Raw genomic sequence first — 56,043 nt, 5'->3', positions numbered from 1 at the left:
CCTTCAACAGTCCTGAATACCGACTTGCGATGATTTGTAATCATCAGGTGGCCAGTTCGAAACCGGCAGTCGGCACCAAGAATTAAGCAATAAAATAAACGGGTTATGGTGAATTCACCATAACCCGTTTTTCTTTTTGCCACTTCCCTGGCACACTCGTGGCACAGTGAGCACAATCACCCACAACAATTGACATCGATGCGGCCCACCAGAGGGTCGCTAAAAGGCTGCAATCGCGTCCTTTAGGCGTCATGTGTGTGGTCTGCGCCGTCGTGCTCATCAGCACCAGTAGCCAACCGAATCGACAGACACTGAATCCCCAAGCACCAAGGGGAATCAGTTAAGCGCCGTGAAGTTACATAATCAAAACTTCCTCAGCTTTACAACCGTCCCGGTAACGTGGTTTCCTTGGTCAACTTAGGTTCGTCCAACAGCTTGGCTTTGAAACGGAGTAGTTCCTCTGGCGGCACATCGAAACGCTCAAACCACTTGTCGGCAGCAGCGCCACGGATACGCGGTTCACCAAACGCTGATGCTCCGTGTAGGTCATACAATTCCTTGCACCGCACGTCCTTCAACAGCATGTTCGGCAGCACGTAGCATGCTGGCTGTGGATCATCATCTACTGACGCAGGTGCCGCGTATGGCCCAGCCTGAATGACTATGCCATCGCTATACGGATATAGGGCAAACCAGTCCATCGGAAGCTCCGACCGCACCGCCGACATACCGCCGACCTTCTCCAATAATTCGCTGTTGATCGCGGTCAGCCATGACACTGTTTTGATTCCAGTCCCGGCACCCTTCATTGCCTTGATAGGACTGCCAATGTCGTAGTCATAGTATTCTTCTGAGGTGATCGCTTCAGTAGGTTCGTTGTCGTAGGCACGCACCAGCGACAGTACCAGCCTATTACCACCATACCCATGCACGGCTTTCAAAAGGTCGGCAAACTTAACGAACATCGCCTGAAACGCCAGTGGGTGTTCTTCCGCGAACAAATGGGGCATGGAAAAGCGTACTACCGATAAGCCCCACGTCCCCATCTTTGACTTCCAACCACGAATACCAGCGGCTTGGAACTCCCATTCTCCTGCGTCTACTTTCTGTTTTCCACTTGTGTACCCGAAGGATACGAGGCTGTCTTCTCCTAGCTGTTTCATTAATTCAGGCATTGGCTTGGCGTCACGGTATGGCAGGCAATCCTTGCCATCTTTGGGTTCTTCTCGCCACAGCCATGTCAGGTGTTCTTTTGCTATAGCTTCGTACTCCTTGAAGCATGCACAAATTGCATCCCGCACAGCAGGCGTATGGGCATCCTTAAAAAACAGCGTACCTGCCAGCGCAGGAATCGCCCCCACGTAGCCTTTCTCCGCACGCTCCATGAATTGACCACCGTGTAGTGGTTTAATGTACCCGGACACCAATTTAGGCGAGAATGCTCGCCATGGAGAGGTGTTTGATGAGCAAGCAAAGACGTACATTTTCCCCTGAGTTCAAGCAGCAGGCAGCATGCTTGGTATTGGATCAGGGATACAGCCACGTGGAGGCCAGCCGGTCGATTGGCGTCGGAGAATCGCTAATGCGCCGCTGGGTTCAGCAGCTTCAATTGGAGCGACAAGGCGTCACGCCACAGGGCAAGGCGATCACGCCGGATCAGCAGCGAATACAGGAACTAGAGGCGCGCATTGAACGTCTTGAGCGGGAGAAATCCATTTTAAAAAAGGCTACCGCGCTCTTGATGTCGGAAGGGATAGAACGTACCAGGTAATCGATCAGATTTGTGGTGACGAATCAATCGAGTTGATTTGCGCGGTGTTCGATGTTGCGCGGTCATGCCTGTATGCACATCGGGAGCGCGTGCGACACATTGATGTTGAGCGCATGGCATTACGTAGCCGCGTGCACGAGCTGTTCGTTGAGAGCCGAAGTTCAGCGGGGAGCCGTAGCATCATGGACATGATGCGCGAGGAAGGCACGGCCATTGGCCGCTTCAAAGTTAGTCGCCTGATGGAGGAGTTGGGGCTGGTCTGCAAGCAACCTGGCAAGCACGCCTACAAGCAGGCCACGGTGGAGCGTGTCGACATTCCGAATCATCTCAACCGAGAGTTCACGGTGGAGGCGCCAAATCAGGTCTGGTGCGGCGATATCACCTATGTTTGGGCGCAGGGGCGATGGTATTACTTGGCTGTGGTGTTGGATCTGTTCGCTCGCCGAGCCGTGGGCTGGGCATTCTCACTACGGCCCGACGCCGACCTTGTTGTGCAAGCGCTGGAAATGGCCTACGAGCAGCGTGGTCGACCGCAGGGACTGCTGTTCCATTCGGATCAGGGCAGTCAGTACGCCAGCCGAAAATTCCGTCAGCGATTGTGGCGCTACCGGATAAAGCAGAGTATGAGCCGCCGGGGAAATTGTTGGGATAACTCACCTATGGAACGACTGTTCCGTAGCTTCAAAACGGAATGGCTGCCGTCAACAGGTTACATGACGGCACAAGAAGCACAACGGGACATCAGCCATTACCTGATGCACCGGTATAACTGGATACGGCCGCATCAGTTCAACCAGGGACTGGCACCGGCCGTCGTCGAAGAAAAACTTAACATAGTGTCCGGGATGGGTTGACCACTACAACCGGGAATTGCCATCTTGGACTGATTCTCTTTCAGGAGTTTAATCCTGTCGATTTTTGAAAGTTCATCCATGCTCTTAGTCCTTTAGATTCGGGAGTTTCTTAGGTAGCTTAGGACGCCTTCCACCACGCCCGCCTTTATTGGCGACAATGTCAAGCATTCCCCTCAACTCGTCCTTCAGTTCTTCGGTCTTCAAATCCTCTGTACGCTTCTTGCGGTCTGGATCGTCGCAGCTACACATTGTAGGCGTCAGCAAGGCTAGTTTTCCCCTGCCAGCTATTGTTTCATAGTCCTCTGCCTGCGATTCGCCCCATGGATCACCATCGAATTTAATCTCGACTACCTGTTTGATATTGTCCTGTGTTGGCGGCTTTGTAGGGTCTTTTACGATCACAACATCCGGGCGGCGTACATAACCTTTGCCCGGCAACCATAGCGGATGCATAGGGTCGGCGTCCCAGTTCTTCTTAATCCAACCGGGCGCCCAACGGTGGACCATCGTTTTGGTATCGAAATCCATGATCGGCACTGGCGGGTACTTGGTCATATCGTAGTTGACTTCAAAAGCTATATTCCACACTTAAAAAGAACGAATGCGACGATACCGGCCATACGTAAGCGTAAAGCCAGTGCCGTCTTGAGCCTAGCGTCGAATTGCTAAGTAATCCTCAAGAAATTATTGTGAATTTATGACGAACAGAACCGGATGCTATGCAAGGCGCCCGCTGCGACGCAGAGCGCCGGTTATGGAAGTCAGAGATCACAATAATTTATTGGGGGTTACTTAGATGATGGCATCACACCACTGGGATGCGGCGTGTTTTTTAAGCCGAAGGGAGCTGCGCGGCGCAGTTCCAGGGCAGAAAGTCGTCGACCCGGTTGACCGGATGATCGGCGATGCTGGCCAGGACATGGCGCAGCCAAGCCTCGGGTTCAACACCGTTGAGCTTGGCCGTGCCGATCAGCGAGTAGATGGCAGCGGCACGCCGCTGAAGTTGGCCAGATGGGTCTGCGGATGGATGCCCTTGCGGTCCGGCGTGTAGGAAAACCAGACCGCCGCCGGAGGTGCTACCGGATGGCCGCGCAGCGCTAAGCGGCGGATTCAAATACGGCTTCCAAAAAGATATCTTCCAGAACATGGTGTTGAAACAGGCCACCGCTCAGTCCAACATTGTCAAGGATAACCCGCCAGCCTCGCTGTCATGGTACTTCCAAACGCCACTCGCTTACAAATACATGCGGCCCAGATTAGCTCGTTTTGGAATTACCACTTATTAAATTCCATAATATTATGATAATAAACTCTTTGTTCAAACGCGATACAGCGAACACATCCATTGCGTTCCGACCTGCCGTCCAAAAAATCGCGACGATTGTCCGCTTCCTGCAAAAAACTGAGGCGTTTGGAAAGAACTGGTTTCTGTCGCAGGATACGGAGGCAGAGTCGTTTCTGTCTCCGGTTTTCGATACCTCGGGAGAACTCACGACTGCCGCCGAAGCCGTACTCGAAACCAAGTTCAAGGGTGAAAAATTCCGATATCTCAGTGCCTGAAATGGCGAGCTCGGAGACGGTGATGGCGCGAGTATTGCGCTTGGGTTCAGCGACAGTGACTGGCCCTCTTGGAGTTTTGAGATTGACGGAGAGTGCGATGACCTTAAGCGCCTCGGTCTTGATGGATTGAAAGAGCTGCTGTCCATTATCGCGGGTTCCCTACGGCCGGTGTTGATCACGGTTGCACGTAATGATTATTTTGAAAAACAAGTCTTCAAGGATCGTCCAGGTGTTGGCTGGATGTTGTACTTGCCGCGCATACTCACGCTCCAACAGGTGCCCGAGGCACGCGCTTTAGTGCCAGTGATGGCGATGGACGAGCAAGGTAAAGACAAGCAGATCGGCACCATCATCGTCAGCGTCACCGACGAGCCTTTTTCTGATGAGAATCCCGAGCACGTCAAGATTGCCAATGCCATTGAAATTCGCCTGGTCGATCAGGACTTGTTGCCTCGCTATGTCGATATTTAACGAAAGATAGCTCGTCCCGCTCGGTTTGCCTGACATATTGCTGCATCGCACAATGACGTCCAGCACATTTAAGCGCAAGATGAGCACGTGCCTGCGCAAAGCAGGCTCCCGATGTCTGGCTTGCCTACCTGGGGAAATATCATGTCCGCACACACTTACAAGCTGATCGAACTGGTCGGCACGTCGACCGAGAGCAGCGATCAGGCGATACGCGATGCCATTGCCAAGGCGGCGCTGACGGTCAAGCATATGGACTGGTATGAAGTGACGGAATCGCGCGGGCATATCGTCGACGGCAAGGTGGCGCACTTCCAGGTCACGCTCAAGGTCGGCTTCCGGCTCGAATAGCGTACTGCGGCGCATTCACCGCCGCCCAACCGCTCCCCGGCTTTCCAGCCACTCGCGGCCGCCGCTGTTCAGCGCAGTCTCGATGACCTTTTCCGGCAAGCTGTAGACGGTCGCCCAGCTGGCGCGGCCGTCCTGCATGTTGGCGGGAAAGCTGTGCGTTTCAATCGGCCAGTGGTATTTGCGTTTCAGCGCCTTGACGATGGCGGCCAGCGAGACGCGGCCTTGCAGCGGTTCGGCGCCGGACTGGTCGCGGTTCGACAGCAGCACGGCCAGAACCTGGCCGCGGCCCGTGCGTGCGCCGGGGAAGGTGGGGGTTTTGTTTGCCATGGCCTATTTTACCGGGCAATGATCGGCAAGAGGCGATGTGCCGCACCTTTGATCTGGCGCAAGCGCCGCAGCGGTATTGCGGCCACGACGATTACCAACTGGAAACTGGCGGAAGGCGAGGAAGTGGCGCGCATCGGTTGCGGCTGCGCGCGCAATGCGGACGGCCACCTCGGTTATCACCGGGGCACCTGAGGCGGCGTCGGCCTTTCTTACACTTTGCTTCTTCCAGCTCAGTCCGCTTTACGCAAGTGTTTGATTCCATATGATTTTTTTGTGTGGCACGCAAGCTGCTTATCCCTGTCTACGAGATGAATCCAGGCAAGTCATTCTGGATTCTTTATCCCCCGGATTTTCCGAGACTGACCACGACAAGAGGCTGCGATGAACGTCAATCACACACGAAGCAAGACGCTGGGCTGGCTGGGCGCACTGGCGGCGGCAAGCCTGCTGGCCAGCGGTCAGGCGCAGGCTGGCGCATACGGCCTGGCCGTCAATGAGTTGAACAATTTCCGCATCGCCACCAGCGCCGGCACCTTGTCGCTGGCCGGCGCCAACCGCAATGCCAGCGACAGCGCCTTCTTTCAGGGCGGCGTGGCCGTCAATCCGCGCGCCGTCAATACGGGCCCGGCCGCCAACGCCGACGTGCTGCAAGTGTGTTCGGGGGGCGGCTGCGGCGGCTTGCCGCAAAATCACTACGCACCCAGCCCCAGTTCCACCCTGGAATTCGCCCGCGGCGATGCCCATGCCTTCGGCAACATGCTCACGGCCGCCGGCTCCACCGTGCGCGCCGTGTCGGAAGCCCAGCGCAACACGGTGGGGGCGGCGTCCTCCACGGCCGGCGACACGCTCACCGGTTCCGTCAACCTGACCTTGTCGAGCGCCGGCTTCATCACCTTCAGTTTCATGGGACGGCGCGACCTGCGCACCAGCGTGACGACCATGGGCGACAAGTCCAACGTATCGATCATGGATATCTTCAATATCTCCTGCAACAGCGCCAGCCCCGTCGGCTGCCTGTCGAACGCGAATGCCGATGGCGTACTCTTCCAGTTCGCACCCGATGGCGACGCCAACAATGGCAGCGACATCAACGGCAACCATACGGTCGGCAGCCTCGACCCGTTCAGCCTGAACATGACGGCCGGCACCAACGACCCGGCCACCGGGCGCGCCTTCACGAATGGCTTTGCGATGTTTTCCCTGACCTCGAATTTCGCCCTGCCCGCCGGCAGCTACACCTTGAACTTTTCCAAGTCCACGCGCACCGACATCGTCGTCATCGATCCCTTGCAAGTACCGGAGCCGGGCACCCTGTTCCTGCTGGGCGCGGGACTGGCCGCCCTGGCTTTTACGCGGCGCCGCCAGCCGAAATAGGCAGCCGCATGAAAAACACGCGGCGCCCGCAAAGGCGCCGCGTTTTTTATGCCGACAAAAAACCTGTTAACCGAGCCGCGCCAGCGCCTGGCGCGCCAGTTGCAGCTGCTGCAGATAATAGCGGTGCAGCATGGCTGGATCGCTCAGGTCGCGCCCCAATACCAGGCGCAGCTCGCTGGCAGGGCAGTCGGCGGCCTGGGTCTGCACCTGGGTTTGCACCTGCAGCCCCAGCTGGCGGGCCAACTGGCGCGCCGCCTGCTCCTGCGCGGGCCGGTACTCGACGCGCGTGCGCGCCACCTGGAAGCTGGTTTCATTGGCCAGACGCACCACCTGCACGGGAGCGCCGGCCAGGCTGCGCGCCAGCGCGGCGGCCAGGCCGGGCACGCCATTGCCGTTCACTATTTCCAGGCGCGGACGGGGCACGGCGGCAGCCGGCAAGGACCGCTCCACCATGGCAGCGGCAGCGGGCACGCCGCGCGCGGTGGCCGGCACGCGCTGCAGGCGCGCCATACCGTCGGTTTGCGTGATGTCGATGCGCGCCATGGCGGGTGCATCCGGCAGCGGCGCGGCCACCGGCGCCTCCTTGCGCAAGACGGCCAGGTCGCGCCGCAGATCGTGTTCCTGCAGACTCTGCGCCTGGCGCCGCATGACGGCCGCGCGCGCATGCTGTCCCAGCCGTTCCAGCACTTGCGCCAGATGCTGCCAGGCCAGCGCATTGAGCGGATCGAGCAGGCACGCCTGTTCCAGCGCCATCAACGCTTGCGCATCGCGTCCGCTCAGGGAATAGGCGTGACCGAGATTGCTGAACAGATAGGCCTGCTGCGGCTGCGGCGGACTGGCCTCCCGCGTCAGGGCCAGCCAATGGGCGATCGCCGCATCGTGTTCACCGCGCTGCGCATGCAGCACGGCCAGGCCGTTGCGCGCATTCACGTGGCGCGGCGCGGCGCGCAGGGCTTGCTCATACGCCGCTTGCGCGGCAGGCAGGTCGCCCGCGTCAAAGTACTGGCGCCCCGCCGCATAGGCGGCATCGGCGTCGGGCCACTGCGGCAGCGGCGCGCGGGCCAGCTGCGTGGTACAGGCGGCCAGGCCCAGACAGGCGCAGGCGGCGGCCAGGCGGGAAATCGTCAAGCGCATGGTAGCTCCTTTCAGCGGCTGGCCATGGCCGGCACGAGCACGCGATACACTTCGATCACGGCCGGCCCCATGAGCACCAGCATGAGGGTGGGAAAGACGCAAAAGATCAGCGGGAACAGCAGTTTCAGGGCGATCTTCGCCGCCGCCTCCTCGGCCAGCAGGCTGCGCTTGCCGCGCAGGTTTTCCGAATGCACGCGCAGCGAATCGCCCATGCTGGTGCCGAAGCGTTCCGATTGAATCAGCATGGCAACCAGGGTGTCGACATCTTCCACGCCGCTGCGCAAGGCCAGGTTGCGCAGCGCCTTTTCCTTGGAAAAGCCGGCACGCATTTCCATCAGCACCAGTTGCAATTCCTGCGCCAGCACCACGCTCTTGATGTGGATTTCGCCCGACACTTTGACGAGCGCGCGCTCCAGGCTCAGGCCCGCTTCCACGCACACGGTCAATAAATCGAGCGCATCGGGGATGTTTTCAAAGATGTCGCGCTGGCGCCGCTTGGCCGTGCTGGCCAGCACCAGGTTCGGCAGGTAGTAACCGACGGTGGCGCTAACGCACAGCAGCAGCAATAGCACGCTGCGCAGCTGCGCCGCCATGGCGCTGGCCGCGTACAGGCCCAGCACGGTGGGAAACAGCAGGGCCAGCACGGTTTTCGCGGCAAAATACAGGGCCGGCGCGCTGGCCTGCCGCCAGCCCGCGTTCATGAAGCGCGTGCGCAGCGGCGAGCGCTCCCAGCCCTCTTCCGGCAGCGACAGCTTGCTGAACGGCTGCGCCACGCGCGCCACCCTCTCCACCCAGCCAGAGTCGGCCACCGCCTCGCTGGCGGCCGGCGCCATGGAACCGAACAGGCGCTGGCGCAAGGTGCCGGGAAAGAAGATCACCCATGCCAGCAGGGCCAGCGCCACCACCACGGCAAAGACGATCACGAGGAACAGCAGTTGTGCACCGCTCATGCGACCTCCTGTTTTATATCCTGATACGGATGACGTTGCGCATCCACACGACACCCAATGCCACCATGCCGGCCGCGTACCACAGCAGTTTGATGCCGCTGGGATCGGTCCACAGCAGGCGGATATATTGCGGGTTGACCAGCGCCATGACACCGATCATCACCACCGGCATCAAGCCCAGCACCCAAGCCGACATGCGCCCCTCGGCCGACAGCACGCGCACCTGCCCCAGCAGTTTTAGCCGGGCGCGGATGATGCGCGCGATGCTGACCAGCACCTCGGCCAGATTGCCGCCCGATTCGCGCTGCACCAGCACGGCGATGACGAGGTAGCGCAAGTCCGTCAGCGGAATGCGCGCGGCCAGGTTTTGCAGCGCTTCGTTCATCGGCACGCCGTAATTGATTTCTTCGTGCGCCATCTTGAATTCGCCGCTGATCGGCTCATTGAGTTCATCGCCCACCATCTGCAGCACATTCGAAAACGAGTGCCCGGCGCGCAGCGCGCGGGCCAGGAAATCGGCCGCTTCCGGCAATTGCGCCTCGATCTTTTTCAGCCGCGCCGCACGCGCGCGCAGCACGACCATGCACGGCCCGCCGCCGGCCACGCCCAGCAGCAGCAAGGCGCCCGGCAGCGGCATGGGCCAGATGGCCAGCCACAGCAGCGCCAGCAGCAGCAAGGCGCCCGCGCCGCCCAGGAACTGCGCCACCGACCAGGACAAGCCCGATTGCAGCAGCAGGTGGTCGAGCTTTGCCGCCTGCGGCAGGCGCCGCAGCCAGCGCTCGAGACCGGGCGAACGCGCATAGCGGCGCTGCTTGAGGATGGAGACCCGCTCGCCGCCCGCCTCGCCGCGCGCCGCCATCAGCCGCAAGCGCCGGTTGATGCGCCGCGCCGCGCTGCCGTGCGTGCCCGACCACCACAGCCAGACCCCCTCCACCATCAGGATGCAGGCGGCGAACAGCAGCACGGCAAAGCCGTAGAAGACCAGGTCCATGCTGCCTCCTATTCGTAGATACGGTCCGGATCAAAAACACTATCGGGCACGGGCGCGCCGAACATGCGCAGGCGTTCCGTGAAACGGGGCCGCACGCCCGTGGCGCAAAAGTGACCGAGTACCTTGCCGTCGGCATCGACGCCCGTCTGCTCGAAGCGGAAGATTTCATGCATGGCGATAATGTCGCCTTCCATGCCCGTCACCTCCTGCAGGCTGACCAGCTTGCGCGCGCCGTCCGTCAGGCGCGACACCTGCATCACCACCGTCACGGCCGAACAGATCTGCTGGCGCGTGGCGCGCGGCGTCAGGTTCACGCTGGCCATGCCGACCATGTTTTCCAGCCGCGCCAGCGCGTCGCGCGCCGTGTTCGAGTGGATCGTCGCCAGCGATCCTTCATGGCCCGTGTTCATCGCCTGCAGCATGTCGAGCGCCTCGGCGCCGCGCACCTCGCCCAGGATGATGCGATCGGGCCGCATGCGCAGCGCATTGCGCACCAGCGCGCGCTGGCTTACTTCACCCTTGCCCTCGATATTCGGCGGACGCGTTTCCAGGCGCACCACGTGCGGCTGGCGCAGCGCCAGTTCGGCCGCATCCTCGATGGTGACGATGCGCTCGCTGCCGGGGATGAAGCCGGACAGCACGTTGAGCAGGGTCGTCTTGCCGCTGCCCGTGCCGCCCGAGATCAGGATGTTGACCTTGGCCTGCCCCAGCGCTTGCAGCACCTGCACCATGGGCGGCGTCAGGCTTTTGTAGTCGAGCAGGTTGGCGATCGTCAAAGGCTGCACGGCGAAGCGCCGGATCGACAGGATCGGGCCATCGACGGCCAGCGGCGGAATGATGGCATTCACGCGCGAGCCATCGGGCAGGCGCGCGTCGACCATCGGGCTCGATTCGTCGACGCGCCGGCCCACGCGCGAGACGATCTTTTCGATGATCTTCATCAGGTGCGCATTGTCATGGAAGGTCACGTCCGTCAGCTGCAGCCGCCCGCCCCGCTCCACGTACACCTTGTCGCAGGTATTGACGAGGATATCGGACACGCTGGCATCGGCCAGCAAGGGTTCCAGCGGGCCAAAGCCCAGCATCTCGTGCTGGATGTCGAGCACCAGGCTATGCCGCTCGTGCTGGTTCAGGACGATGCGCTCTTCCTCGATCACGCGCTGCACCAGCAGCGCCAGCTCGTGCTTGAACTGCTCGGCCGTCAGGCGTTTCAAGCGTTCCAGGTCGATACGGTCAAGTATCGTCTGGTGCATGGTCTTTTTGAGTTCCTGGTAGGCGTGCAGCGCCAGCGCGCCTTGTGCATTGGTGGCGGGGCGCACCGTTTCATTCGCCGCCAGGCGTTCGCGTAAAGTCATCTTGGCTCCCATGATGGCTCCCGGCGGGAGCCTTGACATCGATTGCAGTCCTAGGACTCGCTGCGGCTGAACAGGCGGTCGAACAGGCCGCGGCTTTCCGTCACGCGGCGCGCCGTCACCAGTTCCACCAGCTCGGCCAGACTGCGCGCCACGGCGCTGGTGCGCGACAGCTGCAGCAGCGGAATGCCCTGGTTGACGGAGTCGGTGGCGGCGATGTAATCGTTGGGCACCGTGTGCACCACTTCGGCGCCCAGCGCCTGCTCCAGGTCCGCCAGACGCAATCGCCCGCCCTTTTCATAGCGGTTGACGATCAGGCGCAGGCGCTCGCCCGGATAGCCGAGCGAACGGAAAATGTCGAGCAGGCGGCGCCCGTCGCGGATGTCGGGCAAGGCCAGCTGCAGCACCGGATAGATGGCGTCGGCGTTGTCGAGCGCGCGCAGCGACAGCGCATCGATCTGGCGTCCCACGTCGAGCACGATGTAGTCATAGTGCTGGCGCGCCACGGCCAGGATGCGGTCCATGTGCTCGGGCTGCATGTCGACCTTGTGCGCCGGATCGTCGGCCGCCGCCAGCACGCCGAAGTTCGGCGTCACGTGCACCAGGCACGAAGCGAGAAAGGCGCCATCCATGCGCGCGATCTGCGCGCAGATGTCGGACAGGGTCATGGCCGGCTTCTGGTCCGACACGTATAAAGTGGCGTCGCCGAACTGGCCGTGCAGGTCGATCAGCAGCACCTTGCAGCCGGCCAGGCTGGCCAGCGCATACGAAAAGTTCGTCGACAAAAACGTCGCGCCGCTGCCGCCCTTGCACGAGATGAAGGCGAGCACTTTACCGTCGCGCATCTGCGTCACGCCGGCCTGGATATCGACCCGGTCCATCGCCTCGTGGAAGGCCTTGTGCACCAGCGGCAGCTGCAGCACTTCGCGCATGCCGGCGCGCATGGCGCGGATCAGCACATCCTGCTGCTGGCCGCGCGTGAGCAGCATCAGCACGGCCAGCGGATACTGGCGCGCCAGGCGCTCGAGCAGGTCGGCTTCGTCGGCATCGATGCCGCTGGCGTCGACGATCACCAGTTCGGGCGCTTCGGGCAGCATGCGCTCGACGGCGTCGCGCAGACCGCTGCGCCGCTCCAGCAGCCGCAGCACGGGCATGCGGGCCGCGCCTTGCGCCGCGATTTCATCGTGCAAGCTGGCGTCACGGGTAATCATCAAGGCTTTCATCACGCCTCCTTCATTCAATGCACTACATTCGGCTGCGCCGGCGGCTTGGCGCTCATGGACAAAAGCCGGGATTGTCCGGATAGCCCAGCGACTCGGCCACCGCCATGGTGGTCCCGCTGGGCAAACGTATGGCGCCTGCACCGGAGGGAAACATCATCCCCAGCAGCGGCAGCACGGGCCGGTAGGGCACACGCTCGCAGCGCGCGCCGTCGCCGGGCTGACACAGGCGCGCGCGCACGAAGCGGATGCAGCTGGCGCCATGCGGATCGTCCAGGCAATTGATGCGGTTGCGCTGCGGGCACCCCGGCAGCACCGTCACCGGCACGGCCGCCAGCGCGGCGCCGCCCGCGCTTTCCGACAAATAATCGATGCGCACATGCGCGTCGCCGATGCCGCCACCCAGCGGCAGCGTGCCCGGCGTGGCGCGCAGCACGGCTTGCGTGCGCACGGCCTGCAAGGCGCCGGCATTGCTGAAATCAGTGACGGCGGCGGCGCGCGCCGCGCGCCGGGTAATCTCATGCACCATGTTCCACACGTACACGGCGCGCGCCATTTCCAGCATGGCGAACAGGAACAGGAAGAACAGCAGCGCCAGCATGGCGAATTCGACGGCGAAGACGCCGCGCTGACGCTGCCGGCGAAGGTGCGGGTCAATGCACATAGCGCAAGGTCGCGTTGGCGCGCAAGGGAATCGGCGCCAGTTGCGGCAACCACTTGCGGGTCAGCGCGGGCAGGAAATCCACCGGCATGTCGGCGGTGACCTTGATGCGCACCTGCAGCGGCGCCGTCGCGTAGCTGCCGCAGGCATAGGAATCGTCGGCGTACACGCAATCCACATTGACCCATGCGGGATTGATGCCCGGCCAGCTTTCCGCCATCGCCTCGGCCACCATCTCGCGCGCCAGCGCGGCGCCCTGGCTCGCCGTGTCGAACTTGCCCATCTGCGGCAGCGGCATGGTCGCCATGTAGCGCGCCGCATCGTGCGCGCTTTTTTGCAGGGCCGTGTACACCAGCAGCGCGCGGCCGAACAGCAGCACGAAGGGCAGCAGCGCCATGAAAAACAGCAGGATCAGCGCCAGTTCGATGGCGGCGACGCCGCCCTGGCGGCGCGCGGCGCGGCAGGGCGGCTTCATCGCAGCAGCTCCGCGGGACCGGCCAGCGTGCCCTCTTCCACCAGGCCGGCAAATTCGGCGCTCAATACGCCATTGCTGGCCGGCGCCGTCATGAAGAAGCGGCCGATGCCGCGCACCTGCGCCAGCACGTCGCCGCCGGCCGGCACGGGACAGGCCAGCAGGGGGATGTGCAGCAGGCGCCGCTGCGCCACGCCCGTGTTGCCGGTCGGCGCCGTCTGGAAGCCCAGCGTCTGGTAGGGCGGCGTGGCAGGATAGCCGGACTTGGCGGCCGGCGCGGCCGGGCTGGCCGGATACAGCTTGGGCCAGTCGCTGGTGGCAAACGGCAGATAGCCGCCGGCCGGCTTCGGGTTGCTGTACCTGGCCGCCCTGGAAAACGACCACAGCGGCCCGTAACTGCCGACGGCGGGCGGCGTCGCGTTCGATTCCGGATCGGCCACGGACAGCAGCGGATTGCCCGTGCTCAGGGCGCTCGGCGCATCGGGCGCATTCGTCATCCACCAGCTCGCGGCCGTATTTGGATAGGCGCGGATATTCGTGTCGGGCGGCGCCGTGACGGCATGGCAGCCGCTGCCCGCATGCTGGTTGAAGCGCGCATTGAAGGCCGTCCACAGCGCGGCGGGAAACGGCCGGTGCACGTGCACCTGGGCGCTGCCGATGCGCGGATACTGCACCGTGCCGCTGCAGACAAACGGCAGCACGCTCGCTTCGCCGACCTGCTGCGACACTCCCACCACGCCCGGCTGGCCCAGCGGATTGAGCACGAAATGTTCGGCCGCCGGGCCGTTCGGATTGAGTTTCAACAGGTTATACGCCACGCCGCGGCGAAAGCCATATTCCAGCAACTCGACGGCCGGCAGCAGTGCCGCATTCGTGCGCGGGCTCGCTGCGCTGGCCGACAGCGCGCAGACGGCCAGCGGCATCAGGTGCAAGCTGGTGCGCCCGGCCACGGCGCGCGCGCCCGTGTCCAGGGTGCGCAGCGCCGGCGACCAGGCGCCGAGAAACGCCGTCGCCACCCGCCCCAGCGAGGGGGTATTGGCCTGCGTATCGACGCGCACGAACAGCGCCGTGGCGGCGTCGGGCACGGCGCCCGCCGCATGCCACCCGCTGGCGGGCGCGTCGGGCGCGCTGGCGAAGCGGATGCTGGCGTCCGACAGGATGGCGCCCTGCATGCGGCGCCGCCATGCGCTGCGGTCGGCCGCACTGCCCTTGGCTTTTTCCACGGCAGCGAGCAAGCCCTCGGGCGTGCCCACCAGTTCCGCGGCGGCCGCCATCGCCGCATTGTCGGCCAGGTTCTGCAGTTCCGTCTTGCGGCCGATGACTTGCCCCACATCAAGCGCCAGGCCGATAAAGCCCAGCACCACGATGAGCAGGATGGAAAAGGCGATCAGCATCGCCCCGCGCTGGCGCTGGCGTCTATTTGCCACTGCCGCCTCCCAGCATGAATTGCACCGGCTGCGGCGCCTGGGCATTCGGTTCGGCAAACGACGCGCGGTAGCGCTGCATGACGGCGTGCGCGCTGGGTCCGTCAAGGCCATCGGCCGGCGTGCGATTGCCGGCGCTGGCCGGATCGCGCACCTGCTGCGCCATGGACAGGCGCACGGCGTCGCCGAAACGCCGGTCCAGCTGCGGCGTGCTGCCATGCGCGCAGGCGGCCAGCTGCAAGGCCAGGGCCAGAGCGACCAGGCGCCGCAGCGGTGTCAGGAACGCGTTCGACATGGCGTATCTCCCCATCTCATTTCAACTCGAAACCGTTGGCCGCGCGCGGTGCTGGTACCGACGGCGGCACGGACGGCGGCGCCAGCGTGCCTTCCATCTTGCCGCCCAACATCAAGTCCATGCGCGATGGCGGCGCCAGCTGCGCCGTCGGCAGCACGGCGTCGGCCGGCAAGGGTTTCACCAGGTGCGCGGTAATGACAAACAGCAATTCCGTGCGGTCATTCTGGAAATCCGTGCTGCGAAACAGCGCGCCGAGGATAGGCACTTCGCTAAGCCAGGGCACGCCCGTGATGTTGCTCACCTGGTTGTTCTTGATGAGGCCGCCGATGGCGTAGCTCTGGCCGTCGTACAGCTGCACCGTGGTCGAGGCGCGCCGCGTGGTGATGACGGGCAAAATAGAACGTCCGCTGATGCCGGCGGCGGAAATACCCACCCCCTCGCGCGACAGTTCCGACACTTCCGGCGCCACCTTCAAATTGATGCGCCCGCCCGACAGCACGGTCGGCGTAAAACGCAGGCCGACGCCGTATTCGCGCTCTTCCAGGGTGATCTTGTTGTTGTCCTGGCCGACGGGAATGAAGATCTTGCCGCCCGCCAGAAAACTGCCCTCCTGCCCGCTGATCGCCATCACCGTCGGCTCGGCCAGAATGCGTACCAGGCCATCCTGTTTCTGCGCCTCGATGGTCAGTTGCTGGCGGCCATTCGACTTGCGCACGTCGAGCAAGCCATTGGCCGTGCCACTGAGGAAATTCGACAGCAAGGTGGTGGCCCAGCTGCCGGAAGCAAAACGCAGGGTGGCGCCCACTTCCAGCCGTTCCAGCAGCGACTTCGACACTTCGGCGATCTGCACGGCCAGCATCACCTGCTGCGGCGCGCTGACGTCGAGCATGTTGATGATGCGGCTGTTCGCGCCGCCCGCGCCGCCACCGGGCGCCGTGGCGGCGAGGGGCATGGCGGCGCCATCGGCAGGCTTGGGCAGCGCCAGCGGCACCGTAGCGCGGCGCACATACGCGTGCGCCAGCTCGACGGCGCGCAGCACGGCGCCCGCATCCTGCACCGTGCCCGACAGCACCAGGGTGTCGGCCACGGCCGTGACGCGGATGGCTTTTTCTTCCGGCATCAGGGCCGCCAGGGTCGTTTGCAAACCGGCCGGGTCCATGCTGACGCTGACGTTCACCACGCTGCACACGCCGCTCCTGCCCTGGATGATCATGTTCGTGCTGCCCACCTCGACGCCGACCACATACAAGGTATCGGGCGCGACCAGCATGGCTTGCACGACGGCCGGGTTGCCGACGCTGCGCTGCTGCACGGCTTCAGGCAGGCGCAGCATGCTCGATTTGCCCACCTGCAGCTGCAAATTGCCGGGCGAGGCCGCTTCACCGCCGCAGCGCGGACCAGGATCGGCCGCCGCGCCGGCCAGCGGCGACAGCAGGCAGAACAGTATCAACAGGGCGCGGTTCATGAGCGTGTCCATGGTTGGCTAAAAACATTCGCGCGACTGGCGCGTCCCGTCGATGACGCCGCTGCACTGGCGCGTCGCTTCCGGCGGCGCCTTCGCCACGCGTACCGCGCGCGGCGCTGCGGCCAGCACGGGTGCGGCGGCAGGAACAGCTTCGTCAGCTTCGTGCGGTCCGCCCAGCAGGGTCAGCTTGGTGGCGCCCACCGTCACGCCCGGCTGCGGGTCGACCTGGTTGCGCAGCACCAGCGACAGGCTGCCCACGCTGCGCGCCAGGTCCAGGTTTTCCGCCTGCTCCGGCGTCACTTCCAGGGTCACCGCATTGACCACGCGCGGCTTGGTCTCGTCGCGCCCCACTTCCTGCGCCACGGCCAGCACCAGGATGCGTTCGAGCACGATCTTGGAAATGTTGCGGCTTTGCGGAAACGCGCGGTCGCCGGCATCCTGCTGGGTGCTCACGATGATGTCGACATAGTTGCCCGGCAAGGCGAAGCCGGCCACGCCGATCACATCGTTGACGCGCACGGTGATGGCGCGCCGCCCTTCCGTGATCAGCGCCGACAGGCCGCCCAGGGTACCGGCCGGCGCCAGCTTGGCTTCGCTCAGCGGCTCGCCGCGCAGCACGCTGGTTTTCAGCACCCGTCCCGCCAGTTTTGCCGGGTCTTGCAGCGCGCCCTGCGGCAAGCTTTCCGCCGGCCACTCGGCCAGGCGCAGCATCTCGGGCGTCAGGCGCTGGCCCAGGTTGACATCGCTGGCGGCGACGACGATCTTGCCCTTGCCGGCCGGCGTCTGGCGCAGCAGCCAGTGCGAGGCCAGCAGCACGGCCAGCAGACCCAGCACGACCGCCAGGCCCATCATCAGGAGGGCGCGCCGGTTTTTCATGCGATACGCTCGCACAGGCTGGCGGCCGGCATGTCGCAGCTGGCAAACAGGCTGCCCCAGGCCTGCTCCAGGGCGGCCAGCGTCAGGCGCGGCTCGCAGCCGGCAAAGCCGGCGAAGTCGCCTATGCGCGCCAGCAATTCCTGCGGATAGCTGGCCAGCAAGGGCCGTCCCTGCGCGCCATGCAGCTGCAGCAGGTGATTGACGGCCAGTTCGTCGATGGCCATGCCGGCCAGCCGGCATTGCTGGCGGAACAGGGCGCGATAGGCGTTCTCGGCCAGCGGCCCCACCTGCACCTTGTAGCCGATGCGGCGCAGCAAGGCGGCGTCAAACAGCTCGCCCGGCGGCACATTCGTGGCCAGCACGAGGGCATTGTCGAACGGCACGCTGATCTGCACCCCGCCGGGCAGACCCAGCTGATCGCTGCCGCGCGCCAGCGGCTGCATCAGCCGCGTCAGCAATTCCGGCGCGCCCAGGCGCTGGCGGCCCAGGTCGTCGATGATCAGCATGCCATTGTTGGCCCGCACATGCGGCGGCGCCTGGTAGCAGCCGCCGCTGGCGTCATGCCGCAGTTCCAGCATGCCGGCGTCGAGCTCGGCGCCCACGTGAATCACCGGGCGCTGGCACAGCACCCAGCGGATATCCGTACTGCGCCGCTCCAGCGCCTGGCGCGCATGGCTGACGTGCTGCGGCGCGGGCGGCAGGTGCTGGGCCGGATCGTACAACTGGATGATGTCGTGGCCGACGACGATGGCGTACGGCACGGCGACTAGACCGTGCAGCAATTGTCCCAGCTGCAGCGCCAGGGTCGACTTGCCGCTGCCGGGCGGACCGTACAGCAGCAGCGAGCGTCCCGAATGCAGGGCAGCTCCCACCACGTCGAGCATGCCCGGCCCCGCATGCGCGCCACCGAGCACGGCGGCCAGGTCGTCGCTGCCGACGCGCTGTTCCTGCGCCTGCCACGACTGGCGCGCCACCATGGCGCGGTACGCTTCCAGGGTGACGGGCGCGGCGCCGATATATGCGCAGCGCTCAAGAAAAGCGCTGGCGCGCTGCTTGCCGGCGCCCGTCAGCTGGTACTGCACATCGATATCGGATTCGCCGCGCCAGGCCACTTCGGCCATCTGCTCGGTCACCATGAAATCGAGCACTTCACGCAAGACATTGATCGACAGGCGCAAGCGCGTCGTCAGCGCGGACAGGTGCGTCTTGCCGCCCACAAACATCAGCTTGGCGATCAGTTCGACGACCAGCGGCCGCTCGAGTCCCGTTTCGCGCAAGCTCTTCGGCTGCGGCGGCAAGGGCGGCATCAGGTTCGCATCGGCAGGGCGCGGCGTGCTGTCGGTGCTCAGGGAATAGTCGACCTCGGTCATGCTGCGTCTCCTAGCCGGTTAGGACTGCATTGAACAGAATTCATTCTAGCGAGCGGGCATAGCGGCCCATTGATTCAGAGCAATGAATACCAATCAGAAATAATGCCTGCCTTGCACCAGCAGGCAGCCCAGCGCAATGGCCAGTCCGTACGGCATATTGCCCACGCTGGCGCCACTGCCCAGTGCGTTAGGCGCCAGGGGAATGCCGGCCATGCGCGCGATCATCGGCCACAGCAGCTGGCGCAGATTGACCAGGCAGGCGCGCCACTTGCCCTGCCAGGTGATCATCAGCACGGCCATCAGGCCGCCCAGGACAAACGTGGCGAAACAGATCTGCAGCACGGGCCAAGGGCCGGCAAAGGCGCCCGCCATGGCGATCAGCTTGACGTCGCCGGCGGCCATGCCGCGCAGCACGTACAAGGGTAAAAAGAGGAAAAAGCCCGTCGCCATGCCGCCCAGCCACAGCGGCAGCACGTTTTGCGGCCACAGCCACAGGTGCAAGGCCAGGGCGGCGAGGATGCCGGACAACACCAGCCAATTCGGAATCTTGCGGCGGATCAAATCACTGACGGCGGCCCCCGTCACGAAGCACAGCAACAGCAAATCGCACAAGGCAGTTGCAGGCATGGCACACCTCCCGAAAAAAACCCGCCACTGGCCGGCCAGCGGCGGGCACCCGCTTAGGGCGTCAACACCAGGTTCGACGAAATGTCGGTGAGGACGGCCAGCAAGTTGGTCTTGATCAGCAAGAAACCGGCCGTGATGGCGGTAGCCATCAACGCCGCAATCAGGCCGTATTCGATTGCCGTAATGCCATCCTCATCCTTGACAAACTGCTGTACTGCCGACAGGAAGGTATGCATGACAAGCTCCCAAAAGTGAATCACAAGTCCCTGGCGCAATCGGGTGTGAAACATTGCCCTTTCCTGCTAATATGTTTCCTGCCGTAAATTTCTGCGCCATTACATTGACTATAAAGCGTCCACGTTTTGGCAAATTGACGCGCCACAAGTTTCCACATGGAAATTATCAAACTCTGGTGAAATGGCGGCTGGCGCAAACAAATGTTGCGATCCGGATTGAAAGCCTGCGTCAGGGCAAGTTTTTTGCAATGCAGTGCATGAATCTCATGTATTTACATGAAATATTGCATACGTTAATTGCCTATTAGGCAAAAAGACATTATCCTGCTTAGCTCTTCTTTGGAAAGGCCTCTCGCCCGGTGGTACAGAGCGTCATGCCACCAAATAAATCTTGGCTTCTTGTAGACGGACGCGAACATGCTCTTGCTTGATGCAATGCTGGTATGACGACACTTGTGTGACTACTTTCCAGAGATCGACAATGGATTCCCTACTGAAACACATGGTGGACATGACCGGGCACCGCGACCACACGATGCTCGACATCTCCGTGATCTCGGCGGTCCAGGAACTCGCTGCCGCGTCGCAGACCCGTGTGCTGGCCCTGACCACCGTGCGTGGCCAGGTGTTCGTGCGGTCGCGGGCCATCATCGTGGCGGGCAGCGTGGCCCGCATGGAAGAGCATATCGACCCTACCCTGCCGGGCGAACCGCTGTCGGACTATCCGGCCCTGGCCGCCTGCATCAAGCGCCATGAAGCAAGCGCCGACACCCTGTGCGCCGACGGCCGCCACCTGCTGTGGCTGCCCATCTGGATCGGCGACCAGGTCACCACCTGCCTGGAAATCACCAACCCCACGCCGTACACGGGCGCCACCATCCAGGTGATCGGCGGCATCGTCAGCGTGTACCGCAATTTCCAGAACCTGCTCGATTACAGCGAACGCGATTCGCTCACCGGCTTGTTGAACCGCAAGACCTTCGACGACCAGCTGGCGAAAATCCTGCAAAGCCGCGGCGAACCGGAAGCGGAAAAGCCCCGTCCCGTCGATGAAGAACGGCGCCACCATACGGACACGGAACGGCAATGGCTGGCCGTGATCGACGTCGACCATTTCAAACTGGTCAACGATAAATTTGGCCACCTGTATGGCGATGAAGTGCTGATCCTGATCGCCAACCAGCTGCAATCGTCGTTCCGCTCGCAAGACCGCATCTTCCGCTTCGGCGGCGAGGAATTCGTCGTGCTGCTGCGCTCGATCACCCTGGACAATGCGCAGAAAATCATCGACCGCTTCCGCACCAATGTCGAAGCGCACGACTTCCCGCAAGTGGGCAGAGTGACCGTCAGCGTGGGCTTCGTCAGCATCAACGCCTACGAGGCGCCCGTCATCATCCTCGGCCGCGCCGACCAGGCCCTGTATTACGCCAAGAGCCATGGCCGCAACCTGGCCTGCCACTATGACGAGCTGGTGTCCAAAGGTTTGCTGACCACCATTACCTCGAACGATACGGCAGAGTTTTTCTAAGCGTCTGCAAGGGAAAGAAAACGCATGGGATCGACCTGCCACTTGGCGGCCGACTCATGGCCGACGATCTTGTCGGCGCCGCCGAAACCGAAACCGCGCGACAGGTCGACCGTTTCCGGCTTGATGTAAGTCTTGCTCTTCGTACTGAAAAACACATTCACCTTCGGCGCCAGCAGATTGCTTTCGTGTGCCTCGACAACGACGGCCAGGCGGCCCGATTCCAGCATCACCATGGTGCCGACCGGATAGATGCCCACGCAGCGCATGAAATCCTGCGCGAACACGGGGTTGAAATGGAATTTGCTCCATTCATAGATCTTGCGCAGGGCTTCGGCGGCGGGGATGCCCTTGTGGTAGCTGCGGTCCGACGTCAGCGCGTCATACACGTCGACGATGGCGGCCATCTGCGCCAGCTCGCTGATGGCGTCGCCGGCCAGCTGGTCGGGATAGCCGCTGCCGTCGCGCCGTTCGTGGTGATGCAAGGCGATGTCGAGGGGAATCGCGCCCACCTCGGGCGACTGGCGCAGGATGTCGTAGCCGTCGCGCGGATGGCGCTTGATCAGGGCAAATTCTTCCGGCGTCAAGGGACCGGGCTTGTTCAGCACGCTGTCGGGCACCAGGGCCTTGCCCGTGTCGTGCAGCAAGCCACCGAGGCCGGCCTGGTGCGTGGTGGCCGCATCGATGCCGCGCGAGCGGCAAAACGCCACCAGCAGCGCACATACGCTGACGGAATGCAAAAAGGTGTAGTCATCCTTGCTCTTGATGCGCAATAAGCCGACGAGGGCGCCAGGATTGCGCAGGATCGATTCGGTGATGTCTTGCACCGTGTGCTGCACGCGGTCGAGCTCGACCGCCTTGCCCAGGCGCACGTCGGCCATCACCGTGCGCACCAGGCTAGCCGCCTGCCGCCGCACCTGCGTGGCGCGCGCCAGCTCCATGCCCAGCGACACGCGCGTGACCACTTGCGGCGCCGCGGCGATCTGCACCAGTTCGCGCTCCGTCTCGGCGCGCGCCTGCGCCACGGTGGGCGCGTCCTGCACGTCGAGGCCCTTGCCACTGTCGATCACCACGTCGTGGATGCCGGCCTGCACGATCTTGCGGATCTCATCGTCGCTGCGCAACAGGAAACGGTTGCGCACGAAGGGATGCGTCATCCAGTCGCAGCTGAGGTCATGAATGTACATGCCCACTTTTAATTGAGACGAATCAACTTTCTTGAGCATGCTGTCATCCCACAAATACGCGGCTGGAGCACCGAAGGCGCTAGAATGAGTATAACAAAATTGTTATTCTGCTGGCCGCGTTCGGCGCCGTGGCGCAACACCCGGTTTTTTCCGCTCAACGCATCCTCAACGCACCGCTACTGGGACCTATGGAACTGCGCCAATTACGCTACTTTGTTGCCATCGTCGACCACGGCTCGCTGTCGCGCGCGGCCCTGGTCCTGCACGTGGCGCAGCCGGCCCTGACGCAGCAGCTGCGCCAACTGGAAGAGGAACTGGGCGTGCAGCTGCTGCACCGCTCGGCCCAGGGCGTGCTCAGCACGGACGCAGGCAAGGTGTTTTACGAACATGCGCAGGCGATCCTGAAACAGGTGGCCGACGCCCGCTCGGCCGTCACACAAAGCGCCACGCGGCCGTCCGGCAATGTCACCCTGGGCTTGCCGCACAGCATCTCCGGCGCCCTGGCCCTGCCCCTGCTGCTGGCCGCGCGCGAACGCTATCCCGAAATCACCCTGCAATTGACGGAAGAAATCACGGGCAACCTCAATGAACAGCTCAAATCGGGCCGCATCAACCTGGCCGTGCTGTTCGACGATGGCCAGCTGACACCGTTTTCCTGCAGCCCGCTGGTGGAAGAAGAGATGCGTTTCATCTGCCGCAGCGATTCGCCGTTCGCGCCCGCCGGCCATGCCGTGTCGTTCCAGCAAGCCCTGAGCGCCACCCTGATCCTGCCGGGCCTGCAGCATGGCGTGCGCCCGCGCATCGACAGCCGCGCGCGCGAACTGGGCCTGGAAACGGCGAACGTGATCGAGATCAACTCGATCGCCATCCTGAAATCGGCCATCCTGGCTGGCATGGGCGCCACCATCCTGCCGGCCGCGCCCCTGTTGGCCGAACTCGACAGCGGCGCCATGCGCAGCTACGCCATCCACAGCCCCGTTCTGTCGCGCACGGTGGCCCTGTGCGCGTCAAAAAATATCCCGCTGACGAACGCAGGCAACGCCGTGAAAAACCTCGTGCTGCAAGTGGCCGCCGAGCTGTGCGGCAGCGGGCGCTGGGTGGGGGCGAACGTGCTCTCGCCCATGGCATAAGTATTTCTTATACCCCCATCGGCAAAGCGTATTTGCCCCCTCCCCTGACTCGTTCTACACTGACCACATTAACTATTTTAAATTTAAAATAGTTATATGCCGCCCACACGCGGCCATCCCGTCTGCACAGCACGCGCCTTACCGGGCACGACCTTGTACAGCCGTTATCTGAAACACCCTTTTGGAGACAGCCATGTCCGTGACCACGGAAAACGGCTCCGCAGCGTTCGCTAGAAACGCCGGTGCCGCGCCATCTACACCGCTTGAACCTTCCCGTTTGACCACCGTCAGCCTCGACGACAAATACACGGCCACTTCCGGCGCCATCTTCCTGTCCGGCATCCAGGCTCTCGTACGCCTGCCGATGATGCAGCGCCTGCGCGACCAGGCCGCTGGCCTCAACACGGCCGGCTTCATCTCCGGCTACCGGGGATCGCCCCTGGGCGGCCTCGACGAGAACCTGTGGAAAGCCAAGAAACAGCTGGAAGCGCACCACGTGCAGTTCGTGCCCGGCGTCAATGAAGACCTGGCCGCCACGGCCGTCTGGGGTTCGCAGCAAGTCGACCTGATAGGCCCGGCCAAGTACGACGGCGTATTTGCCATGTGGTACGGCAAGGGCCCGGGTGTGGACCGCTGCGGCGATGTCTTCAAGCACATGAACCATGCGGGAACGTCAAAACTGGGCGGCGTGCTGCTGGTGGCTGGCGACGACCATGGCGCCTACTCATCGACCCTGCCGCACCAGTCCGACCATTTGTTCTCCGCCTCGATGATTCCCGTCCTGTATCCGTGCAATGTGCAGGAATACCTGGACCTCGGTATCCACGGCTGGGCCATGTCGCGCTTTTCCGGCTGCACCGTGGCCTTCAAGGCCCTGGCCGACACGGTCGAATCGTCGGCCTCCATCGATGCCGATCCGTTCCGCGTGGAAGTGAAGATTCCGCAGGATTTCATCATGCCCGAAGGCGGCCTGAACGCGCGCCTGTCGAGCATCCCGCTGGGCCAGCAGGCGCGCAACCAGGAAGCGCTGATGCAGGATTACAAGATCTATGCAGCCCTGGCCTACGCGCGCGAAAACAAGCTCAACCACACTACCATCGACAGCCCGAACGCCAAGCTGGGCATCATTGCGTCCGGCAAATCGTATCTGGACGTGCTCGAAGCGCTGGAAGAACTGGGCATCGATGAGCAGATGGCGGCCGACGTCGGCATGCGGCTGTTCAAGGTGGCCATGCCATGGCCGCTGGAACCGGACAGCGTGCGCGAATTCGCGCAAGGCCTCGATGAAATCCTCGTCGTCGAAGAAAAACGCCAGATCGTCGAATACCAGTTGAAAGAACAACTCTACAACTGGCGCGACGACGTGCGCCCTAGAGTCATCGGCAAGTTCGACGAAAAGGGCGAATGGGTGGCGCCGCGCGGCGAATGGCTGCTGACCTCGAAGGCCGACTTTTCCGTCTCGCAAGTGGCTAGAGTCATCGCCAGCCGCATCGCGCGTCTGATTTCCGACCCCGTCACCTGCGACCTGATCAAGGCGAGACTCAGTTTCCTCGACGCCAAGGATGCGGTATTGAAGAAAGCCGTGAACACGCCGTTCCGTCCCGCATTTTACTGCTCCGGCTGCCCGCACAACACCTCGACCAAAGTACCCGAGGGCAGCCTGGCGCTGGCCGGCATCGGCTGCCACGTGATGGCCACGTCGATCTACCCGGAAATGAACAAGCTGACCACGCACATGGGCGGCGAAGGCGCGCCGTGGATAGGCCAGGCCGCGTTCTCGGAATTGCCGCACGTGTTCCAGAATCTGGGCGACGGCACGTACTTCCATTCAGGGTACCTGGCCATCCGCGCCGCGCAGGCGGCCAAGGTCAACATTACTTACAAGATTCTCTACAACGACGCCGTCGCCATGACGGGCGGCCAGCCCGTGGACGGCCTCATCACCGTGCCCATGATGGCGCAGCAAGTGGCCGCCGAAGGCATCGCCCGCATCGCGCTGGTCACGGAAGACCTGAGCCGCTACAGCGACCGCAGCAACCTGCCCGCCCACCTGACCTTGCACGACCGCAAGGACATGGATGCCGTGCAGCGCGAATTGCGCGAAGTAGCCGGCGTGTCCGTGCTGATCTACGACCAGACCTGCGCGGCCGAGAAACGCCGGCGCCGCAAAAAGGGCGAGTATCCGGACGTGGCCAAACGCATGGTCATCAACGACGCCGTCTGCGAAGGCTGCGGCGATTGCGGCGTGCAATCGAACTGCGTGTCGATCTTGCCGAAGGAAACGGAATTTGGCCGCAAACGCACCATCGACCAATCCTCGTGCAACAAGGATTACTCGTGCGCCAAGGGCTTCTGCCCCAGCTTCGTCACCGTCGAAGGCGGCAGCCTGAAGAAGACCAAGACGGGTGCCAGCAAAGCGGGCGAGACGGACAACTTCGGCCCCCTGCCGGAACCGGTACTGCCCGCCTGCGACGCGCCGTACAACATCCTCATCAACGGCATCGGCGGCACGGGCGTCATCACCGTCGGCGCCCTGATGGGCATGGCGGCCCACCTGGAAGGCAAGGGCGCGTCCGTGCTGGACATGACGGGCATGTCGCAAAAGAACGGTTCCGTCACCTCGCACGTGAAAATCGCCAAGTCGCCCGCGCATATCCGCGCGCAGCGCATCGCCACGGGCGAAGCGGACCTGATTCTGGGCTGCGACATGCTGACGGCCGGCGCGCAGGATGCCGTGTCGAAAATGCGTCCGGGCCGCAGCCTGGCCGTCGTCAACCTGCACGAGCAGCCGCCGGGCACGTTTGCGCAAAATGCGGACTGGCAATATCCAACGGCCGAAGTGCGCCAGCTGATCGAGGAATCCGTCGGCGGCGCGGACGCGGCCGACTTCATCGACGCGACAAAACTGGCCACCGCACTGATGGGCGACTCGATCGCCGCCAACCTGTTCATGCTCGGCTACGCCTGGCAAAAAGGCCGCATCCCGCTGACGGAAGCGGCTTTGCTGCGCGCCATCGAATTGAATGGCGTGGGGATCGAATCGAACAAGAAGAGTTTCCTGTGGGGCCGCCGCGCCGCCGTCGACGTGCGCAAGGTCACGCAGATCGCCACGCCGTCGCAAGCGATCATCGTGCAAATGCCGCAAAGCCTCGACAGCGTCATCAAGAAGCGCGTGGAATTCCTCACGGCCTACCAGAACGCCGCGTATGCGGATGGTTATGCCACCTTGGTGAAACAGGTACGCGACCGCGAAAACACCCTGGGACTGGGCCAGAAGCTGTCGACGGCTGTCGCCAAGAGCTATTTCAAGTTGCTGGCCTACAAGGATGAATACGAAGTGGCACGCCTGTACACGGATGGCCGTTTCGTGGAGCAATTGCAGCAGCAATTCGAAGGGAATTTCTCCGTCAAATTCAACCTGGCGCCACCGCTGTTTGCCAAGAAAGATGCCAAGGGTCACCTCGTAAAAGCGGAATTCGGTTCCTGGATGTGGCGCGCCTTCAAGCTGCTGGCGAAGGCCAAGGGCTTGCGGGGCGGCACCTTCGACATCTTCGGTTATACAAACGAGCGCAAGATGGAACGCGCCCTGATCGTCGAATACCGCGAACTGCTGGCCGGCATGCTGGTCAACCTGACGGCGGAGAACCTGGCCACCTGCGTGGAACTGGCATCGCTGCCCGAGAAAATCCGCGGCTTCGGCCACGTCAAGGAAGCGGCCATCGATACTTACCGCAAGGATAAGGCGAGATTGCTGGCGGTACTGGCTGACGGAACAAAACACGCGGCCTAAGACTCTAAGCTACAGCGCTTGATTCGTAATGCGCTATGCCAGCAGCAGTACACACTGCCGGCATAGCGCATTTTTATTCATGCCTGCACATCTTTATCACACCAGAAAAACGACAACATCACATTCCTCATAAAAATCAGTCACTTACTATCACATGACCAAGCACTGGGTCACCCGGGCAATCGCGCTGCTTCAGTCAAGCCGCGACCCGGTACCGCATGAGATCAATGAACTGGATTGGAAGCCAAGCCTGTCTGGCAATAAAGAGCGGCTCATCGAGCATTTGATTGCCTTCACCAATGAAAATAACCCACGTAACGGCATCAATTTTAGATATTAAAATATATACATTTTTCAGTAAAAATTGTTTTCTTTAAGTTATCGGAAGTAATTTTTATATTTTTTCTCAGAATTTGCTTTTCCAGAAAATTCGATTTTCATTGCCACACAGATGAAATTCGTGCAAAACTTATTCGTTCATTCTGTATTTTCAACAGGGACGAGTACGTTTACGAATTTCTACCCACGTCATAGGAAAAGCAATGGATTTAATCGACCAACTCAGAGCACTTGCCTCCCGAATCGCAGCGACCAAGGATATTATCCAGACGGAGGAAGCCACAAAAAACGCGATGATCATGCCTTTCATCCAGATTTTGGGCTACAACGTATTCGATCCCACGGAAGTGACACCAGAATTAATTGCCGACGTCGGTACAAAAAAGGGAGAAAAAGTCGATTACGCTATTCTCAGTGATGGCAAGCCAATTATTCTCTTCGAATGCAAGAAAAGTGGTGGAGACCTGAGCATCAATCATGCTGGGCAGTTGTTCAGATATTTCCATGTCACTGCAGCACGATTCGGTGTGTTGACAAATGGGCTTACCTATAAATTCTTCACCGATCTTGAGCAACCCAACAAGATGGATGAAAAACCCTTCTTTGAGTTTAATATTCTGGACTTCAAAGAGCGTGATGTGGATGAACTCAAGAAATTTGCAAAATCTCAATTCGACGTCGATACCATATTGACGACAGCGAACGATCTAAAATATACGCGTGCTATCCAGAATCGTCTGGCAGAATGGACACTCAATCCCTCCGAAGAATTTGTAAAAATACTGTCATCAGATTTACTCGGAGGAAAGCGCTTTACACCCGCTGTCAAAGATCAATTTACCGTCATTACTAAACGGGCATTTGAGCAATTATTGGGGGAGCGCATCAATGATCGCCTCAAGGGCGCAATGACGCCGGAATCATCGCCGGCACAAGAACTGGTACCAGTCATTCCTCCTGAGGGTGTCGTTGAAAACCCGATCATCACGACACCAGAAGAGATCGAAGGATTGCACATCATCCGCGCGATACTGCGCGGTGTTGTCAGTTCGCGCCGCATAGTCATGCGTGATTCGCAGAGTTACTGTGCGATCTTGTTAGACGACAATAATCGTAAGCCAGTTTGCCGCCTACGCTTCAACAATACTGAAAAACTTGCCGTTGGCCTGTTCAATCAAAAGAGGGAAGAGGAAAAGTTTCCAATTGCCAGCCTAGACGATCTGTACACCCATGCAGAACAATTGAAGGCTACCGTCCTGATGCATTTGCCTGCGGAAGATGCAGAGAAAACAGCGTAAGAGATAGCATTAGATACTGTAGAACCAAGTCCGGGACGAGTCCCGGACTTGCAACGCATGCTTACTCAATCCGCGCAGCGCCCCACCGTCGCCCCCGGCAACAGCACCGGTTGCCAGATTTCCTGCAGCCGTTCCGGCGGCGTGCCGGCCAGCAGCGATTGCAGCATTTCAACCATCTTGGCGCCGGCGCGGCGCAGGTCGGGCTGGTCGATGGTGGTGACGTTGATGCCAATCAAGGTGTCTTCCACATTGCCCCAGACGATGACGGAGATTTCCTTGCCGATCTCGATGCCCGCATCCATCAGCGCGCGCACCACGCCGACGCCGGACAAATGGTTGTCGACGATGACGGCCGTCGGACGGGGCGAGCAGGCCAGCAATTGCTGCATGGCCTGGTAGCCGCTGCGGCGGTCAAAAGTGTTGTCGAGCAGATAGGCGGGATCGACCGGCAAGCCCGCTTGCGCCATGCAGCGGATAAAGCTTTCCTTGCGCTCATACGCAAAATGCAGCGCCAGCGGCGCGCTCAGCAGGGCGATGCGCTGGTGGCCGTGCGCCGCCAGGAAGGACACGGCCAGGTCGATGCCCGTGTCGTTGTCGTAGTCAAAATACGCGTACGGCGCGTCGATGCGCGTGCGGCCATTCGCGACAAAGGGAAAGCCGACTTTCGTCAGGTAAGCGATGCGCTCGTCAACCACCTTGGTGCGCCCCACCACCAGGCCATCGACCTGGCGCCCGCGCACCATGTTTTCATATGACGGCTGTTCATTCTGCGGCGACACGGGAGCGATGATCAAACTCATCTTCGACGCTTCGACGGCGTCGGACATGCCATTGACCACGGAAAGAAAGACGCTGTCGCCCAGGTCGCTGGGAAGCAGGGGATAGATCATGCCCAGCACATTGGTGCGACCGACGGCCAGGCTGCGCGCGAGCGGGTTGGGCCGGTAGCCGACTTTCTTGGCGGCGGCCAGGACGATTTCACGGGTGCGGGAATTGACTTCCGGATAGCCGTTCAACGCCCTGCTGACTGTCGTTTTCGACATGCCGAGGGCAATTGCGAGGCTCTTGAGATTCATGTTAACTACCTGTCTGTATGGCAAAAGAAACCAACTCTGACCGTCAATTATAGCCCAGAGCGCCAAACAGGCCGCGCAGTAACGTGCGCAGACATGGTACAAAAACAACAATACATTGACTATCTAAAAAGCAACGTTTTAAATGTGAGCACTTGTGCCTCTCTATGGCACTGCAGCGCCGATGGCTGATAAACAATGCTCGAAGGCGACAGCATGTGCTCACTTCGACAATCACTGGCTCACCTTTGGCATGCCGTGTCGACAACACAGGGCGCACGCGACAGCATTATCAAGAAAACATATTTACTGGAACTGTGCGAGAATTTGTCCTACTCTTGATTCAGGTAAAGGTTACCGCCAGACATGTTGCGTCTGGCGCCGCACATCTTCCTGGACTCCCCTCTTTTCTGTACACGCCTGGACATACTTTCAAAGGTGAACAATGTGGTCACGCTAACGTCTGTCAACAACTTGCAAGCCTCGCTGGCCACGGCGCAGCGCCGGGTCGAGCAAGGCCAGAACCAGGTACAGCGCGACAGTGAACAGCTGGCGCAAAGCCGCCAGCTGCTGGCGCGGGAACAGGAATCGCTGAGCCAGACGCAGCGCAGCAGCCAGCAAGCCCAGGCCGATGCCCCCACCGCCATCAAGGCGCCGCAGCTGGACCAGGCGATCAAGGTGGCCGTGCCGCAACAAGCCATCCCCGCCGCGCCGAAAAGCACGCCCCAGCTGAACGGCTATGGCCAGACCCTGGGACGCCTGATCGATGTGACGGCGTAAATTACTGGCCCATTTCTTCTTCGAGCATCGCCAGCCACCATTTTTCACCTTTTTTCGGCTGCGCCAGGTCGACCGCCTCGCCCATCTGCGGCGTGGCCAGGTTCACGCCCTGCTTGGCCGCCAGCCCCGTGATGCGGTCAAACGGTTCATGCCAGGCGTGCAGCCCCAGGTCAAAGGTGCCGTTGTGCACGGGCATCAGCCACTTGCCGCGCAAGTCCAGGTGGGCTTGCAAGGTCTGTTCCGGCTGCATGTGCACGTCCGGCCACAGCTTGTCGTAGGCGCCCGTTTCGATCATGGTCACGTCGAACGGGCCGTACTTGTCGCCGATCTGCTTGAAACCGTCGAAATAGCCGGAGTCGCCGCTGAAAAACACGCGTACCTCGGGCGCGTCGATCACCCATGACGCCCACAGGGTTTGATTGCTGTCAAACAAGCCGCGTCCCGAGAAATGCTGCGATGGCGTGGCAACGAGTTTCACGCCGGCAATCGTCGTGCCTTGCCACCAGTCGAATTGCTGTACCTTGTCCTTCGGCACGCCCCATTCGACCAAGGTGTCGCCCACGCCCAGCGGCGCAACAAAATGTCCCGTCTTGGCGGCCAGTTGCAGCACGGCAGCATAGTCGAGGTGGTCGTAATGGTTATGCGACAGGATGACAGCCTTGATCGGCGGCAAGTCGGCGATGCTGATGGGCGGCTGGTGAAAGCGCTTCGGTCCGGCCCACTGCACCGGCGAGGCGCGCTCGGAAAACACGGGATCCGTGAGGAAGAATTCATTGTTCAGTTTCAACAGCAGGGTCGAGTGGCCGAGGCGAAACAGACTGTTATCGGGCGCGGCCAGCAGCTGCGCCCGGCTCAAGGCTTGCACGGGCACGGTAGCGGCCGGCACCGTGCTGTCCGGTTTATCAAAGACAAATGTCCACAGCAGCTTGAGCGTCGCTGCCGTGCCCAGTTTGTACATTTCCACAGGATTGCGGAACTTGCCTTCGTGGCGTTGTGGGGATTCAGCGGGCGCGGCAGGCGCGGCGCGCAGGGTGCAAGAACTCATGATGATCAGGACTCCCAGAAAGAAGAGACGACGTGCGGCTCGGTGCAAGTGCATATGTGGCCCGGCAAGGAATGTACAAGGATTAAATTACACTACACAGTGTAGTTCCTATTTCTGGCAAAGTAAACCAGGAGGTGTAAAATATTGTTTTCAAAGGAGATTTTCAGCCATGGCCGCACCGCAACGCCTCACCGACCGCAAGCGCGTCGCCATCGTCGATGCCGCCATCGCCGAGTTCCGCGACCACGGTTTTGATGCGACCAGCATGGACAGGATCGCCGCCACGGCCGCCGTTTCCAAGCGCACCGTGTACAACCATTTCCCCAGCAAGGACGAGTTGTTCGCGGAAATCCTGCAACGCATGTGGGAAAGCAGCGTGGCCCAGCCCGCCGTGCCCTATGTTGCCGACCAGCCGCTACGGCCGCAGGTGCTGGCCCTGGTCGAGCAGAAAATGGTATTGCTGTGCGACCCAGCCTTCATCGACCTGGCGCGCGTGATCTTTGGCGAAACCATCCACTCGCCCGAGCGGGCGCAAGCCATGGTGGCGCGCCTGAATGAAAAGGAAACGGGCCTGAATATCTGGATCCGCGCGGCGCAGCAAGACGGGCGCATCAAGGCAGGCGAGACGCTGGAAGTGGCGCACCTCTTGATGTCGCCTTTAAAAACCTTTGCCTTCTGGCCGCAGATCACCATGGGCGAGCCTCTGCTGGGCCCGGCACGCCGGCGCGAAGTGACGGAACTGGCCGTCGATATCTTCCTGTGCTACTACGGCGTGGCAAAACAGACGGCATAAACGGGCGGCAAGTGGGCAGAGATGGTCTGCCAGTGTTCGCCCTCGTCGCCCGAGTACCAGGCGCCGCCCGTTGTCGACGCCATCAATAAACTGCGCCCATCATCGGCCAGCGCCAGCCCGTGGCGATAGATGAGGTCGTAGCAATGCTGCTGCGGCAAGCCCGCGCGCAAGACCTCGAAGGTTTTACCGCCATCGCGCGTGCGCGTGACGGCAAGCGCGCCATCGATGGGAATGCGCAGCACATCCGCCTGCGCCGGCACGAACCAGGCCGTGTCGCCATCGCGCGGATGCACGGCCACGGCAAAGCCGAAATGCGACAGCGGCGCCGTCGTGACTTCCTGCCAGTGCCAGCCGGCATCGTCCGAGCGCCAGATGCCGTTATGGTGCTGGCACCACAGCGCGTCCGGCGTGCCGGTGCTGCGCACGATGCGGTGCGGGTCTTGCACGGCTTCGTTTTCATCGAGCTCGGGCGGCATGTAGTCGGCGCGCATGCCCGTCGCGCTCAGGCTCCAGCTGGCGCCGCCATCGAGCGTTTGCCACACGCCGCCGCAGGACACGCCGACCAGCACCTTCTGGCTGTCGCGCGGGTCGACGCAAATGCTGTGGATACCAGGCACGTCGTAGCCGCCGCCAAACCACTGCGCCCGCTGCGGCACGTTCCACAAGGATTCCACCAGTTGCCAGCTGTCGCCGCGGTCGCTTGAACGGAACAGGCCGCCAGGCAGGGTGCCCGCCCACAGCACGCCGGGCTGGTCCGCGCCGCCCGCCGCCAGCGACCAGATCTGCTGCAAGGCCCAGTCCACGCTATCGGTGCTGTCTTCCGGCTTGGCGGGATAGGCGGGCACGGCGACTTCCTGCCACGCGCTGGCACCCGCGTCGAGGCGGTGCAGCTTGGCGCCGAAATGCCCCAGGTTCAGGGCGACATACAAGGTGCCGTCGCGGCCATCGTGCAGCAGCATGGAAACGGGATCGCCCGCAAACTGCACCAGCGCCAGCTGCCAGGCACCGGCCGCATCGACATCGAACTGGAACAAACCCTTGCGGGTGCCGAGATACGCGCGTTGAGCCATACTTAACCTCCGGAAAGTGCTTGCAAGATATAGACCTGGCTGTCGGGCCGCAAGACATCGTCGAGCACGCGCCGCTCGCGGCAGCGGGCGCCGTCGATGAATATCACCACATTGGGACGCAAAGCCCCCTGCTCGTCGAGCACGTAGCCGCGCAGACGCGGCTGTTGCGCAAACGCGCTATCCAAGGCGGCGCGCAGGCGTGGCGCGGCCACCTCGAGCGTGGGGACGTCGAGGAAGCGTGCCAGTTGTTGCGTAAAATGCAGATGCGCCATGCTGCCCTTCGACGTCGTCGGCCTCGACTCATTCTAGTCCGCTTTGCGGCCAATACAATTAAAATAGCGGCAAGCACACAAGGAGCCAGGCATGACGATTACCCCGGAAGAACTAGCGGTGCTGATGCAGGAAGTGGAAGTGGCCGATCCCATCGATTTTGCCGACTTGCCCTTCGACGAGCAGGAATTGCGCGGGCTGATCGCCAACCACCTGTGCGAGATGGCCGACGCGATGGAAAGTTTCAGCCCGGAAGACCGCAACCTGGCCCTGCTGGCCGTGGCGGCCAAGCTGGTGCTGGAAAACCTCGTGCTACACGTGCAGTTGCTGCGCCGCCACGGCTTGCCCGTCAGCGACAGCGTGGACGCGCTGCTGCAGCGCCTCAAGGGCGGCAAGTCCTCCTGATTCAGGCGCCCGTGCGCACGGCGCGCGCCTGCATGGTGAGGTCGCTTTCGGCCACGGCCACGCAGGGCAGGATGTAGCCGTCGAGCCGTTCATCGGGGCTGATGCCGGGCCAGTCCACCGTGTAGCGGATCTTTCCTTCGGGCATGTGACAGAGGCAGGTGCGGCAAGTGCCGTTGCGGCAGGAACTGAGCAGGCGGATGCCGGCCAGCTCGGCGGCGGCCAGCAGAGTCGTTCCCGCGTCGGCCGGGAATTGCCAGCCTTGCGGGACGATGGTGATGGTAAAGGGCGCACTCATGCATCCAGTGTAACAGTCAGCTTGCCAGGGTCGTCCAGCTCGCACCATTGGCATGGCTGCGCAGCACGGCTTCCGCAAAAGCCAGGCCGGCCACGCCGTCGGTGACGGTGGGCAGCCAGCTCGCTTCCCTGGGCACGGGCAAGCCCGATTGCAAGGCGCGGATGGCCAGGGCCGCGTCCAGGTACAGCTGCGCGAACGCTTCCAGGTAGCCTTCAGGATGGCCGGCCGGCACGCGCGTGGCGTGGCGCGCGGCGGCGCTGTCGACCCGGCCCGGACGCAGCAGTTGCCGGTTGCCACCCTGCGGCGTACACCACAGCTCATTTGGTTTTTCCTGGTCAAAATCGAGCTGCGCCTTGCTGCCGAACAGGCGCAGGCGCACCGTGTTTTCGCAACCGGTGGCCACCTGGCTGGCCCATAGAGTGCCCTTGGCTCCGTTGGCATAGCGCAGCATTACCTGCACGTGGTCGTCCAGGCTGCGATTCGGAACAAAGGTCGACAGTTCCGCCAGCACGGATTCGGGCGTCAGTCCGCTGACGAATTGCGCCAGGTGGTAGGCGTGCAGTCCCACGTCGAGCAGGGTGCCGCCGGGGCCGGCCTTGTGCGGGTCGTTATGCCAGTTGCCTTCGTTCATGCCGCCCGCCACGATGGCATCGGCCAGCCAATCCTGCGAATATTCCACTTGCACGAGGCGCAGCTCGCCGATCTCGCCCGCCTCGACCATGGCCCGGGCGTGGCGCAGCAGCGGGTAGCCGCTGTAGGTATGCGTGAGCGCAAACAGTAGATTTTTCCGCTCGGCCAGCGCCGCCAGCTTTTGCCCTTCCGCCAAGGAAATCCCCAGCGGCTTGTCGCAGATCACGTGGATGCCCGCCTCCAGGAACGCCGTGGCGACGGGCGCATGTAAATGGTTCGGCGTGACGATGGCCACGGCTTCGATGCCGTCAGCGCGCGCGGCCTCCGCCTGCGCCATGGCGCGGTAATCGCAATAGCTGCGCTCGGGCGCGAGGTGCAGCGCGGCGCCGCTGTCGCGCGCCCGCTGCGGGTCGGACGACAGGGCGCCCGCCACCAGTTCGTACTGGTCGTCGATGCGCGCCGCGATACGGTGCACGGCGCCGATGAATGCGCCCTGCCCGCCCCCTACCATGCCCAGCCGTAAGCGTCGCTGCATGTCGTCTCCTTATTTCAAGCCAAGCAAGTGATGAATTTGATCCTGGTCAACCGCACTGCCCGCGAAATCGTCAAATGCGTGTTCAGCCACGTGGATGATGTTATCGCGGATGAAACGTGCGCCCTCTGCAGCGCCATCTTCCGGGTGTTTCAAACAGCATTCCCATTCCAGCACGGCCCAGCCGGGAAAGTCGTACTGCGCCATCTTCGAGAAAATCGCCTTGAAATCGATCTGCCCGTCGCCCAGCGAGCGGAAGCGCCCGGCGCGGTCTTGCCAGTCGCCGTAGCCGCCATACACGCCCTGGCGCCCGTTCGGCCGGAATTCCGCATCTTTCACATGAAAGGCCTTGATGCGCGTGTGATAAATGTCGATGAAGGCCAGATAATCGAGCTGCTGCAGCACGAAGTGGCTGGGGTCGTACAAGATGGACGCGCGCGGGTGGTCGTTGACGGCGGCCAGGAAGCGCTCGAAGGTCACGCCGTCGTGCAAATCCTCGCCAGGATGCAATTCATAGCAAAGGTCGACGCCAGCCGCGTCGAACGCGTCGAGGATGGGCAGCCAGCGTTTGGCCAGTTCCGCGAAGGCCGTTTCCACTAGGCCGGCCGGGCGCTGCGGCCATGGATACAGATACGGCCAGGCCAGCGCGCCGGAAAACGTCACGTGCGCCTTGAGGCCCAGGCGCTGCGAAGCGGTGGCCGCCCACAGCAGTTGCTGTGTGGCCCAGGCCGTGCGGGCCGCGCTGTCGCCGCGCACGTGTTCGGGCGCAAAGCCGTCGAACAGCGCGTCGTAGGCCGGGTGCACGGCGATCAGCTGGCCCTGCAAATGCGTCGACAATTCCGTCACCTGCAAGCCGTGGCGCGCCAGCAGGGCTGTCACGTCGTCGCAATACTGCTGACTGGCCGCCGCTTGTTCCAGATCAAACAATCGCGGCGCCGTCGGCAGCTGCAAGCCCTTGTAACCCAGGCCGGCCGCCCATTGCGCCAAGTGCTCGAGCGAGTCGAACGGCGGCTCGTCGCCGAGAAACTGGGCCAGGAAAATGGCCGGGCCCTGGATGGTTTTCATATCAATGTCCTGTTAACCCAAACCGAAACCCGGGGTCGTACCCTGAGGGTACGACCCCAGCCCTGGTTTTGGGGTGTCGTTAAAAAGGCGAGTTCGGAAAGTAAAACTGCTTGGCGTTCTCGCGCGTGATCAGCACCGAGGGGATGATCGTATTGGCCGGCAATTTATCACCTTTCAGGCGCGCTTCCGTCGTCAGTTTGATGGCGTCGTACATGAACTTGGGCGAGTACGATACGTCGGCCACGATCAGCGGGTCGGAACCGTCCATGATCTTTTTCACGGCGCCCTTGGCGCCCGCGCCGCCGAACACTTGCTTGATGTCCGTGCGCTTGGCTTGCGCGATGGCTTTTTGCACGCCGATGGCCATGTCGTCATCGGCGGCCCAGACAGCGTCGATGTGCTTGAAGCGGGTCAGGTAATCCTGCATGACCTTGAAGGCATCGTCGCGGTTCCAGTTGCCGTACTTGGCGTCGAGCACCTTGATCTCGGGATGGCCCTTCATCACGGCGGAAAACGCGTCGTAGCGCTCGTTGTCGAGGGTGGTCGGCATGCCGCGCAGCACGACGATATTGCCCTTGCCATTCAGGCTTTTCGCCAGATATTCGGCCGGCAGCTTGCCGAACGCCGTGTTGTCGCCGGCGATGTAGGCATCCTGCGATTGCGTGTTCGTCAAGCCGCGGTCGACTACCGTCACGTAGACGCCCTTGTTTTTCACTTGCGCCACGGGCTGCGTCAGCGAGGCCGATTCGATGGGGAAGATCACCAGGGTGTTGATCTTGTTCACCGTCAACATGTCCTGCAACTGATTGGCCTGCTCGGGCGCCGTGGCGGCCGTCTTGACGATGATTTTCAGCCCCGGATGGGCTTTTTCCAGTTCCGCCTTGGCCTGGTTCGCCCACCAGACGATGCCCGAGGTAAAGCTGTGCGTGGCCGTGGGAATGGCCACGCCCACCACCAGCTTCTCCGCCGCCTGTGCACTCGGCAGCGCCCACGCCTGCATCACCAGCACTGCCATCCCTGCTACCCCTGCTACCCGTCTAAAGCTCTTCATGCTGCTCTCCTCCAAGGTTGTGGGCGCCCGTTGGCTGCCCTTTCAGAACGCCGCTGTGTTTTTATTTGCGGCCTCGCTGCAGGAAGGCGACGGCGATGATCACCACGCCTTGCACTGCGGCATTCAGGTAGACACTGATGATGCTGGTCAAATTCAGGATATTGCTGATCACGGACAAGAGGATGGCGCCGATCACGGTGCCGACGATGCGCCCCTCTCCCCCCTTCAGCGCCGTGCCGCCGACGACGACGGCGGCGATGGCTTCGAGTTCCCACAGCAAGCCCGTGGTCGGCGTGGCCGAGCCCAGGCGTGGCACGTACAGCACCGTGGCGATGCCCACGCAGACGCCCAGCAGCATGTAGGTAGCGATCTTGACTCTATCCACATTGATGGCCGCATAGCGCGCCACTTGCTCGTTGGAACCAATCGCCTGCACATGGCGGCCAAAGGTCGTGCGGTTGAGGATGATGGCGCCGGCCGCGGCAACAAACAGGAAAATCCAGATCGGGATCGGCGCGCCCAGCACGCTCGTGTAGTAGACGGGGCTGTACAGCTCGGACAGGGTCGCGTCCAGGGTCAGCGCGCCGCCATCGGCCAAGTACGTCAATACGGCGCGGAAGATGCCAAGCGTGCCCAGGGTGACGATGAACGGTTCGATATTGCCCTTGCTGATCAACAAACCATGCATCAGGCCGAATCCTGCGCCCAGGACCAGGGCCATGGCGATGCCCAGCACCAGCATGGTGATCGGCGCCAGGTCGCCGCCCGCGCCTTGCGCCAGTGCATTCATGAAATAGATCATGCAGCCGGCGATCAGGGCCGCCATGGAGCCCACCGATAAATCGATGCCGCCGGAAATAATCACGAAGGTCATGCCGACGGCGATGATGCCAATAAAAGCCGTGCGCGTGAGCACGTTCATCAGGTTGTCCAGGGTGGCGAAGTCGCCGTTGAGCAAGGTGCCCGCGATGCACAGAGATAAAAGGCCCAGCACGGGGCCAAAGCCCTTGATGCGCGCGCCAAATTGGGCCAGGGGGGATACGCTCGTATCAGTGCGTGCCGGTTGCATGGGCAATCAACTCCTCTTCAGTCAGGTGGTCAGCAGACAGGGTGGCTTGCAAGGTGCCGGCGCGCATCACGGCGACCCGGTGGCACAGGCCAATCAATTCGATCAGTTCGGATGAAATCACGATCACGGCGCGCCCTTCGGCGGCCAGGCGGTGTATCAGGAAATATATGTCGCGCTTGGCGCCCACGTCCACGCCACGGCTCGGCTCGTCGAGCACGACGACGCGCGGGTCCGAATGCAGGTATTTCGCCAGCGCCAGCTTTTGCTGGTTGCCGCCGGACAGCATGCGCGCGCGGCTGTCGAGGTCGCCTGTGCGGATATTGAAATCCGCGACGGCCTTGGCCAGCGCCTGTTTCTCTCCATCAACATCCAGCCACGGCCGCGCATAGCGCTCCATCGTCATCATCGTGAGGTTTTCGCGCAAGCCCAGGTTCACATGCAGACCTTTTCCCTTGCGGTCTTCGCTCAGGTAGGTCATGCCGTGCTGCATGGCTTGCTTGGGGGTACGGATATCGACCGGCTGGCCATTGAGATGGATCACACCCGCGCTGCGCGGACGCAAGCCCAGCAAGGCCTCGAACGATTCCGTGCGCCCCGCGCCCACCAGGCCCGCAAAGCCCAGCACTTCGCCGGCGCGCACTTCGAACGACAGCTCTTTCGACCAGCCGGGCACGCACAAGCCGTCGACCTTCAACAGTACGGGTGCGTCCGGCGCCAGCGCCACCTTGACCGGGAACATGTCCGACAATTCGCGCCCCACCATCAGGTTCGCCATCTGCTGGCGCGTGAGGCTGGCCGTCGGTTCGCGCGTGACGAAACGCCCGTCGCGCATGACGATGACCTCGTCCGTGTTGCGCTCGACTTCATCGAGCTTGTGCGAGATATACAAAATCGTCACGCCGTCCGCTTTCAGATGCGCCATCACGGCAAACAAACGCTGCGTCTCCGACGACGTCAGGGTGGCGGTCGGCTCGTCCATGATCAGGAAGCGGGCGCGGCGCGACAGGGCCTTGGCGATTTCCACAAGTTGCTTTTCAGCCACGATCAGGTCGCGGATTTTCGTGTCAGGCGACACGTCCAGCCCCACCTGTTTCAGGTAGCGCGACGCTTCTTCCTTCATGGCGCTCTCGTCGAGCAGCCAGCCGCGCGTCTTTTCGTGGCCAAGGAACATGTTTTGCGCCACCGTCAGGTGCTCGGCCAGGTTGAATTCCTGGTGGATCAGCACGATGCCGGCCGATTCCGCGGCGCGCGAACTGTCAAAGTGCTGGGGCTGGCCATCGATCAGTAGCTGGCCTTCGCTGACGGCTTCGTAGCCGGCGAGGATTTTCATCAAGGTCGACTTGCCGGCGCCATTTTCGCCGAGCAAGCCATACACGCGCCCGGGCGACAAGGTAAAACTGACGCCATGCAAGACGCGCACGGGGCCGAAATCCTTGCACACCCCCTCGAAACCGACGGCAACGCTCACTATGCACTCCCTCGCAAAATTAATTGGTGTTGCAGCAGCACGCCCGGCACGCTGGCCGCCGGGTTCGCCAAACGCTGCAGCAATAATCGCGCTGCCGTCTCGCCCAGTTCGCGCATCGGTTGCGCAATCGTCGTGAGACCGGGATCGATCTGCGCGGCGATGGCGATATCATCGAAGCCGATGACGGCCACGTCCTCGGGCACGCGCTTGTTCAGCTGGCGCAGCGCACTCAAGACGCCGATGGCCAGGGTGTCGGAGACGGCAAAGATGGCCGTCGGTGCGTCGGGTTGCGCCATCATCCGCAACGTGGCGGCCGTGCCCGCTTCGTAATCGAGGCTTTGCACCGTGTGCACCCACTGCGGCTGCACGGGCAGGCCGGCCGCCGCCAGGGTGTCCAGATAGCCTTGCTGGCGTTGCCGCGCATACAGATAGCGCTCGTCGGAGTTGATCAGTCCGATGCGCGTATGGCCGCGCGACAGCAGATGCGCAACGGCGTCGGAGGCGGCGCGGTGGTTGTCGATGCCGACATAGGGCACGGCCACGGCGGGGTCGAATTCGCAGCACGCCACCCACGGCAGGCTGACGGATTCATGCGACAAGGCATGTTGCACCGTGTCCGGATCGAGGCAGATGGCGCCATCGGCGCGGTGCATGCGCAGCAAGTCGAAGTAGGAGCGCTCACGGCCCGCGTCGGCGCCCGTGTCGCACAGCAGCACGAAGTAGCCGTGTTCGCGCGCCACCGTATCGATGCCGCGCACGATCTGCGCATAGAACGGGTTGCCCACGTCGGGCACCATGGTCAGGAGCATGCGGCTCTCGGCCGTGCGCAGGCTGCGCGCCAGATGGTTCATCCGGTAGCCGAGCGCGGCGACAGACGCCAGCACCTTGTCGCGCGTGGGCGCCCGCACTCCCGCCTGCTCGTTCATCACGCGCGAGACGGTGGCCACCGACACGCCCGCATGCGCGGCGACGGCGCTGATGGAGACGGTTTCTGTCGGCAAAGGGGATGGGACGGCTGCTGGCATGGTGCTTTTCAACAAAATGTAATCGATTACATTTATAAGCCAGTCGCGCGCCCGATGCAAACATTATCGATGCTGCGGTGCGCAAAAAATGGGCAAAAAGCGGCCCTGCGCGGACCGTCGGTAAGCTATTTCTGGGGCTGCAAGGCGCTCTGCTGCACGGCAAAACCGGCGCGCACGGCGGACAGGGCCGCCACCCACAGAATCAGACCGGCGCCGAGGCAGCCGACGGGATGGATGGGGCCATGGCGCAAGGTCAGCGGATAGCCGATGGCCCATACGCACAGCGCCATGCCGATGGCCAGGTGGCGGCGCGCCTTGAACAGCCAGGCCAGCGGAAAGAAATGCAAGCCCACGATCAAGATGACGGCAGGAATGAACCACGCCTGCAGCCCCAGGTTTTTCAGGACGTTGCCGACGATGAAGATGGCGATCCATTGCCCGGCGTTCACGATGTTGAACAGCCGGCCCACGCGTTTGGCCTGCGGCGATTGTTCCGCCGCCGCATGCGCGGCCCGGTGGCGCCGGAACTGGCGCCACGCCAGCATGAACAGCAAGACGGTGATTGCGGCAACCGGCAGCAACCTCAAGAGATGCGCGCCATACGTCTGCACGCACCAGGCAGCCACCCACAGGCCGCCAAACAGGGAAAAGAACATGGCGCCAATGGCGCTGCCCGCAAGGTTGGCGGGGGTCGATGGTGGCATGGTCATGGCGTGGTCTCTCGGTGAAAGCGCTTACTTCATCATCGCGCAAAACGTCTCGGGATTGCCGTCAAGGATGACGCCGCTAGGCAGGCGGTGGCTGCGCTGCTGGGCGCGCAACAGCGAGGCGGCCAGGGCCGAGTCACCATCGACGGCATACACGAAGACGGGCATGTTCAGGCTGGCGGCGTCGCCCAGCAAATTCGGATTGGCGTCCAGGCTGCGGGCGTCGACGTGCACACCCGTGGGCATGCCGATCTGCTGCTGCACGCGCTGCAGCCACGGCTTGTCCAGCTTGGGCGGACGGGCATTTTTTGCGATATAGCGGCTGATCCGGTTGGCGCCGGCCGCCTGCGCATTGCGCGCGTCAAACACCAGCAGGCCCAGGTAACCCTGCGGATCGGCGCGGCGCGCACAAGCGAGGTTGTTCGGCACGCCTGACGTCAGGAACCAGTTGCCGTGCTTGATGTTCGCGCGCAACTGCCCCACCAGGGTGGCGATCGGTGCGCACGAGGACACGACATCCTTGATTTCCGCGTTCAGGGTTTTACTCGGGAAAGCGGTGGCCAGGTCGGCGACGTCGCTGACGAACGGCGGTGTTTCCGGCGTGGCCACGCCACGGTTCTTCATGCTGGCGGCGCGCCAGTCGTCAGCCGTCAATTGCTTGACGGTACGGGGCGATCCCGTGTCAACGACTCTGCCCGTCAGCAAGTCGTGGTGCACCACCCAGCTGCCGTCGCCGAGCAGCTGCAAATCCGTCTCGACGCCGTCCCAGGTGCCGAAATACGTGTTGCGCAGCGCGCTCAGCGAGTTTTCCGGCGCATTGCCGGCGCCACGGTGGGCGTGTACCTTCATGCCCAGGCAGTCGGCCTGGACAGCCGTGCTGGCCATGGAAAGCAGCAAGGCCAGCGCGGCCGCCTTATTTTTGTCCCGGATGATAGCCATAGTGAATTCCCTGCAAAACGTGGATGCGGATCGCTTCGTTGACGGGGTAGCTGTAGCCCTGCCCCACCGCCACGACGTGCGTGATATTGGCCAGCAAGCCCTTGCCGGCGATTTGCCAGCGCGTGCTGTCGTCGGCGGCCTGACGGTTCCAGTCCAGCATCTGGCGGAACAGCTCGCTCTTCGTGACATTATTGTCCGAGAGGGTAAAGATACCCCAGGTTCCCAGGAAAGCGCCGGCCAGCACGCCCGTGGCGATCCAGGCGGAACGGCGGCTCAGCTGGCCATCGGCGCCCGCCTGCTCACCGCGGCGCGCCGCCAGTACCAGCAAGCCCACCGTGGCGATCAGGTACAGCAGTTTCGAGAAGTGGCCGATGGCGCCCAAGAGCGAGAAGAACAGGGCGACGGGCGGCACGATGGCCGCGCGCGCCGCTTCCTTGCCCTCTTCAAAATACTTGCCGCCCACCTCGAAGTCGTTGCGGCTGGCGCGGTATTCCACCAGCTTTTCCGCCGTCTGGCGCGCGGCGAACTGGTCGAACAGACGGCTGAACTCGGCCGGACTCGCATACGCGTCCTGCACCACGGCGCCCTTGGGCAAACGCAAGCCCTTGCTCGCTTCGCTGCCATCGCCGCCGTCCGGCCCGTCGCGCAGCACGGCCTGGATGCCGGGGCGCGCGACGAAGGCGGCGAAGGACAAGCCAGGCGGAATGCGGTCGCCCTTGATATGCAAGCCCTTGCTGGCCGCTTCCGACGCATAGCGGCGCTTGACGGCGGCGCGGAAGCTCAATTGATCGGCCGGATGCCAGTTGGCCGATACCGGCACTTTCTTGCGCACATTGTTGACGACGGCCGCCTTGCGCCGCGCCGGCACGGAATGCGGCTGCCAGCCGTGGCGCGACAGGCTTTGCCGGTAATCGTTCCACGCCGTTTCCTGCTGCTGGCGCAAGCCTGCATCGTCGTCGGGAATCATGCCCGAGTACAATTTCCACTTGTCGTGCACTTCGCCAATCGCCTTCTGATACTTGTCATAGTAACCGGCCGCGCCGCCGGCGATCTTGCGGACATTAAAATTGATCAACTGTTCCTTGGCCGGCTCCATGCGCTCATCGAGGTGGGCCACCGAGACGGCCAGGAAGGGAAACAGCGCCAGAAAAGCCTTGCCCTCGGGCTTGGCAAACAGGGTGGCGTCATCGACCAGGCCCTGCAATTGCAGGCTGCCGCCCACCAGCGAGCGCTGCATCAATGTCGTGTTGAAGGCCAGGCGGCGAAATTGCGCATCGCGCGTTTCGACCAGCACCGTGACCGTGGTCTTCAAAATGCCGAACACGACCGCCGCCGTGGCGACGCAGCAAAAGAGGATCTTTTTCCAGCTGGGGCCGCTGCCATTGTTCTTCAGGCGGCGGCGCCACATCAGTTGCAGCACCACCAGCGCGGCGGCGATGCCCGACAGGCTGCGGCCATAGAATTCCACGCCTTCCACGTCCTGCGGCTTGACGTCGCCGCCCACCACGTCGAGCAAACGGGCATTGAAGCCCAGCTCGAAGCACAAATACATGATCGTCAGGACGATCAGGATCAAGGTCTGCCGGATCTGCAGACTGCGCAAACTCGCGGCCATCTTATTTCCTCAAATCGATGACGACGGGCTTGATCTCTTCGGCCTGGAAGATCATCGGCGCCGCCGGGGCAGCCGCTGCGGCACGCGGCGCGGGCAGGCTGATGGCGGCGGGCGTTGCCGCCCTGGCTGCTGGTTCCTGGCGGCGCGCCCTGGCGCTGGCGCGGCTACCCGTTTTCGGCGCGGCGGCAGGCGCCGGAGCGGCCGCCGGCGGCGCCGGGATCACGCGGCCGCTGTCGTTGCCAGCCGGCATAGCGGCGATGGCAGGACCCGTGCCGCGCAAGGCGTCGTCGGCAAACGGCTGGGCGCGCGTATCGACGCCGGGCGGCACGGCCACGCTGGCGTTGAGCAGGCGGTTGTCCGTGTAGATCATGCGCGACAGGCGGTTATAGTTGGGGAAGTCGATATTGAGTGATTTTCCATCGGCCGCCACGTCCACGCGGGGGCGGTCCTTGCAATTGCCGACCGTCCACTGCAGCACGTCCGTGCCCTGGAAAGCCAGCACTTCATAGCGGTAGGCGCAGCCGCGCTCCTGGGTTTCCACGATCACCACCGTGCGTTCGCCCACGTTTTCCACCCTCGCCACGCGGGCCGTGATGGCGTTAGCCAGCGGCACGACGCGGAAGGCCTGCGACAGCTTGATCGAGTACTTGCCCTGTGGATCCTTGCGCAAAGTGCCTTCCGTGCCATCGCGCAGGCGGAAGGTGGAAATCGGCGTGCCGAACAGCTCGGCCGTATCGAGGCCCATCAACACGCCGCCACGGCCGTTCGGCGTCATGGCGCAGCCCGTCAACAGGACACCGGCGGCCACGCCGGCGATCAATGTGCGCCAGTGCGCGGATGCAAAATTCTTATACGTTGCCATGCTCTATAACTTTCTCTTATTTCGGGGTCAGGGATTGATGACGGCCAGCGGATTGCCCGGTCCCGGTGGCGGCAAGACTTTCTGGCGGTTGCGCGACAGCAAAGTAAAGGCGCCCAGGGTGTCCGGCCCGGCGACGATTTCCAGCTGCTCGCGCTGCAGCCAGGTGCGGATTTCCGCCTCCGTTGCCTCGGCGCGGAACAGCACGCGCGTGCGCACGCCCGTCTCGACGCCGCTGCCGCCGTTGCGGAACTCCGCATTGCCGACGACGGCGCCCTCTTTCGGCAGGAACAGCCACGCCGATTGCACCACCATCACGCTGGCGGCCACGGCCGTGACGAGCTTCAGCCAGCGGTTCGCATTGGCCGCCTGCATCGGCACCTTCGCTGCTGGCGCGGCGGCATCGGCCGGAGCGATCTGCAATTGCTGCAAGCCCTGACGCAGCAATTGCCGGTACGCCACGCGGCCATCCTTGCCCAGCTCGCTCGACAGCGGCGTGCCCGTCAAGGCGTAATCGTCGCCGGGCAGGGCCACGCGGGCGATCACGCCGGGCGCCGCCGTGGCGGCATTCGCGCGGCCATGCCGCTCCAGCCAGCGCGCCGCCTGCAGGCGCTCCTGGCTGAACACGCCCAGGCAGGCGCCCAGGTCCGTCACGGCCAGGGTCACGGGCATGTCGCACAGCACCAGGCCCGCGCGCGGGTCGGCGGGCGCGTCGCGCTCCTCGACCACGAGGCCGCAGGCGTCCGCATACGATGCGTCCGGCGTGACGAGCCAGCCGCGCCAGCGCTGCCGCGAGCTGTCCCAGGCGTCGAGCAGCACGGCGCCAAAGCCGGGACGGCGCGCCAGCAAATGAATCTGCCCACCGGCGATGGGCCGCCCGGCCAGCGGCGCCGCATCGCTGCAGCGCGCAAAGTGTTGCATAACGTGTTCCGGCACGGCAATGCCGCGCCAGTCGGGGGTATCGCCAGCCACGTCCTCATCCAGCAATTCGGCGGAAGACGGGGGCGATGGCAGGCGCGCGGCAACGATGGCCAGCGAGGGCGTCAATGCAGTCATGCCGATGGCCTTTCATCAGTATTCGGGTGGGTGGACGCGGGGTCCATGTGCAGGGATAACGCAGCCACGCACAAAATATCCAAAACTATTTGCGCCGCCTGCAGATCGCGCGCGGCCAGGGCGTCGCCCACGCGCAGCTTGAGCAGGTTCAAGACCCAGCTGCCCAGCAAGGTGGCGCGGTGGGCCGGCTCGACGATCTGGCGCCCCGCGCTATTGGCCTCGCCCTTCTGCCTGTGCACAAGGCCCAACTTGCCGCCGTGGTAATGCGCGGAAGCGATCTGCTCGGCCAATTCCTTGACGGGCATGCCGCCGCAGCCGCAATGGCGCAGCAGCAAGATCAAGTCGTGCGGCAAGGTCGTAATAAAACTGTCGGCCGCGTCGCGCACCTGCTGCGGCGTCAGCTGATAGTCGCGCAGCGGTTCCGCATACGCGTCGGGCGCGCGCAGCTCGCAGCCTTCTTGCGCATCGGCATCTTCGTCATCGCGCTGCTTGCGCAACTGGTCGATGATGAAACGCTTGAAGTACAAAAACAGGGCACCGACGTGGTGAGGCGCGGCCTCGCTGTCGCCGTGCAGGACTTTTTCGATGAAGAACTGGTGGCGCAAGTCGGCCAGCGAGTCGCCCAGCGACGCCGCCTCGCGCGGACGGCACGGCGTCAGCGCGGCGATGACGCGCTGGTAAAACTCGCCCAGTTCGCCTTGTGTCAGCTGCTGGCGGCGGGTCCAGAAAGCATGAATCCGTTCAAATTGTTCCGATTGCAAAGCCGGTCCGATCGTGTGTTGGGCGGCACGCGCCACTGGCCGGCGGCGACGTGCAGCGTGCGCTGGCCAGACAAGAGAAACTTGTCAGTAAGGTAAAATGCATTTGAGCAATTTTCTCATATCACAGTAAAAATCGCTAACTTTAGTTACTTTCACGACAATTCCCGAGACGCCGATGCATCGCCTGATTCCCCTGTTTTTCAGCCTCCTCTTTTTACTCTGCGGTAACGTCGCGCAGGCGGCCGTGGGCAACGCCGCCAGCGGCCCCGGCAAGCGCATCGCCCTCGTGATCGGCAATGCGGCCTATCCGCAGCCTCTATTGAATCCCGTGAACGATGCGCGTGCCATGGCCGAGCGCCTGCGCCGCCTGGGCTTTGAAGTGCTGTTGCGCACGGACATCAATGCGCAACAGCTGCAAAAGGCCTCGGCCGAGTTTTCCACGCAGGCGCGCGGTGCCGATATCGCCCTCGTGTTTTACGCGGGCCACGGCGCCCAGGCAGGCGAAGCGAACTATGTGTTGCCGCTGGGCGCCAACATGAATGCATTGAGCGCGGCCGCCATCGCCGCGCAGGGCGTGTCCGTTTCCAGCCTGGCCGGTGATTTGCAACGCACGGGCGCGCGCGGCGCCGTGCTGATCCTCGACGCTTGCCGCCAGGAATATACGCGCGGCGGCGCCATGGTGGTTCCCGGCGGTGGCAATGCGGCCAGCCACGGCTTTGCCGACACGCAAGCGCCACGCGGCGTGGTGATCGCCTATTCGGCGGGACCGGGCGCCCTGGCGCGCGATTTCTGGTCGCCCGATTCGCGCAACAGCCCCTACACGAGCGCCCTGCTCGACGCGCTGGACGCACCGGGCTTGCCCATGAGCGACGTGTTTTCGCAGGTGGCGGCCAGGGTTGCCGCCATGACGCACGACGTGCAAAAGCCCCGCGTGTCGTTTGGCGAAACGTCGGCGCGCCTGGTGCTGAACATGGGCAGCGGCAAGGGCGTCAGCCAGGCAACGCCGGGTGTACTGGCCAGTACGCAAGGCCAGGGCGGCATGCGCGCACCGGTCCCGGCGCCTGCGCCAACGGTGGAAAAGCCGGCAACGCCCGGCGTCAAGGTGTGGCCAGGCAATGTGCTGCAAGACATCAACTATGAAATCCGCATGCAGATCGCGGCCCGCCCGTTTCCCCGCCAGCAGCTGGAAAAGCGCGCACGGGGCGGCGATCTGGTGGCGCTGACGGCCCTCGGCTATGGCATCGGCGGCGGCGATGCTGGAATAAAACAGCCGAAGGCGGGCATGCAGTGGCTGGAAAAGGCGGCCGCGAAAGACTTTCCGATCGCCCAGACCTATCTGGCGGAATTGCTGATGGTCAAGGGAGATCCCGCTTCGCTGAAGCGGGCCGGCGTGCTGCTGGACGCGGCCTCGCAGGCGGGCTACAGCCCCGCCCATGCGTATAAATTCGACCTGGCCCGGCGCACGGGCGCGCCGCCGCAGGATGCGGCCCGGCATTTGCAGGATGCTTTCATGGGCTTGATGAAGGATTACCAGGGCGCCGCCAAGGACATGATGCAGCCGCCAAAAAAATAATTCAAAATAATTTTAGATTTCCCTGAACTGCCCCCGTTATCCGTGGGTACATGCAATAGAGCATGACAGTGACCAGGGAAATCTCATGCAAACATCCAGCCCAGCAACATTCACCACCGGCCAGCGTGGCCGCATCCTCGCCTACCAGCCAAGCGGACAGGGTTCCGTCAGCGTGGCCGGCATTCAACATGCGTTCGACGTGGCCACGCACTGGCGCTCGGACGTGGCGCCCGCCATCAACGCCGTCGTCGACGTGCGCTTCGATGACGCCGGCAGCCTCGCCACCGTCAGCGCCGTGGCGACGCAGCAACTGGCGCAGGAAGAAATGGCCGGCGCGGCGAAACTGGCGCGCGAAAAAAGCCAGCAGCTGTGGGGCCAGGCCGTCTCCGCCCTGGGCATCAAGGTGCTGGCCAGCCTCGGCGTCCTGATCGCCGGCGCCTTTGTCTTCAACACCATCGGCATCCGTTTGTTCGCCTCCGTCTCGCGCACCTACTGGCAGTTGCTGGGCTTGTCCGCCGACAGCCTGGAAAGCTTTGCCCGCGATGGCGGCGGCGGTTTTACGTCCGCACAATTTTTCTTCCTGCTGGCCATCGGCGCCTGCTGCGCCACCATGGTTAGCAAGCACCCGAAAGCGGCGCTGGGCAAGTGCGCGCCCCTGTTGTTCATCGTCATCCACAGCAGCTTGCTGTTCATCAAGATCAAGGGCGCCGTCAGCGACGCGGGCAACGCCATGGGCGGCATCATGGGCAGCCGCGCGGCCCGCATGGCCGAGCAGATGGCCAGCGAAATGCTGGGACAAGTGTGGCAAGGACTCTCTTTTGGCATCGGTTTTTACCTGGTGCTGGCGTCTGCCATCGTCCTGGCCGCGTACGGCGTCGGCGAATACAAACGTAAAACCATCGGCTAAGCCACCTCCACACATTTATTGAAGGAAATATCATGAACCGTACCCTCCCTGCCCTGCTCGCCATCGCCGTCTTGCTGTCCGCCTGCGGCAAGCCCTCCGACAATGCAACGCCGGCCGCCTCGGCGCCCGCCACCAGCGTGGCCGATATGGCCGCCAAGGCGCAAGTCAAAGCGGCTGCCGCCAGCCTGCCGCAAGCGGACGCTGCCACGCCAGCGTCCAGCTATGTTGACATCACCAGCGGCCACCAGTTGATGTACAGCTACCTCGCCCTGTCCGGCGTGCCGCCCGACTATGCGGCCGTGGCGCAACGCATCTCGCGCGAATATGCGGGCAGCAACGACGCCTTCCGCAAGCAGGAACTGCTCGACGCCCTGAAACCGCAGATCGACGCCAAGGTCAATGAGGCCAAGACGAAGCGCTACCTGCGCTACCAGATCAATGGCCAGGGCGCGCTGTCGCCGTACGCGATGGACAAGGCCGCCTTCCCCGCCAAGTTCGCCGACGCGGGCACGTATTACTACATGTACGACAACGGCGACTACAAGCTGGCGTTCACGAATGGCGACGGTTATTCGCTGCTGAAAGTGGACCAGGAGGCGGCGCGCAAGATCGAGGCGGCGCGCAGCGGCTACAAGGACTTCGCCATCGTCGTGTATGCCTATGCCCAGGAAGCGGACATGGCCAGCAACCAGGTCAAGGCGCAGATCGTCAAGGTGGCGATCAAGCTGAACGGGGAAGAAATTCTCGTCAGCCAGGCACGGTAGAACGGGCTCGGTTACACTGTTCGCCACATTGCATCGGAATAGTGACATGGGCGAACAGACACTGGCGGAACAACATCTGGCAAACGGGCAAGGGCTGCAGCAGCAAGGCAAGCTGATCGAGGCGATCAACGCCTACCAGGCCGCGTATAAACTGAACCCGGCCCTGGCCGAAGCACAACATTTCCAGGGCCTGGCGATGCTGGAGCTGGGCCAGGGCGCCATCGGCCTGGGCCTCATCAAACTGTCGCTCAAGCAACAGCCCGACAACGCCCTGTTCCACTACAACCTCGGTAACGTGCTGCGCGGTACGGACAACGAGGCGGCGCTGGCCAGCTACGCCACGGCAGCGCGGCTGGCGCCGCATGAACATGATTTCGCGATCAGCCATGCCGAATTGCTGATGGGAAAACAGCGGCTGGCGGACACCATCGCCGAACTGGAACGGGCTCACGCCCTGCGTCCGCAGCGCTGGCAAACGCTGCAGGGACTGGCCGAGCTGTATTACCGCACGGGACAGCAGGAACTGGCCTTGCAACGCTACGCGCAAGGCCTGGCGCTGCATCCGGCGCTGGCGCAAACGTGCCGCATCGGCTTTGCCAGCCCCGGCACGGAAAACACGGAGCGGCTGACCAAGCCCGACGTGCCGGCAAGCCTGCACGACTTCCTGCGCGAAACGGATTTGCACATCCTCGACGATTTCCTGCCCGATCCCGCCGCCTGGCGCGCGCAGGCGCTGGCGTTGCCGTTCGAACAGCAGCGCTATGCGGGGCAAAACTATCCGGGCAGCCAGACGGCGGGCCAGCCCAGCCAGGCCATCATGGAGCGCATCGCCACGACGCTGGGCCGCCCCATCCGTTTCATCTCGCCCGACAACGGCTCGTATCGCCTCAGCTATGCGGACGCGATGGCGCGCACGGATATCCACGTGGACAATGAGACGGGCAACAATTTCAATTTCTATGCGGGCGTGCTGTATCTGAATCCACCCGAGCAGTGCCAGGGCGGCACCACCTTCTGGCGCCACCAGCCCAGCGGCTGGTACCGGAGGTTGCCCGAGGCAGACGTGAAAGCGGGCGGCTACGCCAGCTTCAAGGATTTCCAGAAACGCTGGCTGCCGAACAGCAAAGTGCAGAAATTCAACGATTTACAGGAACAGCGCGACAGTTGGCAAGCCCTGCTGGAAGTGCCGATGCGCCACAACCGATTGATCGTGTACAAGGGACACTACTTTCACTCGATCAGCAATGTGTTTGGCGATACGCCGGAGAATGGGCGATTGGTGCAGCTGTTTTTCTTTGAGATGCCCGATTGAGCATGTTGCACGGATTTTGTCGGATTACGCCCTGCGGGCTAATCCGACCTACCTGTCACCGTGCCATGTGTAGGTCGGATTAGCGGAACGCGTAATCCGACAACACCAGCACAGCACTCAATACATATCCGCCGCCGTCGCCCGCACAGCTTTCAACAGCATATCCGCCCCCGGCGACAGCAAATGATCCTGCTGGCGGATGATGCCGAACGCATCCATCTTGCACGGCAACTCGATGGGCAAGATGCTCAGCACGTTCAGCGATTCGTAGTAATGCGCCACTTCCGTCGGCATCACGTGCAGGGAATCCGTTTGCTGCAGCAAGGACGTGATCAGGAGCAAGGCGGTGGTGTCGACCACGTCGACGGGCGGTTCCAGGCTGGCTCGGCGGAACATCATGTCGAAGCGGTGGCGCAGGATGCTGCCTTGCGGTGGCAAGATCCACGGCTGGCCCGCCAAATCCTTCAATTGCAGATTCTTGCGCGACAGCAGCGGATGGCCATTGCGCGCCACGGCGCTGGCCGGCTCTTCCGTCAATTCCTCGTAGATGAGTCCCGCGCTGCTTTCCTTTTCCAGGATGCGCCCGATCATGAAGTCGAGGGTGCCGTGCTGCAGCATGTCCATCAAGGTATTGCTGTGCTCCAGATGCACGCCGATGCGCATCAACGGTGCCTGCTGCTTGATGCGGGCAATCGCGCGCGGCAGCAAGGCCATGGCCGGCGTCATGATGACCCCCACTTCCACCTGACCCGTCAGGCCTGATTTGAGCGCGACGATGTCGTCATGCGCCAGCGACAAGCTCGTCAAGGCCATGCGCGCGTGCCGTATCATCGTCTCGCCGTAGATGGTCGGCTCCATGCCGCGCGGTAGCCTGTCGAACAGGCGCACGTCCAGCATCTCTTCCAGGTCCTTGATTTGCTTGGACGCGGCCGGCTGCGTCATGTGCAATTCTTCCGCCGCGCGGTGGATGTTGCGCTGCTCGTCAAGGGCGATCAACAGCAGCAATTGCCGCGTCTTCAGGCGGGCTCGCAAGAACCAGTTGGGGTTGAGGGTATCCATGAATAAATCATATCATGATCGATATCGGATACTGATGGATATCGATATTGTTGATATCGGTGTGTCTCCTTTTTTACAATTCAAAAACCCAAGAGCAAAGGCTGGGGTCAGACCCGGCGGGTCTGACCCCGGTACTAACCTGCCTTGCAGGCGGTGCTCGGGTTGGCGGCCGGGCCAGCCGTTTGATGGATGAATTCGATGGTGCCGTCCGGCTTGTATTTCAGCTCTTCCACGGCCACGGAACGCCGGTATTCTCCGCCGCCGGGCAACTTGTCGTTGTGATAGAAGATGTAGGACTTGCCGTTGAATTCGATGATGGCCTGGTGAATGGTTTTCACGACGGCATTCTTGTCCATGATGGTGCCGCGGAAATGCCAGGGACCGGTGGGCGTCGGTCCCGTCGAATACGCCGTCTCCTCGGGGAAATTGCGCGAATACGACAAATAATACGTACCGGCATGCTTGTGCATATAGGCCGCTTCCGTGAACGCATCCATGCCGAAGGTCAGAATCGGGCCGTCCAGCTCCGTCATGTTGGCTTTGAGCTTGGCGTATTTCAAGACCGTGTTGCCCCAGTAAATGTAGGCCTGGCCATCCGTATCGATGAAGACGGCCGGGTCGATATCGTCCCAGGGAATGGCCGTCTGCTTCGTCATGTCGTTCGTGATCAGGGCGCTGCCGCGCGCGTCGACGAACGGGCCCGTCGGGCTGTCGGACACGGCCACGCCGATGGCTTTGCCGGGGATTGTTTTATGGTCGACAGTCGAATAGAAATAGTATTTATTGCCGCGCTTGACGATGTCGCCGGCCCAGGCATCTTTGCCGGCCCACGCGAAGGTGGAAAAGCGCACGGGCGAGCCATGATCCGTCCAGTTCGCCATGTCGCACGAGGAATACACGCGCCACTCGTGCATGCGGTAATCCGTATCCGTGGCGCTCGCTTCATCGTGGCCCACGTACAAATACACCCTGCCATTGTCGACCAGCGCGGCCGGGTCGCCCGTGTAGATGTTTTTCACGATGGGGTTGGCAGCCTGCGCGCCGAATGGGGCGCAGGCGAGCGCCGCCGCCATGCCGATGGCTGCGGCAAGTTTATTCTTTTGAAACATGGTATTAACTCCGATTGGTATTCTTCTGGCCCATGGCCATCAGTCTTTGCACGACGCAAAAGACGAACAGCAAGCCGCCGATGACGATCTTGGTCCACCACGAGCTGAGCGTGCCGTCGAAGGCGATCAGGGTCTGGATGGTGCCCAGCACCAGCACGCCCGACAGCGCGCCCGCCACATAGCCGTAGCCGCCGCTGAGCAGGGTGCCGCCGATGACGACGGCGGCAATCGCGTCCAGTTCCGTGCCTTGCGCATGCAAGCCATAGCCAGACAGCATGTAAAACGAAAACAGCACGCCGCCCAGCGCGGCGCAAAAGCCGCTGAAGGCGTAAATGAACACCTTGGTGCGGCCCACGGGCAGCCCCATCATCAAGGCCGACTGTTCATTGCCGCCGATCGCATACACGGCGCGGCCGAATGGCGTGGCATGCGCCAGCCAGATGGCCAGCAGCAACGTGATCACGGCAATCACGACGCCGGGTGAGACAAAACCGCCGAGAAATTGCAATTGCGTCTGCGACATGGCCACGAACAACGGGTCATCGATGGTGATGGAATTGATGCTGATCAAATAGCACAGTCCGCGCGCCAGAAACATGCCGGCCAGGGTGACGATGAAGGGCTGCAATTTGAAGTAATGGATCAGCGCACCCATGCTGGCGCCAAATACCGTGCCCAGCGCCAGCACGGTGACGATCACCAGCAGCGGCGGCCAGTGCGCCACGTTGAGCAGCCAGGCGGCGATCATGGTCGACAGGGCCAGCACGGAACCGACGGACAAATCGATGCCGCCGGAGACGATCACGAAAGTCATGCCGACGGCGATCACCAGCAAAAAGGCGTTATCGATCAACAGGTTAAAGATCACTTGCGTCGACAGCAGGCCCGGATAGGCGGCGCCGCCCAGGCCCAGCATCACCACCAGCAGCAGGACCGTGACGAGCGAGGTGAAATACGGGGTGTGCAGCAAACCCTTCATGCTTTTCTCCGATGCAGCAATTGCTTGAATTCCGACGATTGCGACAGGCAGACGAGGAAGACGACGACCGACTTGACGACCATGTTGACTTCCGGCGGCACGCCCAGCGAATAGATCGTGTAGGTCAGGGTCTGGATGATGAGCGCGCCTATCATGCTGCCCACGAGGCTGAACTTGCCGCCGGCCAGCGAGGTGCCGCCCAGCGTGACTGCCAGGATGGCGTCGAGTTCCAGCATCAGGCCCGCGTTATTGGCGTCGGCGCTCTTGATGTTCGAGCTGATCATCAGGCCCGACAGGCCCGCGCAGGCGGCGCAAAAGACGTAGACGAAAAAGATCAGCGTCGCCGTCTTGATGCCGGCCAAGCGCGCGGCGACGGGGTTGATGCCGACGGCCTGGATGAACAGGCCCAGGGCCGTCTTGCGCATCAGCACGGCCGTGATGATGAACACGGCAGCGACGAGGAACAGCGAGAACGGCAAGCCGAACAGATAGCCGCTGCCGATGAAAAAGTACGGCTGGTAGTAGACGGTGACGATCTGGCCATCCGTCAGCAATTGCGCCAGGCCACGCCCCGCCACCATCAGGATCAGGGTCGCGACGATGGGCTGCAAACCCAGGCCCGCCACCAGCACGCCATTCCAGGCGCCGCACAGCAAAGCCGCGCCCAGGGCCGCGGCCAGGGCCCAGCCCATGGGAATGTTGCTGACATAGGTCGGCACGCCGTTGTCCATCACCATAGTGCCGCCGATCAGCATGGCGGCCACCGTGCCGGACAGGGCCACGAC

At 62.6% G+C, this 56,043-nt stretch carries 56 protein-coding genes and 2 pseudogenes (1 of these 58 cut by a window edge); 18 read left to right on the top strand and 40 right to left on the bottom strand.

Annotated features, from left to right (window positions below; all coding sequences use genetic code 11):
- Positions 1–380: 380 nt before the first annotated feature.
- Entirely contained in the window at positions 381–1,385 is a 1,005-nt protein-coding gene (locus tag FG13_RS20215) for a type VI immunity family protein (RefSeq protein WP_200880298.1), read from the bottom strand.
- Between the two features lie 77 nt (positions 1,386–1,462).
- On the opposite strand from FG13_RS20215, the gene FG13_RS20205 reads away from it, so the two are divergent.
- Positions 1,463–2,625 (top strand): IS3 family transposase gene (locus tag FG13_RS20205; RefSeq protein WP_152598817.1). Its coding sequence is split into 2 segments (ribosomal slippage): positions 1,463–1,718 and positions 1,718–2,625, totalling 1,164 coding nucleotides; the frame shifts between segments, so codons are not numbered across the junction.
- A gap of 84 nt (positions 2,626–2,709) precedes the next feature.
- Here FG13_RS20205 and FG13_RS20200 read toward each other — a convergent pair.
- Positions 2,710–3,153, bottom strand: a complete 444-nt coding sequence (locus FG13_RS20200; protein WP_235211779.1) for a VRR-NUC domain-containing protein — start codon at positions 3,151–3,153, stop codon at positions 2,710–2,712.
- Positions 3,154–3,457: 304 nt separating this feature from the next.
- A pseudogene (locus tag FG13_RS29605) lies at positions 3,458–3,619 on the bottom strand (transposase domain-containing protein); the annotation flags it as partial.
- 320 nt (positions 3,620–3,939) lie between these two features.
- Between FG13_RS29605 and FG13_RS20185 the strand changes: the two are divergent.
- The 3 genes and pseudogenes from FG13_RS20185 to FG13_RS20175 all read left to right on the top strand — a co-directional run bounded on the left by FG13_RS20185 (position 3,940) and on the right by FG13_RS20175 (position 5,004).
- The gene (locus FG13_RS20185; protein ID WP_152598816.1) at positions 3,940–4,185 is read left to right on the top strand and encodes a hypothetical protein; all 246 of its coding nucleotides are present in this window, start codon (positions 3,940–3,942) and stop codon (positions 4,183–4,185) included.
- Between the two features lie 117 nt (positions 4,186–4,302).
- Positions 4,303–4,656, top strand: a pseudogene (locus FG13_RS29600) (immunity 52 family protein); the annotation flags it as partial.
- Positions 4,657–4,797: 141 nt separating this feature from the next.
- The gene (locus FG13_RS20175; protein WP_034753599.1) at positions 4,798–5,004 is read left to right on the top strand and encodes a dodecin; all 207 of its coding nucleotides are present in this window, start codon (positions 4,798–4,800) and stop codon (positions 5,002–5,004) included.
- A gap of 15 nt (positions 5,005–5,019) precedes the next feature.
- Here the strand turns inward: FG13_RS20175 and FG13_RS20170 are convergent, their stop codons facing one another.
- Positions 5,020–5,331, bottom strand: a complete 312-nt coding sequence (locus FG13_RS20170) for a hypothetical protein (RefSeq protein ID WP_035823758.1) — start codon at positions 5,329–5,331, stop codon at positions 5,020–5,022.
- A gap of 48 nt (positions 5,332–5,379) precedes the next feature.
- Between FG13_RS20170 and FG13_RS30500 the strand changes: the two genes are divergently transcribed.
- Together FG13_RS30500 and FG13_RS20165 are read left to right on the top strand one after the other, a co-directional pair.
- Positions 5,380–5,523 (top strand): hypothetical protein, encoded by a 144-nt coding sequence (locus tag FG13_RS30500; RefSeq protein WP_158300062.1) that lies wholly within the window; start codon positions 5,380–5,382, stop codon positions 5,521–5,523.
- A gap of 189 nt (positions 5,524–5,712) precedes the next feature.
- Positions 5,713–6,705 carry an EDSAP-1 family PEP-CTERM protein gene (locus FG13_RS20165; RefSeq protein WP_035823755.1) on the top strand — a complete coding sequence of 331 codons (993 nt, stop codon included), beginning with the start codon at positions 5,713–5,715 and terminating at the stop codon, positions 6,703–6,705.
- Positions 6,706–6,771: 66 nt separating this feature from the next.
- Here the strand turns inward: FG13_RS20165 and FG13_RS20160 are convergent, their stop codons facing one another.
- From FG13_RS20160 to FG13_RS20095, 14 genes are all read right to left on the bottom strand, one after another.
- On the bottom strand, positions 6,772–7,839 hold the full coding sequence (locus FG13_RS20160; RefSeq protein WP_035823753.1) for a LytR C-terminal domain-containing protein: 1,068 nt from the start codon (positions 7,837–7,839) through the stop codon (positions 6,772–6,774).
- Between the two features lie 11 nt (positions 7,840–7,850).
- Positions 7,851–8,789, bottom strand: coding sequence for a type II secretion system F family protein (locus FG13_RS20155; RefSeq protein ID WP_035823751.1), 939 nt, complete (start codon positions 8,787–8,789; stop codon positions 7,851–7,853).
- 13 nt (positions 8,790–8,802) lie between these two features.
- Positions 8,803–9,780 carry a type II secretion system F family protein gene (locus tag FG13_RS20150; protein WP_035823748.1) on the bottom strand — a complete coding sequence of 326 codons (978 nt, stop codon included), beginning with the start codon at positions 9,778–9,780 and terminating at the stop codon, positions 8,803–8,805.
- Positions 9,781–9,788: 8 nt separating this feature from the next.
- Entirely contained in the window at positions 9,789–11,135 is a 1,347-nt protein-coding gene (locus FG13_RS20145) for a CpaF family protein (protein WP_081922835.1), read from the bottom strand.
- A 50-nt stretch (positions 11,136–11,185) separates the two neighbouring features.
- A complete protein-coding gene (locus tag FG13_RS20140) occupies positions 11,186–12,355 on the bottom strand; it encodes an AAA family ATPase (RefSeq protein ID WP_035823743.1) in 1,170 nt (389 codons plus the stop codon).
- A gap of 52 nt (positions 12,356–12,407) precedes the next feature.
- A complete protein-coding gene (locus tag FG13_RS20135) occupies positions 12,408–13,016 on the bottom strand; it encodes a TadE/TadG family type IV pilus assembly protein (protein WP_035823742.1) in 609 nt (202 codons plus the stop codon).
- Positions 13,006–13,488, bottom strand: a complete 483-nt coding sequence (locus FG13_RS20130; protein WP_035823740.1) for a TadE/TadG family type IV pilus assembly protein — start codon at positions 13,486–13,488, stop codon at positions 13,006–13,008. Before FG13_RS20130 ends, FG13_RS20135 begins: the two co-directional genes overlap by 11 nt.
- Positions 13,485–14,912 carry a pilus assembly protein TadG-related protein gene (locus FG13_RS20125; protein WP_035823738.1) on the bottom strand — a complete coding sequence of 476 codons (1,428 nt, stop codon included), beginning with the start codon at positions 14,910–14,912 and terminating at the stop codon, positions 13,485–13,487. The genes FG13_RS20130 and FG13_RS20125 overlap by 4 nt, the downstream gene beginning before the upstream one ends.
- Positions 14,902–15,204, bottom strand: a complete 303-nt coding sequence (locus FG13_RS30495; protein WP_051959281.1) for a hypothetical protein — start codon at positions 15,202–15,204, stop codon at positions 14,902–14,904. The genes FG13_RS20125 and FG13_RS30495 overlap by 11 nt, the downstream gene beginning before the upstream one ends.
- A gap of 16 nt (positions 15,205–15,220) precedes the next feature.
- Complete coding sequence (locus FG13_RS20115; RefSeq protein WP_051959641.1) at positions 15,221–16,669, bottom strand: type II and III secretion system protein family protein; 1,449 nt, start codon at positions 16,667–16,669, stop codon at positions 15,221–15,223.
- Positions 16,670–16,687: 18 nt separating this feature from the next.
- Positions 16,688–17,545 (bottom strand): Flp pilus assembly protein CpaB, encoded by an 858-nt coding sequence (gene cpaB / locus FG13_RS20110; protein ID WP_035823735.1) that lies wholly within the window; start codon positions 17,543–17,545, stop codon positions 16,688–16,690.
- A complete protein-coding gene (locus tag FG13_RS20105) occupies positions 17,542–18,915 on the bottom strand; it encodes an ATP-binding protein (protein ID WP_035823732.1) in 1,374 nt (457 codons plus the stop codon). The genes cpaB and FG13_RS20105 overlap by 4 nt, the downstream gene beginning before the upstream one ends.
- 93 nt (positions 18,916–19,008) lie before the next feature.
- Complete coding sequence (locus FG13_RS20100; RefSeq protein ID WP_035823730.1) at positions 19,009–19,542, bottom strand: A24 family peptidase; 534 nt, start codon at positions 19,540–19,542, stop codon at positions 19,009–19,011.
- Between the two features lie 53 nt (positions 19,543–19,595).
- Complete coding sequence (locus tag FG13_RS20095) at positions 19,596–19,778, bottom strand: Flp family type IVb pilin (RefSeq protein ID WP_034752975.1); 183 nt, start codon at positions 19,776–19,778, stop codon at positions 19,596–19,598.
- A 481-nt stretch (positions 19,779–20,259) separates the two neighbouring features.
- Here FG13_RS20095 and FG13_RS20090 point away from each other — a divergent pair, with 481 nt between their 5' ends.
- Positions 20,260–21,306, top strand: a complete 1,047-nt coding sequence (locus FG13_RS20090; protein WP_035823726.1) for a GGDEF domain-containing protein — start codon at positions 20,260–20,262, stop codon at positions 21,304–21,306.
- Here FG13_RS20090 and FG13_RS20085 read toward each other — a convergent pair.
- A complete protein-coding gene (locus FG13_RS20085; protein ID WP_035823725.1) occupies positions 21,303–22,529 on the bottom strand; it encodes an HD-GYP domain-containing protein in 1,227 nt (408 codons plus the stop codon). The genes FG13_RS20090 and FG13_RS20085 overlap by 4 nt on opposite strands.
- Before the next feature lie 149 nt (positions 22,530–22,678).
- On the opposite strand from FG13_RS20085, the gene FG13_RS20080 reads away from it, so the two are divergent.
- From FG13_RS20080 to FG13_RS20070, 4 genes are all read left to right on the top strand, one after another.
- A complete protein-coding gene (locus tag FG13_RS20080; RefSeq protein WP_035823723.1) occupies positions 22,679–23,620 on the top strand; it encodes a LysR substrate-binding domain-containing protein in 942 nt (313 codons plus the stop codon).
- A gap of 193 nt (positions 23,621–23,813) precedes the next feature.
- The gene (locus FG13_RS20075; RefSeq protein WP_035823722.1) at positions 23,814–27,410 is read left to right on the top strand and encodes an indolepyruvate ferredoxin oxidoreductase family protein; all 3,597 of its coding nucleotides are present in this window, start codon (positions 23,814–23,816) and stop codon (positions 27,408–27,410) included.
- A 154-nt stretch (positions 27,411–27,564) separates the two neighbouring features.
- Positions 27,565–27,750 (top strand): hypothetical protein, encoded by a 186-nt coding sequence (locus tag FG13_RS30170; protein WP_152598815.1) that lies wholly within the window; start codon positions 27,565–27,567, stop codon positions 27,748–27,750.
- Positions 27,751–27,952: 202 nt separating this feature from the next.
- Positions 27,953–29,047, top strand: coding sequence for a type I restriction endonuclease (locus tag FG13_RS20070; protein WP_035823719.1), 1,095 nt, complete (start codon positions 27,953–27,955; stop codon positions 29,045–29,047).
- A gap of 65 nt (positions 29,048–29,112) precedes the next feature.
- Here the strand turns inward: FG13_RS20070 and FG13_RS20065 are convergent, their stop codons facing one another.
- Positions 29,113–30,123: a substrate-binding domain-containing protein gene (locus FG13_RS20065; protein ID WP_035823717.1), complete on the bottom strand. Its 1,011-nt coding sequence runs from the start codon at positions 30,121–30,123 to the stop codon at positions 29,113–29,115.
- A gap of 444 nt (positions 30,124–30,567) precedes the next feature.
- Here FG13_RS20065 and FG13_RS20060 point away from each other — a divergent pair, with 444 nt between their 5' ends.
- Positions 30,568–30,900 carry a hypothetical protein gene (locus FG13_RS20060; protein ID WP_035828508.1) on the top strand — a complete coding sequence of 111 codons (333 nt, stop codon included), beginning with the start codon at positions 30,568–30,570 and terminating at the stop codon, positions 30,898–30,900.
- 1 nt (position 30,901) lies between these two features.
- On the opposite strand, the gene FG13_RS20055 is transcribed toward FG13_RS20060, so the two are convergent.
- Positions 30,902–31,945: an MBL fold metallo-hydrolase gene (locus tag FG13_RS20055; protein ID WP_035823715.1), complete on the bottom strand. Its 1,044-nt coding sequence runs from the start codon at positions 31,943–31,945 to the stop codon at positions 30,902–30,904.
- A 169-nt stretch (positions 31,946–32,114) separates the two neighbouring features.
- On the opposite strand from FG13_RS20055, the gene FG13_RS20050 reads away from it, so the two are divergent.
- A complete protein-coding gene (locus FG13_RS20050) occupies positions 32,115–32,738 on the top strand; it encodes a TetR/AcrR family transcriptional regulator (RefSeq protein ID WP_035823713.1) in 624 nt (207 codons plus the stop codon).
- On the opposite strand, the gene FG13_RS20045 is transcribed toward FG13_RS20050, so the two are convergent.
- A complete protein-coding gene (locus FG13_RS20045; protein WP_035823711.1) occupies positions 32,711–33,808 on the bottom strand; it encodes a WD40/YVTN/BNR-like repeat-containing protein in 1,098 nt (365 codons plus the stop codon). The two genes, FG13_RS20050 and FG13_RS20045, sit on opposite strands and share 28 nt — an antisense overlap.
- Before the next feature lie 2 nt (positions 33,809–33,810).
- Complete coding sequence (locus tag FG13_RS20040) at positions 33,811–34,080, bottom strand: MoaD/ThiS family protein (protein WP_035823709.1); 270 nt, start codon at positions 34,078–34,080, stop codon at positions 33,811–33,813.
- A 91-nt stretch (positions 34,081–34,171) separates the two neighbouring features.
- Between FG13_RS20040 and FG13_RS20035 the strand changes: the two genes are divergently transcribed.
- Positions 34,172–34,483: a hypothetical protein gene (locus tag FG13_RS20035; protein WP_035823702.1), complete on the top strand. Its 312-nt coding sequence runs from the start codon at positions 34,172–34,174 to the stop codon at positions 34,481–34,483.
- Between the two features lies 1 nt (position 34,484).
- On the opposite strand, the gene FG13_RS20030 is transcribed toward FG13_RS20035, so the two are convergent.
- The 13 genes from FG13_RS20030 to FG13_RS19970 all read right to left on the bottom strand — a co-directional run bounded on the left by FG13_RS20030 (position 34,485) and on the right by FG13_RS19970 (position 47,555).
- Positions 34,485–34,778 carry a 2Fe-2S iron-sulfur cluster-binding protein gene (locus tag FG13_RS20030; RefSeq protein ID WP_035823700.1) on the bottom strand — a complete coding sequence of 98 codons (294 nt, stop codon included), beginning with the start codon at positions 34,776–34,778 and terminating at the stop codon, positions 34,485–34,487.
- 16 nt (positions 34,779–34,794) lie between these two features.
- The gene (locus tag FG13_RS20025) at positions 34,795–35,943 is read right to left on the bottom strand and encodes a Gfo/Idh/MocA family protein (RefSeq protein ID WP_035823697.1); all 1,149 of its coding nucleotides are present in this window, start codon (positions 35,941–35,943) and stop codon (positions 34,795–34,797) included.
- 9 nt (positions 35,944–35,952) lie between these two features.
- Positions 35,953–37,005 (bottom strand): sugar phosphate isomerase/epimerase family protein, encoded by a 1,053-nt coding sequence (locus FG13_RS20020; protein ID WP_035823694.1) that lies wholly within the window; start codon positions 37,003–37,005, stop codon positions 35,953–35,955.
- 79 nt (positions 37,006–37,084) lie between these two features.
- Positions 37,085–38,020, bottom strand: coding sequence for a substrate-binding domain-containing protein (locus FG13_RS20015; RefSeq protein WP_225243231.1), 936 nt, complete (start codon positions 38,018–38,020; stop codon positions 37,085–37,087).
- A 97-nt stretch (positions 38,021–38,117) separates the two neighbouring features.
- The gene (locus FG13_RS20010) at positions 38,118–39,125 is read right to left on the bottom strand and encodes an ABC transporter permease (RefSeq protein WP_034752947.1); all 1,008 of its coding nucleotides are present in this window, start codon (positions 39,123–39,125) and stop codon (positions 38,118–38,120) included.
- Positions 39,106–40,593, bottom strand: coding sequence for a sugar ABC transporter ATP-binding protein (locus FG13_RS20005; protein ID WP_035823690.1), 1,488 nt, complete (start codon positions 40,591–40,593; stop codon positions 39,106–39,108). The genes FG13_RS20010 and FG13_RS20005 overlap by 20 nt, the downstream gene beginning before the upstream one ends.
- Complete coding sequence (locus FG13_RS20000) at positions 40,593–41,618, bottom strand: LacI family DNA-binding transcriptional regulator (RefSeq protein ID WP_035823688.1); 1,026 nt, start codon at positions 41,616–41,618, stop codon at positions 40,593–40,595. Before FG13_RS20000 ends, FG13_RS20005 begins: the two co-directional genes overlap by 1 nt.
- Positions 41,619–41,743: 125 nt before the next feature.
- Positions 41,744–42,328, bottom strand: coding sequence for a hypothetical protein (locus FG13_RS19995; protein WP_035823686.1), 585 nt, complete (start codon positions 42,326–42,328; stop codon positions 41,744–41,746).
- 24 nt (positions 42,329–42,352) lie between these two features.
- Complete coding sequence (locus FG13_RS19990; protein ID WP_035823684.1) at positions 42,353–43,264, bottom strand: glycerophosphodiester phosphodiesterase; 912 nt, start codon at positions 43,262–43,264, stop codon at positions 42,353–42,355.
- The gene (locus FG13_RS19985) at positions 43,239–44,879 is read right to left on the bottom strand and encodes a hypothetical protein (protein ID WP_051959275.1); all 1,641 of its coding nucleotides are present in this window, start codon (positions 44,877–44,879) and stop codon (positions 43,239–43,241) included. The genes FG13_RS19990 and FG13_RS19985 overlap by 26 nt, the downstream gene beginning before the upstream one ends.
- A gap of 1 nt (position 44,880) precedes the next feature.
- On the bottom strand, positions 44,881–45,741 hold the full coding sequence (locus FG13_RS29115) for a hypothetical protein (protein ID WP_051959273.1): 861 nt from the start codon (positions 45,739–45,741) through the stop codon (positions 44,881–44,883).
- Positions 45,742–45,768: 27 nt separating this feature from the next.
- The gene (locus FG13_RS19975) at positions 45,769–46,794 is read right to left on the bottom strand and encodes a hypothetical protein (RefSeq protein ID WP_035823682.1); all 1,026 of its coding nucleotides are present in this window, start codon (positions 46,792–46,794) and stop codon (positions 45,769–45,771) included.
- Positions 46,791–47,555, bottom strand: a complete 765-nt coding sequence (locus FG13_RS19970) for a hypothetical protein (RefSeq protein ID WP_152598814.1) — start codon at positions 47,553–47,555, stop codon at positions 46,791–46,793. Before FG13_RS19970 ends, FG13_RS19975 begins: the two co-directional genes overlap by 4 nt.
- 175 nt (positions 47,556–47,730) lie before the next feature.
- Here FG13_RS19970 and FG13_RS29110 point away from each other — a divergent pair, with 175 nt between their 5' ends.
- The 4 genes from FG13_RS29110 (at position 47,731) to FG13_RS19950 (ending at position 52,111) form a co-directional block, all read left to right on the top strand.
- The gene (locus tag FG13_RS29110; protein ID WP_051959271.1) at positions 47,731–49,128 is read left to right on the top strand and encodes a caspase family protein; all 1,398 of its coding nucleotides are present in this window, start codon (positions 47,731–47,733) and stop codon (positions 49,126–49,128) included.
- Positions 49,129–49,213: 85 nt separating this feature from the next.
- Positions 49,214–50,035, top strand: coding sequence for a hypothetical protein (locus FG13_RS19960; RefSeq protein WP_035823679.1), 822 nt, complete (start codon positions 49,214–49,216; stop codon positions 50,033–50,035).
- A 32-nt stretch (positions 50,036–50,067) separates the two neighbouring features.
- On the top strand, positions 50,068–50,799 hold the full coding sequence (locus FG13_RS19955; protein ID WP_035823676.1) for a hypothetical protein: 732 nt from the start codon (positions 50,068–50,070) through the stop codon (positions 50,797–50,799).
- Between the two features lie 46 nt (positions 50,800–50,845).
- On the top strand, positions 50,846–52,111 hold the full coding sequence (locus tag FG13_RS19950; RefSeq protein WP_035823674.1) for a DUF6445 family protein: 1,266 nt from the start codon (positions 50,846–50,848) through the stop codon (positions 52,109–52,111).
- A gap of 117 nt (positions 52,112–52,228) precedes the next feature.
- On the opposite strand, the gene FG13_RS19945 is transcribed toward FG13_RS19950, so the two are convergent.
- From FG13_RS19945 to FG13_RS19930, 4 genes are all read right to left on the bottom strand, one after another.
- Positions 52,229–53,170, bottom strand: coding sequence for a LysR family transcriptional regulator (locus FG13_RS19945; RefSeq protein WP_035823672.1), 942 nt, complete (start codon positions 53,168–53,170; stop codon positions 52,229–52,231).
- A gap of 134 nt (positions 53,171–53,304) precedes the next feature.
- On the bottom strand, positions 53,305–54,279 hold the full coding sequence (locus FG13_RS19940; protein WP_081922652.1) for a glycoside hydrolase family 43 protein: 975 nt from the start codon (positions 54,277–54,279) through the stop codon (positions 53,305–53,307).
- Positions 54,280–54,283: 4 nt separating this feature from the next.
- Positions 54,284–55,258 (bottom strand): galactofuranose ABC transporter, permease protein YjfF, encoded by a 975-nt coding sequence (gene yjfF / locus FG13_RS19935; RefSeq protein WP_035823670.1) that lies wholly within the window; start codon positions 55,256–55,258, stop codon positions 54,284–54,286.
- Positions 55,255–56,043 carry the 3' portion of an ABC transporter permease gene (locus tag FG13_RS19930; RefSeq protein ID WP_035823668.1) on the bottom strand. Its footprint extends 294 nt past the window's final position, so only the last 789 of its 1,083 coding nucleotides appear in the window; its start codon lies beyond the right edge, outside the window; its stop codon occupies positions 55,255–55,257. The genes yjfF and FG13_RS19930 overlap by 4 nt, the downstream gene beginning before the upstream one ends.

The sequence above is a fragment of the Janthinobacterium sp. RA13 genome (assembly GCF_000745325.1).
Taxonomy (GTDB): domain Bacteria; phylum Pseudomonadota; class Gammaproteobacteria; order Burkholderiales; family Burkholderiaceae_D; genus Janthinobacterium; species Janthinobacterium rivuli.
Note: the sequence above shows the minus strand (reverse complement) of the source record. Positions and strands in the feature narration are given on the sequence as shown.

Excerpts from the sequence above, each read along its gene's own strand:
- FG13_RS20215 (WP_200880298.1), bottom strand. The coding sequence starts at position 1,385 with ATGGAGCGTGCGGAGAAAGGCTACGTGGGGGCGATTCCTGCGCTGGCA.
- FG13_RS20200 (WP_235211779.1), bottom strand. The coding sequence starts at position 3,153 with ATGGATTTCGATACCAAAACGATGGTCCACCGTTGGGCGCCCGGTTGG.
- FG13_RS20175 (WP_034753599.1), top strand. The coding sequence starts at position 4,798 with ATGTCCGCACACACTTACAAGCTGATCGAACTGGTCGGCACGTCGACC.
- FG13_RS20170 (WP_035823758.1), bottom strand. The coding sequence starts at position 5,331 with ATGGCAAACAAAACCCCCACCTTCCCCGGCGCACGCACGGGCCGCGGC.
- FG13_RS20165 (WP_035823755.1), top strand. The coding sequence starts at position 5,713 with ATGAACGTCAATCACACACGAAGCAAGACGCTGGGCTGGCTGGGCGCA.
- FG13_RS20160 (WP_035823753.1), bottom strand. The coding sequence starts at position 7,839 with ATGCGCTTGACGATTTCCCGCCTGGCCGCCGCCTGCGCCTGTCTGGGC.
- FG13_RS20155 (WP_035823751.1), bottom strand. The coding sequence starts at position 8,789 with ATGAGCGGTGCACAACTGCTGTTCCTCGTGATCGTCTTTGCCGTGGTG.
- FG13_RS20150 (WP_035823748.1), bottom strand. The coding sequence starts at position 9,780 with ATGGACCTGGTCTTCTACGGCTTTGCCGTGCTGCTGTTCGCCGCCTGC.
- FG13_RS20145 (WP_081922835.1), bottom strand. The coding sequence starts at position 11,135 with ATGACTTTACGCGAACGCCTGGCGGCGAATGAAACGGTGCGCCCCGCC.
- FG13_RS20140 (WP_035823743.1), bottom strand. The coding sequence starts at position 12,355 with ATGAAAGCCTTGATGATTACCCGTGACGCCAGCTTGCACGATGAAATC.
- FG13_RS20135 (WP_035823742.1), bottom strand. The coding sequence starts at position 13,016 with ATGTGCATTGACCCGCACCTTCGCCGGCAGCGTCAGCGCGGCGTCTTC.
- FG13_RS20130 (WP_035823740.1), bottom strand. The coding sequence starts at position 13,488 with ATGAAGCCGCCCTGCCGCGCCGCGCGCCGCCAGGGCGGCGTCGCCGCC.
- FG13_RS30495 (WP_051959281.1), bottom strand. The coding sequence starts at position 15,204 with ATGTCGAACGCGTTCCTGACACCGCTGCGGCGCCTGGTCGCTCTGGCC.
- FG13_RS20115 (WP_051959641.1), bottom strand. The coding sequence starts at position 16,669 with ATGAACCGCGCCCTGTTGATACTGTTCTGCCTGCTGTCGCCGCTGGCC.
- cpaB (WP_035823735.1), bottom strand. The coding sequence starts at position 17,545 with ATGAAAAACCGGCGCGCCCTCCTGATGATGGGCCTGGCGGTCGTGCTG.
- FG13_RS20105 (WP_035823732.1), bottom strand. The coding sequence starts at position 18,915 with ATGACCGAGGTCGACTATTCCCTGAGCACCGACAGCACGCCGCGCCCT.
- FG13_RS20100 (WP_035823730.1), bottom strand. The coding sequence starts at position 19,542 with ATGCCTGCAACTGCCTTGTGCGATTTGCTGTTGCTGTGCTTCGTGACG.
- FG13_RS20095 (WP_034752975.1), bottom strand. The coding sequence starts at position 19,778 with ATGCATACCTTCCTGTCGGCAGTACAGCAGTTTGTCAAGGATGAGGAT.
- FG13_RS20090 (WP_035823726.1), top strand. The coding sequence starts at position 20,260 with ATGGATTCCCTACTGAAACACATGGTGGACATGACCGGGCACCGCGAC.
- FG13_RS20085 (WP_035823725.1), bottom strand. The coding sequence starts at position 22,529 with ATGCTCAAGAAAGTTGATTCGTCTCAATTAAAAGTGGGCATGTACATT.
- FG13_RS20080 (WP_035823723.1), top strand. The coding sequence starts at position 22,679 with ATGGAACTGCGCCAATTACGCTACTTTGTTGCCATCGTCGACCACGGC.
- FG13_RS20075 (WP_035823722.1), top strand. The coding sequence starts at position 23,814 with ATGTCCGTGACCACGGAAAACGGCTCCGCAGCGTTCGCTAGAAACGCC.
- FG13_RS30170 (WP_152598815.1), top strand. The coding sequence starts at position 27,565 with ATGACCAAGCACTGGGTCACCCGGGCAATCGCGCTGCTTCAGTCAAGC.
- FG13_RS20070 (WP_035823719.1), top strand. The coding sequence starts at position 27,953 with ATGGATTTAATCGACCAACTCAGAGCACTTGCCTCCCGAATCGCAGCG.
- FG13_RS20065 (WP_035823717.1), bottom strand. The coding sequence starts at position 30,123 with ATGAATCTCAAGAGCCTCGCAATTGCCCTCGGCATGTCGAAAACGACA.
- FG13_RS20055 (WP_035823715.1), bottom strand. The coding sequence starts at position 31,945 with ATGAGTTCTTGCACCCTGCGCGCCGCGCCTGCCGCGCCCGCTGAATCC.
- FG13_RS20050 (WP_035823713.1), top strand. The coding sequence starts at position 32,115 with ATGGCCGCACCGCAACGCCTCACCGACCGCAAGCGCGTCGCCATCGTC.
- FG13_RS20045 (WP_035823711.1), bottom strand. The coding sequence starts at position 33,808 with ATGGCTCAACGCGCGTATCTCGGCACCCGCAAGGGTTTGTTCCAGTTC.
- FG13_RS20040 (WP_035823709.1), bottom strand. The coding sequence starts at position 34,080 with ATGGCGCATCTGCATTTTACGCAACAACTGGCACGCTTCCTCGACGTC.
- FG13_RS20035 (WP_035823702.1), top strand. The coding sequence starts at position 34,172 with ATGACGATTACCCCGGAAGAACTAGCGGTGCTGATGCAGGAAGTGGAA.
- FG13_RS20030 (WP_035823700.1), bottom strand. The coding sequence starts at position 34,778 with ATGAGTGCGCCCTTTACCATCACCATCGTCCCGCAAGGCTGGCAATTC.
- FG13_RS20025 (WP_035823697.1), bottom strand. The coding sequence starts at position 35,943 with ATGCAGCGACGCTTACGGCTGGGCATGGTAGGGGGCGGGCAGGGCGCA.
- FG13_RS20020 (WP_035823694.1), bottom strand. The coding sequence starts at position 37,005 with ATGAAAACCATCCAGGGCCCGGCCATTTTCCTGGCCCAGTTTCTCGGC.
- FG13_RS20015 (WP_225243231.1), bottom strand. The coding sequence starts at position 38,020 with ATGGCAGTGCTGGTGATGCAGGCGTGGGCGCTGCCGAGTGCACAGGCG.
- FG13_RS20010 (WP_034752947.1), bottom strand. The coding sequence starts at position 39,125 with ATGCAACCGGCACGCACTGATACGAGCGTATCCCCCCTGGCCCAATTT.
- FG13_RS20000 (WP_035823688.1), bottom strand. The coding sequence starts at position 41,618 with ATGCCAGCAGCCGTCCCATCCCCTTTGCCGACAGAAACCGTCTCCATC.
- FG13_RS19995 (WP_035823686.1), bottom strand. The coding sequence starts at position 42,328 with ATGACCATGCCACCATCGACCCCCGCCAACCTTGCGGGCAGCGCCATT.
- FG13_RS19990 (WP_035823684.1), bottom strand. The coding sequence starts at position 43,264 with ATGGCTATCATCCGGGACAAAAATAAGGCGGCCGCGCTGGCCTTGCTG.
- FG13_RS19985 (WP_051959275.1), bottom strand. The coding sequence starts at position 44,879 with ATGGCCGCGAGTTTGCGCAGTCTGCAGATCCGGCAGACCTTGATCCTG.
- FG13_RS29115 (WP_051959273.1), bottom strand. The coding sequence starts at position 45,741 with ATGGCAACGTATAAGAATTTTGCATCCGCGCACTGGCGCACATTGATC.
- FG13_RS19975 (WP_035823682.1), bottom strand. The coding sequence starts at position 46,794 with ATGACTGCATTGACGCCCTCGCTGGCCATCGTTGCCGCGCGCCTGCCA.
- FG13_RS29110 (WP_051959271.1), top strand. The coding sequence starts at position 47,731 with ATGCATCGCCTGATTCCCCTGTTTTTCAGCCTCCTCTTTTTACTCTGC.
- FG13_RS19960 (WP_035823679.1), top strand. The coding sequence starts at position 49,214 with ATGCAAACATCCAGCCCAGCAACATTCACCACCGGCCAGCGTGGCCGC.
- FG13_RS19955 (WP_035823676.1), top strand. The coding sequence starts at position 50,068 with ATGAACCGTACCCTCCCTGCCCTGCTCGCCATCGCCGTCTTGCTGTCC.
- FG13_RS19950 (WP_035823674.1), top strand. The coding sequence starts at position 50,846 with ATGGGCGAACAGACACTGGCGGAACAACATCTGGCAAACGGGCAAGGG.
- FG13_RS19945 (WP_035823672.1), bottom strand. The coding sequence starts at position 53,170 with ATGGATACCCTCAACCCCAACTGGTTCTTGCGAGCCCGCCTGAAGACG.
- FG13_RS19940 (WP_081922652.1), bottom strand. The coding sequence starts at position 54,279 with ATGTTTCAAAAGAATAAACTTGCCGCAGCCATCGGCATGGCGGCGGCG.
- yjfF (WP_035823670.1), bottom strand. The coding sequence starts at position 55,258 with ATGAAGGGTTTGCTGCACACCCCGTATTTCACCTCGCTCGTCACGGTC.